Origin of the sequence: Stenotrophomonas maltophilia (assembly GCF_003970865.1) — a bacterium.
Lineage (GTDB): Bacteria > Pseudomonadota > Gammaproteobacteria > Xanthomonadales > Xanthomonadaceae > Stenotrophomonas > Stenotrophomonas maltophilia_AR.
This window is the reverse complement of record NZ_RXLZ01000012.1, coordinates 1-57,671: the sequence shown is the minus strand read 5'-3', so window position 1 is coordinate 57,671 and position 57,671 is coordinate 1. Positions and strand designations below refer to the sequence as shown.

Sequence of the window (57,671 nt, the reverse complement as noted above, 5' to 3'; positions counted from 1 at the left end):
AAGTTGCCAGGGCGGTAGCTGCCGAAACTCTGCGGCGCATCCACCAGCAGGCTTTCCGAATGGATCAGGCCGTCATCCAGTGCCATCGCATACAGGAACGGCTTGAGCGTGGAACCCGGCGAGCGCCAAGCCTGCACCATGTCCACGTGCCCCAACCGCTGGCGGTCACCGAACGCCAGCGTGCCAACGTAGGCACGCGCCTGCAGGGTCTGGTTGTCGACCACCAGCAGGGCCGCCGAGGTGCGCTCGGGCAGCGTCGAGAAATAGCTGGCCACGCGCTCTTCCAGCGTGCGCTGCAGGCCGATGTCGATGCTGCTCTGGATGCGTGCCTGGCCCGGGTGCGCCGAATGCAGGCGCTGCGCCAGCAGTGCGGCGTGCAGCGGCGGCCGCAGCGAGCGCGCCACCACGTTCTCGATGCGCGCGTCCTCCACTTCTTCCGGTGTCCACGCACCCAGTTCGGCCATGCGTGACAGCACCTTGTCGCGCGCCTTCTGCGCCGCTTCCGGATGGCGGTCCGGGCGCAGCCGGCTCGGCGCCTGCGGCAGCACCGCCAGCAGTGCGGCTTCGGCATGAGACAGTTGCGCCGCCGGCTTGCCCAGGTAGGCCCAGCTGGCCGCTTCCACGCCTTCGATGGTGCCGCCGTAAGGCGCGCGTTCCAGGTACAGGGCCAGGATCTGCTGCTTGCTCAGGTGCACTTCCAGCTGCACCGCGCGCAGCATCTGCTTGAGCTTGCCCCAGGGCGTGCGCGTATGTGGATCGAGGATGCGTGCGACCTGCATGGTCAGGGTCGAGCCACCGGACACGATGCGGCCGCCGCGCAGCAACTGGCCGCTGGCACGCAGGATCGCCAGCGGGTTGATGCCCGGATGGCGCCAGAACCAGCGGTCTTCGTAGGTGAGCAACGCCTGCAGGTACAGCGGCGAGACGCTGTCGATCGAGGCCGGATAGCGCCACACGCCCTCGGCATCGGCAAACGCACGCAGCGGGGTGCCATCGGCAGCCACCACCAGGGTGCTGGTATCGCGCTGCTTAGGCAGCGGCGGCGGGAAAGCGAAGTCCAGCACCAGCAGCAGCGCCAACGTGGCGGCCGTACCCCAGCGCAGCCATGGCCACAGCGGCCGCAGCCGGCGGCGCAGGGCCGCCAGCCGGGTTGTCATCGTGTTCTTCATTGCAGGTTGCCAGCGGGACGGGCCGCGCCGTCGCGGCCCGTCCGCGCGGTCACGGCTGTACCACCGTGATCGTGGTCGGGTTGCTGCGACCGACGCCGCGCAGCTGCGGCCGGTACATGTCCTCCACCAGCGGCGGCGGCACCGAGTAGGTACCCGGGGTCACCGCGCGCACCAGGTAGAACACGTTGGCCTTGCTGCCACGCGAGAGCTTCAGCGCGGCCACGTAACGGTCGTCGCGGAACTCCTCGTGCTTGGTATCGGCGGCTTCACCACGGTCGCTGATGGTGATGCCATCGACCACCACGTCGGCCCACTGCTTGGCATCGCCCAGGTTGAAGTTCTCGATCTCCAGGCCGGCCGGCAGCAGGTCGGTCAGCAGTGCATCGGGCATCGTGGTGTCAGCGGTGACGGTGACGCGCACGATCAGGGCTTCGCCTTCCTTCAGCGGGCGCGGCGACCACGGCTTGCCATCGGTGCCGTAGTAGCTGCGCTCCACGCCCAGCACACTGTTGTCCGGCGCCGGTGCGCTGCGCGGGATGCCGGCCACGTCGATGCTGGCGAACATCGGCGGCTGCCCCTGCGGGGTGAAGCGCACGCCGCTGGCCAGTTCGCTGGCGGTGAAGTTGCGGCCGAACAGCTTGCGCTCGCCGACGGACTCGCTGTTGCCACCGATCACCAGTTCACCGGCCACCAGTGCCTTCTGGTTGGCCGCCAGGGCCTTGCCCAGGCGGGCAATGGCTACCTGTTCCTGCGTACTCAACCACATCCAGCCGGCACTGCGGCGCGCATCCAGGCCACGGCCGAGATCGACCGCACGCGCATCCCAGGCCGGCTTGGCCAGCTTGTTTTCGTGGGTCAGCGCGATCATCAGCGCGTCATCGCGAATGGCACTGCCGTAGTCACCGAAGTACGACGGGCGTTCGCTGCTGGACTTGGCGAAGGCCGCAGTCAGCGCGGCCTGGCCACGCTTGGCATCGCCCTGCAGCGACAGCGCCACGCCCAGGTGGACCAGCGACAGGCCACCGACCGCCTTGCTGCGCTCGTTGTCGTACAGCGTACGCAGGGTACCCAGCGGCGCACGGTTGACCCGGGCCAGCACATAGCCCGAATATGCCTGGTTGGCGAACTTCAGCTTCTCGCGGTCATCCTGGCCGTAGAACTGGTTGCCGCCGGACAGCAGATCCTCGCTGAGACGGTTGAGCGCCTTCTGCAGCACGTTATCGGGCACGGCGAAACCGGCATCCTTGGCGTCGAGCAGGAACTCGGTGATGTACGGAGTCAGCCACGGGTTCACGTAGCCGTCGTCACCCCACATCGAGAAGTTGCCGTTGGCCACCTGCATCGACGCCAGGCGACCGAACGCGCCTTCCATGCGTTCGCGACGGGTCTTGGCATCCAGCCCGTCCGCTCCGAGCATCGACGACGTCGCCTGGTCCAGGATCAGCGCGGCGTAGCCCTTGCTGGTGGTCTGCTCGGCACAGCCATACGGGTAGTTCAGCGCGCCCTGCAGCGCACTGGCGAACGGAATCGGCGGCAGCGGGCTGACCAGCAGGCGGGCATTCACCGACTCGGACATCAGGCCATCGGTCAGGCTGTTGTCGAGGCTGACCGCCGCCAGCGGATCAAGCGTGCGCACCTGCGAACGCAGCACCTGCGGCCACGCCGCTCGCACCGGCAGGTCATAGCGGCGATCGGCCTTGAAGCCGTTGCCGTCCACCCGTACCCGCACCTTGGCCACGCTGTGGCCCTCACGCGCGGACAACGGGAAGCTCAGCGTGGTCTTGGCATCGGCATTCAACTGCACGCTGCGGCTGCCCTCGCCCAGGTTCAGCGGGCCTTCGCTTTCCACCTTCACGTTGAACTGGCCCGGCTTGCCGGTGAAGTTCTGCACGTCCAGGGTCACGGTGCTGCGGTCGCCCGGGGCCAGCACGCGCGGCATGCTGGCTTCGGCCAGGATCGGCGCACGCACCACGGTTTCCACATCGCGCTTGCCGTACTGGTCATCGCTGTAGACCAGTGCCGACACCCGCAGGGTGCCGTTGAAGTCCGGCACCTTCAGGCGGATGCGGGCGATGCCCTTGGCATCGAGCTGCACCGGGCCGGAGAACAGGTCCACGGTCTGCACGCGCGCGGTCGGACGCTTGGCCTGCGGCAACGCCTGCAGCGCCATGTCGCCACCGAACTTCAGCTTGCCGGCACCGCCGTCAAAGCTCTCGATCACCCGGCTGTAGATGTCGTAGGCATCGATGCCGAGGCGACGCTGGGCGAAGAAGTGCGCACCGGCGTCGGGCACCGGGAAACGAGTGATGTTGAGGATGCCCACGTCCACCGCGGTGACGGTGACGTGCGCCATCTTGCCGGCCAGCTGCGGTGCGCTGACCGTCACCGGCAGGTCCTGTTCCGGTCGCATCTGCTTGGGCGCGGCCAGGCCGACGGCCACGGTGCGGCCCTTGCGGTCCATCGGCACGTGCACCACGCCCACGGCACGGGCCGGGGTGATCTTGCTCGGCGCACTGCCGCCACGGAACACCAGTGCGGTGATGTAGACGTCGTGGCGCTCCCAGTCGGCGGTGACCGGGATCTTGAAGGTCGAACCCGGCTTGGCCTCGATGTCCTGCACGTACAGCATGCGGTCGGTCTCGACCATCAGGATGCCCTTGCCGGCATGCGGCGGGGTCACCGTCACCTCCAGCGTGTCACCGGCCTTGTAGCCGGTCTTGTCCAGGCCCAGCTTGACCTTGTCCGGGCGTGCGTCCAGGCCGCGGTTGTCATCGCCCCAGCTCCAGCCGGCGCGGAACGGATAGCGGCTGGTCAGGCCAGTGGACGGATCGAACACGTCCACCCGGTACTCGCCCCACTCCACCGGGAAATCGAAGGCGACCGCGCTGCTGCTGGCGTCGACGGTGCGGGTTTCCTTGTTCTCGAAACGGCGGGTGAAATCGTAGTCCCAACGGTTGTCGTTGAAGGTCCAGTGGTAGTCGCGCAGTTCGCGCACCAGGGTGATCTTCAGGCCCTTGGCCGGCTGCGGTGCGCCGGCGGCATCCACGCGCATCAGTTCGAAGCGCGCATTGCCGTTGGAATCGGCGCCGTCCTCGGGGTTGAACAGCGGGCGCACGCCCACCAGCGCATTGGCCGGCCACATCACCCGCTTCAGGGTACGGGTAACCGTGCGGCCACCGGTTTCATACAGGCTGCCGGACAGCACCACGGCAATCGGCGCCTTGGCCTTGGCCGCCTCTTCCGGCAGCGCCACATCCTCACGCAGCTGGCCGTTGCCCGGCAGCGTGGTGTCGATCACGTCCTTGGCTTCGCGCGGCAGCTGCAGGGTCGGGTCACCGAAGAAGTAGCCCGGCAGGCCTTCCACCGGCGTCTGTTCGGCGGCCACCGCCATGCGTGCGGTGAAGCGGTTGCCATCGGCCGGTGCCCCGTACAGATAGGCACCATTGGCCTGCAGGCGCAGGTCCTCACCCGGCTTCAGCGTCTTCTGCGCGCTGTCCAGGTCCAGCTTCATGCGCTCGGGCAGGAATTCCTCGATGCGCAGGGTCATGCCCTGGATCGCTTCCTTGCTGGCCGGGTCGGTGCGGAACTCGACCTGCCAGCGCCCGGTCGGCGCCTCGGCGGGGATCACCTGCTCGAAGTTGATGTAGCCCTGGTCACCCGGCTGCAGACGGGTCTCGCGGAAGGTCTTGCCGTCGGGCTGCTTCAGGCGCAGGAACACCGGTTGCGCCTTGACCGGCTTGCCGTCGTTGTCGCGCAGCAGCGCGGACAGGCGCACGGTCTCGCCCGGGCGGTACAGGTCGCGGCCGGACCAGGCGTAGACGTCGAACCACGCATTGTCACGGCCGGCCACGGCGAATTCGCTCAGATCCAGCGCCGGCTGGTTGAACGGCAGGAAGCTGGTGTCCTTGCCAGTGCTGGCGACCAGCACGTGGGTGGCATCCAGGGTGTAATTCAGCAGCGCATTGCCATTGCCGTCGGTGCTGCCCTTGAGCACTACCTCGCCCTTGGCATCCAGCACGCGCAGGTCGATGCCCTTCAGTGGCGCACCGTCCTTCAGGCCGGCGGTGTGGACGAACAGCTTGTCCTTGTAGGCACGGGTATGCAGGCCGATGTCGCTGACCGAGAAGAACGCGGTATCGAATTCGCCTTCGTAGTCGCCGGTGCGCTTGAGCAGGGCGAAGTACAGGCCCGGCTCCTGCAGTTCCTTGATGTCCTGGGTTGGCAGGTAGGTCAGCACCCGCTCGTTCTTCTTGCCGCCAAGAATGAAGCGGTTGACGTAGACCGGCTCGGCCAGCTTGTTGATCGGGCTGCGCTCGTAGTCGCTGCTCAGTTCCCAGCTACCACGGCGGCCGCCACGCTGGTACTGGCTGAAGAAGGTTGGCAGGTCCTTCTCGCGCACGCGCAGGAACTCGACATCGACCTCCGGCACGTTCACCGACACCACCGGCAGGCCACGGCTGTCCTTGGCCGGCAGCACGCTGCCCTGCGAAGCGAAGCCAACTACCGGCTTCAGCTCGCCGCTGAACACCTTCTGCTTCAGTTCCTTGCCCAGCCGGCTGCCATCGGCGGCCAGCAGGTCGGGCGAGACCACCAGGCTGAATTCCTTGCCGGCCTCGACGAACGGGTAGCGCAGGGTCAGGCCGTCATCGGACAGCGTCCAGCTGCTGTCGTCGGTGCCGACCTTCTCTTCGAAGCGCACCAGCTTGTCGAAATCCTGGGTGCCGACCAGCGGGCGCGAGAACTCCAGCGCCAGCGACAGGCCGTCATTCTTCTGGTCCGGGTAGGCACGCAGCAGGGTGAATTCCTTCACCTGCTCGGCCTGGGTGGTGATGGCTTCACCACTGGCCTTGGGCAGCTGCCCGCTGTCGTTGCGGCAGCCGGCCAGGCCCAGCAACAGGCCTCCTGCCAGTACAGCCGCCGCCCATCCCCACCGCTTCCGCCGTGCCGGACCGCTCATGTCGTCACTCCTTGATCGAGGTGGCCATTATAGGCAGGCCGCGTCAAGGTGTTGACGCGAAATCGGCAATTGCCCCGGGTGCGGGTAGCGCCGGCCGCTGGCCGGCAGTCCGGTAGCCGCCAACCTTGGTTGGCACCTACCAAAGCGGGTCGAGCCACGTGCCCGGCAAGCAGACGTGGCGTCAGATCCACCAGAGCGTTGCTACCCCGGCAGGTACAGGTCCACGTAGTCGGTCACCGGCATCGCCGCCAGCGCCACCGGGTCCAGCGAAGCGGCCCAGATGCGCTGCTGCTGGGCGGTCGGGAAGCGATGGGCCAGGTGCCGGCGGAACTTGTCCATCAGCAGCGGAATGCCTTCCTCGCGGCGCCGGGCGTGGCCGAGCGGGTATTCCACCAGTACCTCCGGCAGTTCGCTGCCATCGGTGAAGCGCACGCCCAGGCCGTTGGCGATGCTGCGCTTGTCCGGGTCCAGATAATCGGCGCTGAGCTGCGGATCCTCTTGACAGGTCATCTTCGCGCGCAGCGCGTCGATACGCGGATCGGCGGCAACGTCGTCCTCGTAGTCCTCTGCCACCAGCCGCCCATGCAGCAATGCGATGGCGACCATGTACTGCACGCAGTGGTCGCGGTCGGCCGGGTTATGCAGTGGGCCCTGCTTGTCGATGATGCGGATGCAGGCTTCCTGGGTCCGGATCGCGATATGCGCGATGTCCTCGACCCGTCGCCCGATCGCGCGCAGCTGCTGGTGCAGCGTGATCGCCGCCTCCACCGCGGTCTGGCCGTGGAACTCGGCCGGGTAGCTGATCTTGAACAGCACGTTCTCCATCACATAGCTTCCCAGCGGTCGCTCCAGCGCCAGTGCCTGACCGTGCATGGACACCGCTTCAAAACCCCAGGTCGGTGCGCTGAGCACGCTGGGGTAGCCCATCTCACCGCTGGCTGCCATTAGCGCCAGGCGCACGCCACGGCTGGTCGCGTCGCCGGCCGCCCAGCTCTTGCGCGACCCGGTGTTGGGCGCGTGCCGGTAGGTGCGCAGGGCCTGGCCGTCCACCCAGGCCAGCGACAGCGCATTGAGCATGCGTTCGCGATCCAGCCCGAGCAGCTGCGAAACCACGGCCGTGGTGGCCACCTTGACCAGCACCACATGGTCCAGCCCAACGCGATTGAAGGAATTCTGCAGCGCCAGCACGCCCTGGATCTCGTGCGCCTTGATCATCGCCAGCAGCACGTCGTGCACGGTCGGCGGCGGACGACGCAGGGCCTGCGCGTTGCGCCCCAACCAATCGCAGACGGCAAGAATCCCGCCGAGGTTATCGGAAGGATGGCCCCATTCGGCGGCCAGCCAGGTGTCGTTGAAATCCAGCCAGCGCACCATTGCGCCGAGGTTGAAGGCCGCCTGCACCGGGTCCAGCACGTAGTGCGTGCCCGGTACGTGCGCGCCGTTGACCACACTGATGCCCGGCACCAGTGGACCGAGCAGTTTGCTGCAGGCCGGGAAGGACAGCGCTTCCAGGCCGCAACCCAACGTATCAAGCAGGCAATGATGCGCGGTCTGGAACGCCAGCGGCGAGTCGATGCGGGCGTCGCGTACGTAGTCGACGATATCCACCAGCAGCGTATCCCACGCTGCACGCTCGTTGGATGGGGTGTGGTTGTCGGACATCGTCGATCTCCTCGTTGCGGTGCACCGTTGCCCGTGCACCATGCCAACCAAGGTTGGCATCTACCAAAGCAATCGGTCTCTGCGGCCCGGTAGTCGCCAACCTTTGGTTGGCGTTTACCAACGCATCACTCGGCCGGCACCCGCACCTTGCCTTCCATCAGCACGCGGGCGCTGCGGCTCATGATGGCCTTGGTCACTGTCCACTGGCCGTCAACGAAACCGGCCTGCGCGCCCACGCGCAACGTGCCGGAAGGATGACCGAAGGTCACTGCCTCGCGTTCGCCACCACCAGCCGCACGATTGACCAGGGTGCCCGGAATCGCCGCTGCAGTGCCGATCGCCACTGCAGCGGTACCCATCATCGCGTGGTGCAGCTTGCCCATCGACAGCGCACGCGCATGCAGGTCGATCGCCGAGGCCGGGATGGCCTTGCCACTGGACGACACGTAGTCCTGTGCCGGTGCCACGAAGGCCACCTTCGGCGTGTGCTGGCGGGTCGCTGCGTCTTCCAGGTTCTTGATCAGACCCATGCGCAAGGCGCCATAGGCGCGGATCTTCTCGAAGCGCTCCAGCGCTCCCCTGTCCTCGTTGATCGCCGGTTGCAGCTCGGTGCCGGTGTATCCCAGGTCGGCAGCGTTGAGGAAGATGGTCGGGATGCCAGCGGTAATCATCGTCACCTCGAAGCTGCCCACGCCGGGCACCTCCAGGGTGTCGACCAGATTACCGGTCGGGAACATTGCGCCCGCGTCGCCGTCATCGGACGGATCGATGAATTCCAGCTGGATCTCGGCCGCCGGGAAGGTCACGCCGTCCAGCTCGAAATCGCCGATTTCCTGTACTTCACCATCGCGCATCGGCACGTGGGCGATGATGGTCTTGCCGATGTTGGCCTGCCAGACGCGCACGGTGCACAGGCCATCGCGCGGCACACGGGCCGGATCGATCAGACCGTTGGCGATCGCGAACGGACCCACCGCGGTGCTGAGGTTGCCGCAGTTGCCGCTCCAGTCGACGAAGGCGGTATCGATCGAGACCTGACCGTACAGGTAGTCCACATCGTGGTCCGGCACAGAAGCGGTGGAGATGATCACGCACTTGCTGGTGCTGGACGTTGCACCGCCCATGCCATCGGTCTGCTTGCCATACGGATCGGGTGAGCCGATCACGCGCATCAGCAGTGCATCGCGTGCGGCGCCCGGCACCTGTGCGGCTTCGGGCAGGTCCTGCAGGCGGAAGAACACGCCCTTGCTGGTGCCACCGCGCATGTAGGTGGCGGGAATACGGAGTTGCGGGAGGAAGGTCATGGATCAGTATCCTGGATGCGACGAACCAATATCGGGGTTGAGCTCCTCGTCTTCGAACACTGCTTCCATGCCCCGCGAAGCGTTCCAGATGCGCACGATGGAAACGTGCGCAGGTAGCTCCACGTAGTAGACCAGGTAGCCGTCGAAGCGACGAACCGGATGAAAACGCAATGGCGCTGGCAGCGAGGGCAACAGATCCGCATGCAGTGCGGAATCAGCACCTGGGTGGGCCTCGATCAGCTTGACGACGGATTCCACCGCATCGATGAAGCCGATTTCCAGCACTTCTCCGCCCTGAACTGCATACCAAGCTGCTGCCTGGTCAAGATCTCGAACCGCTGCAGGGGACCAGTGCGAAGGTTTCACTTGCGGTTCCGTGCACGCTCACGGAGCTTGTCGAAGTGATCCGGCGCCAGAGGCGCCGAAGGACCAGAAGCCAGCCCCTCGGCAATCAGCTGCTTGAGCAGTTCTTCGGCCTTGCTGCGCTGGCGCTGGCGGATCAGGTCACGCACATAGTCCGACGTACTGGAGTAGCCGCCTTCGCGCACTTCTTCGTCCACGAACTGCTTGAGCGGATCGGTCAGCGAAATGTTCATGGTGGCCATGAAACTCTCCTTTGGCAGTTTTTGCCAAGTCAGTGTGCGCCCCGCTCTGGTGTCGGACAAGCCCGCCCCCGGCCTCCGGGGGCAGGCATTCAGCCGGCTATCACGCCACCTTGGCGCCTTCCAGGAAGTCTTGGGCGAAGCGCTGCAGCACGCCGCCGGCTTCGTAGATCGCTACTTCCTCGTCGCTGTCCAGGCGGCAGGTGACCGGCACGATCACGTCCTGGCCGTCGCGGCGGTGGATGACCAGGGTCAGTTCGGCACGCGGGGTACGCTCGCCGATCACGTCAAAGGTCTCCGTGCCGTCGATGCCCAGGGTCAGGCGGGTGGTGCCCGGCTTGAACTCCAGTGGCAGCACGCCCATGCCGATCAGGTTGGTGCGGTGGATGCGTTCGAAGCCCTCGGCCACGATCGCCTCCACGCCAGCCAGACGCACGCCCTTGGCGGCCCAGTCACGCGAGCTGCCCTGGCCGTAGTCGGCACCGGCGATGATGATCAGCGGCTGCTTGCGGTCCATGTAGGTCTCGATCGCTTCCCACATGCGCATGACCTTGCCTTCCGGCTCCACGCGCGCCAGCGAACCCTGCTTCACGCTGCCGTCGTCGTTGCGCACCATCTCGTTGAACAGCTTCGGATTGGCAAACGTGGCGCGCTGCGCGGTCAGGTGGTCACCGCGGTGGGTGGCGTAGGAGTTGAAGTCTTCTTCCGGCAGGCCCATCTTCGCCAGGTATTCGCCGGCGGCACTGGACGCCATGATCGCGTTGGACGGCGACAGGTGGTCGGTGGTGATGTTGTCCGGCAGCACCGCCAGCGCGCGCATCCCTGCCAGCGTGCGCTCACCGGCCAGTGCACCCTCCCAGTACGGCGGGCGGCGGATGTAGGTGCTCTGCGGGCGCCAGTCGTACAGCGGGCTGACCGCCGCGCCATGCTCCACGCGCACGTTGAACATCGGGTTGTAGACCTTGCGGAACTGCTCGGGCTTCACCGAGGCCTTCACCACCGCGTCGATCTCGGCGTCGCTCGGCCAGATGTCCTTCAGGCGCACCTCGTTGCCATCGGCATCCACGCCCAGCACGTCCTTCTCGATATCGAAGCGGACGGTGCCGGCGATGGCGTAGGCGATCACCAGCGGCGGCGAGGCCAGGAAGGCCTGCTTGGCGTACGGGTGGATGCGGCCATCGAAATTGCGGTTGCCAGACAGCACAGCCGTGGCGTACAGGTCACGGTCGATGATTTCCTGCTGGATCTTCGGGTCCAGCGCACCGCTCATGCCGTTGCAGGTGGTGCAGGCGAAGGCGACGATGCCGAAGCCAAGCTGCTCCAGGTCCGGCAGCAGGCCGGACTCTTCCAGGTACAGCTGCACGGCCTTCGAGCCCGGCGCCAGCGACGACTTCACCCACGGCTTGCGCTGCAGGCCACGCGCGTTGGCGTTGCGCGCCAGCAGTGCGGCGGCAATCACGTTGCGCGGGTTGGAGGTGTTGGTGCAGCTGGTGATGGCGGCGATGATCACCGCGCCATCGGGCATCAGGCCCTGCGCCTGCTCGGCCCTGCCGGCTTCCAGCTTCGCTTCGTCGGCGATGCCGCGCTCGGCCAGCTCGGCGGTTGCCACGCGCTTGTGCGGGTTGGACGGGCCGGCCATGTTGCGCACCACGCTGGACAGGTCGAAGCGCAGCACACGCTCGTACTGCGCGGTGGCCAGATCGTCGGCCCACAGGCCGGTGGTGCGTGCGTAGTTCTCCACCAGCGCCACCTGCGATTCCTCGCGACCGGTCAGGCGCAGGTACTCGGTGGTCTGCGCATCGATGTAGAACATCGCGGCGGTGGCACCGTATTCGGGGCACATGTTGGAGATGGTGGCGCGGTCACCGATGGTCAGCGCCGCGGCACCCTCGCCGAAGAATTCAAGCCAGGCACCGACCACGCGCTCCTTGCGCAGGAACTCGGTCAGGGCCAGCACCACGTCGGTGGCGGTGATGCCCGGCTGCGGGCGGCCACTCAGTTCGACACCGACGGTATCGGGCAGGCGCATCCACGACGCGCGGCCCAGCATCACGTTCTCCGCTTCCAGGCCGCCAACACCAATCGCGATCACGCCCAGTGCATCCACGTGCGGGGTATGGCTGTCGGTGCCCACGCAGGTATCCGGGAAGGCCACGCCGTCCTGCACGTAGACCACCGGCGACATCTTCTCCAGGTTGATCTGGTGCATGATGCCGTTGCCCGGCGGAATCACGTCCACGTTCTCGAAGGCCAGCTTGGTCCAGTCGATGAAGTGGAAACGGTCTTCATTGCGACGATCTTCGATCGCGCGGTTCTTCTCGAACGCCTGCGGATCGAAACCACCACATTCCACTGCCAGCGAGTGATCGACGATCAGCTGCACCGGCACCACCGGATTGACCTTGGCCGGGTCACCGCCCTTGTCGGCAATCGCATCACGCAGGCCGGCCAGGTCGACCAGCGCGGTCTGGCCGAGGATGTCGTGACACACAACGCGCGCCGGGAACCACGGGAAATCCAGGTCGCGACGGCGCTCGATCAGCTGCTTCAGCGAATCGCTGAGCGTGGCCGGATCGCAGCGGCGCACCAGGTTCTCGGCCAGCACGCGCGAGGTGTACGGCAGGGTGGCGTAGGCGCCGGGCTGGATCGCATCGACAGCGGCACGCGCGTCGAAATAATCCAGCGCGCTGCCGGGGAGGTTCTTGCGGTAATCGGTATTCATGGGCTGGCGGAGTGCTTGAGGCGGGCCGGGTGCCGGCGGTGCGGCGGCGAAAGCATCCGGCCGGCACATTGCCGGCCGGATGGGTACAGCAGGTGGATCAGGCGCGCTTGTCGATGGCGACGAAGTCGCGGTCTTCCGGACCGATGTAGTTGGCGCTCGGACGGATGATCTTGCCGTCGATGCGCTGCTCGACGATGTGCGCGCTCCAGCCGGCGGTGCGGGCGATCACGAACAGCGGAGTGAACATCGCGGTCGGCACGCCCATCATGTGGTAGCTGACGGCGCTGAACCAGTCCAGGTTCGGGAACATCTTCTTGATGTCCCACATCACCGATTCCAGACGCTCGGCGATGTCGTACATCTTCATGCTGGACTGCTCTTCGGACAGCTCGCGGGCCACGTCCTTGATCACCTTGTTGCGCGGATCGGAGACGGTGTAGACCGGGTGGCCGAAACCGATCACCACTTCCTTGCGCTCGACGCGGGCCTTGATGTCTTCCTCGGCCTCATCGGGGGTGTCGTAACGCTTCTGCACTTCGAATGCCACTTCGTTGGCACCGCCGTGCTTCGGACCGCGCAGGGCACCGATGCCACCGCAGATCGCGCTGTACATGTCGCTGCCGGTACCGGCGATGACGCGGCAGGTGAAGGTCGAGGCGTTGAACTCGTGTTCGGCGTACAGGATCAGCGAGGTGTGCATCGCCTTCACCCACGATTCCTGCGGCTTCTCGCCGTGCAGCAGGTGCAGGAAGTGGCCACCGATCGAGTCATCGTCGGTTTCCACGTCGATGGCGCGGCCGTTGTGGCTCCAGTGGTACCAGTACAGCAGCATCGAACCGAGGCAGGCCATCAGCTTGTCGGCGATGTCACGCGCGCCCGGATGGTTGTGGTCATCCTTCTCCGGCGCCACGCAGCCGAGCACGGACACGCCGGTGCGCATCACGTCCATCGGGTGTGCCGACGGCGGCAGCTCTTCCAGCGCCGCCTTCACCGCAGCCGGAATGCCGCGCAGCGACTTCAGCTTGGCCTTGTACGAAACCAGCTCGGCGCGGGTCGGCAGCTTGCCGTGCACCAGCAGGTAGGCGATTTCCTCGAACTCGCTGGTGTTGGCCAGATCCAGGATGTCGTAGCCACGGTAGTGCAGGTCGTTGCCACTACGGCCCACGCTGCACAGCGCGGTGTTGCCGGCAGCGGTGCCGGACAGGGCCACGGACTTCTTCGGCTTGAAGGTCGGGGTTGCAGTCGTATCGTTCATGTTTTCCCTCCGAAAACTGATGGTGCAGGGTACTGCTTATTTCTTGGCGGCGAACAGTGCATCGAGCTGCTGCTCGAAGGCGTGGTAGCCGATGCGGTCGTAGAGTTCTTCGCGAGTCTGCATGGTCTCCACCACATTGCGCTGATGACCATCGCGGCGCACCGACTGGTAGACGTTCTCGGCGGCCTTGTTGGCTGCGCGGAAGGCCGACAGCGGGAACAGCTGGATGGCAACGCCGGCCGACGCCAGTTCATCGCGGCTGAACAGCGGGGTGGCACCGAATTCGGTGATGTTGGCCAGCACCGGCACCTTCACCGCGTCGACGAAGCGGCGGTAGGTGTCCAGGTCGTAGGCGGCCTCGGCGAAGATGCCGTCGGCACCGGCCTCGACACAGGCAATGGCGCGCTCGATGGCCTTGTCCACGCCGTCCACCTGGATGGCGTCGGTACGCGCGATCAGGAAGAAGTCCGGATCGGTCTTGGCATCGGCGGCAGCCTTCACGCGGTCGACCATTTCACCCTGCGAGACGATTTCCTTGCCCGGACGGTGACCGCAGCGCTTGGCGCCAACCTGGTCTTCGATGTGGCAGGCGGCCGCGCCGGCCTTGATCAGCGACTTCACGGTGCGCGCGATGTTGAACGCGCTCGGGCCGAAGCCGGTATCGATGTCGACCATCAACGGCAGGTCGCAGACATCGGTGATGCGGCGCACGTCCACCAGCACGTCTTCCAGGGTGTTGATGCCCAGGTCCGGCAGGCCCAGCGAGCCCGCGGCAACACCGCCGCCGGACAGGTAGATGGCGCGGAAGCCGGCGCGCTTGGCCAGCAGGGCGTGGTTGGCGTTGATCGCGCCGATCACCTGCAGCGGCGATTCGGCAGCCAGCGCCTCACGGAAGCGGGCACCGGCGGAGAAAGGAGTGGAAGCGGTCATGCGGCAATCCAGGTTGAAGTACAGGATAGAGAGCGCAAACACCATGCCAAGCTGCAAGCCGTTGATTTCACGGGAATGACGCCCACGCAACAGTGAAACATATGAAACATTGAAACAGATGTATCATGAAACACCCCGCCCACCTCCTGCCGCCATGTACCTACCCCGCTCGCCCCTGCGCCACACCGATGCCGACCCCGGTCGCCCGGTGATCTGGACCGTCAGCGTCTCGCGGCTGACCGGACTGCTCGGCGACGTCATTCCCGAATTCGACCGCCGCGCACGCATCGAGCAGATCAACCTCGGATTCGAGGAAGCGGTGGACGTGATCGGCCAGCGCCTGCGCCGCGAGCATTGCGATGTGGTGATTGCCGGCGGCTCCAACGCGGCCTGGCTGCGCGGCCGGCTGGAGCTGCCGCTGGTGCCGATCCAGGCCAACGGCTTCGACCTGATGGAAGCGCTGGCGCGTGCGCGGCGCATCGCCAGCCGCATCGGCCTGGTCACCCACGCCAGTGACGTACCGGTGTTCAGCAACTTCCAGCAGAGTTTCGGCCTGGATATCGAGCATCGCCGTTTCGTCACCCGCGAGGACGCGCGCGACTGCATTGCCGACCTGCGCGCCAACGGCATCGAGGTGATCGTCGGCACCGGCATGGCCATCGACCACGCCGAACAGGCCGGCCTGCCCGGCGTGCTGCTGTATTCGGCCGACTCGGTGCGGCAGGCATTCGAACATGCGCTGGAATTGACCCAGACGCTGGCCCGCTCCAGTGGCAACCGATCCGCCCCACGCCGGCGCCCGGCAGCGCGTGCGGACACGCATGAACTACTCGGCGACAGCGATGCGATGGCACAGGTACGCGCACAGATCGCACTCTATGCACCGCACGACAGCACCGTGCTGGTCAGCGGCGAAACCGGCACCGGCAAGGAACTGGTGGCACGCCAGCTGCACGCCGCCAGCGGTCGTCGTGGGCGCTTCGTCGCGCTGAACTGTGGCGCCATCAGCGAATCGCTGCTGGAGGCGGAGCTGTTCGGCTACAGCGATGGCGCCTTCACCGGCGCACGTCGTGGCGGCCGTGTCGGCCTGGTCGAGGCCGCAGACGGCGGCACCCTGTTCCTGGATGAAATCGGCGAACTGCCGCTGCCGCTGCAGACCCGCCTGCTGCGCGTGCTGGAAGAGCGCGAAGTGCTGCGTGTGGGTGCTACCGAACCGACCCCGGTGGACCTGCGCGTGGTGGCCGCCACGCTGCAATCGCTGGAGCAGCGCGCTGCGGCCGGCAGCTTCCGCCGCGATCTGTACTACCGGCTGGCCGCACTGCGAATCGCCCTGCCCGCGCTGCGCGCACGCCGCAGTGACATCCCGCTGCTGGCGCAGCATTTCTTCCGCCAGCTGCGTGGTATCGACGGGCCTCTGGATGAGGATGCACTGGCGGTACTGGCCGCCGCAGGTTGGCCAGGCAACGTGCGCGAACTGCGCAATCTGGTGGATCGCCTGCGCATCCACTGGCAGCCGGCTGAAGGGCTGATTGATGCTCCGCGACTGCTGCAGCTGGCACCCGAGCTGGTGCATGAGGGCGCCGCTGCGCTACCGGTGGAAAGCAACGGCAAGCGCCCGCCGCGTGCACAGCTGGAAGCGCTGCTGCAGGAACATCGCAGCGATCGCGAGGGTATGGCACAGGCGCTGGGCGTATCACGCACCACACTGTGGCGCTGGCTGCGCGCGGAGGGATTGTAACCACTCGTTGCCTGGTGGGTGCGAACCTTGGTTCGCACCGCTTTTCCCAAGCACCCCATCCACGCATGGCGTGGATCTACTGGAGCGCCCAGGCGCTACAGCACGCTCGTCGGCCGGGCGCAGAAGAAGGTGCAATCAGCGTGCCCAGCGCGCTTCGATGGCGAACCGTCCACTCCCCACTGCGGCAATCCACAACAGCAGCACACCCAGCGGCACTTCGCTGAGATAGAAGAACCAGCTCAGCCAATCCGGCACGCTCAGCCCGGCAGGAATGCGCGCGATGCCATCAGTCAATGCAGCCACCGCGCAGATACCTGCCAGCAGCAACGCCGAGGGCCGGCTGAGCACGCCCAGCACCAGCAGGCCGCCCGCAATCCATTCAATGCCGCCGAGCACCGGCGCACTGAACACCGGGAACGGGATCCCCGCATCGACCAACGTATGCACCATGCGCTCGCGCCCCGCATCGGTGAACACCTTGTTCCAGCCGGACACGCAGAACATCACGCCGGCGACAATGCGGGCAAGCAGGAGCAGGAGTGCTTCCACGCCGTGACGCGGCGGCAACGCAAACAGGCAACGCCAGGAGGGCATGGCAACTCCGGAAGTAGAGGACATTCGTTGGAGTGTGCCGGTTGCTGGCCTGCCCGCAGATGAAGCGGATGGGTCTGAGTGCAACAATCCGCCCTTGGTAGACTCGAGCCATGCTCGGCTGCCTTGCGCGCCAGAGCAACAGCAGCCGAGCATGGCTCGACTCTACAACAGCCGCCCGTCGGCCAGCAGCAGCTCGATTTCCTCTACCTGCACCACCGGCACCTGCCACGGGTGATGCGGCGCGATGCCCTGTTCGAAGATGCGCTGCAGCCGCTGCGCGTCGCGTGGCAGGCAGAATTCCAGGCGCACGCTGGCGACCACTTCGGTGCGACCCGCCTCACCCTGTGCGGGCGACGCACACACGCGCGGGCGGAACTGCTCGAACCCCGGCGCCGACCACCACATACCGTGTTCGTAGTCGCCGGCCGCCAGCGCGTCCACCGCCAGGATGCCCTGCTTCACCGCATCCAGTGCTACCGATGGCACGAACACCACCACGCGGTACAGCGGCAGGCGTTGCATCGGGCAGCCTTACGGGTACAGCAGGCGCTTGCTCCAGCGCCCTTCGGCACCGGCCTCATAGCGCCAGCGTTCGTGCAGGCGGAACTGCGCGCCGTACCAGAACTCGATGCGGTCGGGCACCACGCGCAGGCCGCTCCAGCCCTCCGGGCGCGGCACGTCCTTGCCCTCGAAGCGGGCTTCGACCTCGGCCACGCGCGCGTCGAATTCCTCGCGCGTCGCCAGCGTCTTCGACTGCTGCGAGGCCCACGCGCCGATCTGGCTCATGCGCGGGCGGCTGGCGAAATAGGCATCGGCTTCGGCATCGGCGACCTGCTCCACACGGCCTTCAATGCGCACCTGGATGCCGGCCTCGCGCAGGCTGCGCCACAGGAACAACAGCGCGGCCTGCGGATTGGCCTGCAGCTCCTGGCCCTTGTGGCTGTCCAGGTGGGTGTAGAAGACGAAGCCGCGCTCATCGAACGCCTTCAGCAGCACGGTGCGTGCCGAGGGACGGCCCTGCGTATCAGCGGTGGCCACGGTCATCGCGTTCGGCTCGACCTCGCGGCTCTGTTTGGCCTCTTCGAACAGGCCGGCAAACGTGGACAGGGCTTCGGCGTACAGGTCGCTCATGATTGCGTTCTTCTCACACGGATTGGGCTATTGTGGCTGCATGGCCGCTGCTGCGTATATGCCCCAGGTGAAAGGATTCCCCGAAACATTGGCCGAACAGGTGCTGGACGATGCACTGGGCAGCGGTGCAGCGGTTCCAGTATTGGCGATCAGCGGCCTGCAGGGGAGCGGCAAATCGACGCTGGCCACACAGGTGGTGGCGCGCGCCCAGTCACGCGGCCTGAATGCGGCCACGCTGTCGATTGATGATGTCTACCTGACCCGCGCACAGCGCCAGCGGCTGGCCCGCCAGGTGCACCCTCTGCTGATCACCCGCGGCCCGCCGGGCACCCATGATCTGCCGCTGGCCCACGCAGTGCTGGACGCCGTGGCCGCACGCCAGCCTTTCGCGATGCCGCGCTTCGACAAGCTGGCCGATGAACGCCTGCCCGAAGCGCAATGGCCGCAGCTGCAGCAACCGCTGGACCTGCTGGTCTTCGAAGGCTGGTTCCTGGGCACACCCGCGCAGGATGACGACGCGCTGGACAGCCCGTTGAACGCACTGGAACGCGAGGCCGACGCCGATGGCCGTTGGCGGCGCTGGTGCAACCAGGCGCTGGCTCGCGACTACCCGGCACTGTGGCAACGCTGCGACCGCCTGTGGTTCCTGCAGCCGCCGGATTTCTCGGTGGTACCGCGCTGGCGCTGGCAGCAGGAGCAGAACCTGCAGGCCGCGCAGCCGGGCCGGCACGGCATGAGCCGGCCACAGCTGGAGCGCTTCGTGCAGTACTACGAGCGGGTCAGCCGCCAGGCGCTGCGTGCCCTGCCCGCCCTGGCCGACCACGTGGTGGTGCTGGACGGCCAGCGCCAGGTGCAGGACGTGCGCTGAGCGCGCTTATTCCACCAGGAAGGTCACGCGCAGATTGACCCGCCACTCGGTGATCTCGCCACTGCCATTGGTGACCACCTTGGTCTCGTTCACCCAGGCGCCCTGGATGCCCTTGACCGTCTCGGAGACCTTCTTCAGCCCGCTGCGCACGGCGTCCTCCACGCTTTTCGGCGAGGAGGCGGTGATTTCGATGACCTTGGCGACCGTCATGGCCTGTACTCCGGCTGGCGCGGGAGACCCCGCAGGAAGGCCTACCCTGACGTGAAGAACGTAAAGGCCAGGGCACGGAGGTGTTAGCATCAGGGGGCATGAATCCTGCTCCGAACCTGATCCTGATCGGCCCGATGGGCGCCGGCAAAACCTGCATCGGCCGCCGCCTGGCCGAGCGCTTCACGCTGGACTTCGTCGATGTCGACCAGGCCATCGTCGATGCCGCCGGCGCCAGCATCCCGACCATCTTCGAGCACTCCGGCGAAGCGGGCTTCCGCAGCCATGAACGCGAGGCGCTTGCGCGCGTGCTGGAAGGCCGCGGCCAGCTGGTCTCCACCGGCGGCGGCGCGGTGCTGGATCCGGACAACCGTGCACTGATCGCCCGGCGCGGCTTCGTGGTCTACCTGCGGGTCAGCGTGGCCGCGCAGCTGGAACGCCTGGCCCGCGACAAGGGTCGGCCGTTGCTGCAGCGCCCGGACCGCGAGCAGGTGCTGCACGATCTGGCCGCACACCGCGACCCGCTGTACCGCGAACTGGCCGACCTCACCCTCGATACCGACCCATACACCGCTGCCGACGCGACCGCCCACCTGGTGGTCAAGCTGGCCACGCAATGGCAGCGCCAGGACCTGACCGCATGACCTCCCCCGCCCTGCTGCAGGTCGCCGTTGGCGGCGACCGCCCCTACTCCATCACCATCGGCGCCGGCGCCCAGGCCGATGGCGCCGCGCTGGCGTCGCACGTGCGCGGCCGCCACGTGCTGCTGCTCAGCGACAGCGAAGTGGCCCCGCGCTATCTGGCGTCGGTCAAGCAGACGCTGCTGGCTGCGCGGCCCGACCTGATCGTCGGCGAGCACGTTCTGGCCGCCGGCGAAGCCTCCAAGACCCTGGCCGAATTCGGCCGCGCGATCGAAGCACTGGCCGCGCTCGGCGCCACCCGCGATGCCTGTGTATTCGCCCTCGGCGGCGGCGTGGTCGGTGATCTCGCCGGCTTTGCCGCGGCCTGCTGGATGCGCGGCGTGGACTGCGTGCAACTGCCGACCACCCTGTTGGCGATGGTCGATTCGTCAGTGGGCGGCAAGACTGCGGTCGACATTCCGGCCGGCAAGAACCTGGTCGGCGCGTTCCATCCGCCGCGTGCGGTCATCGCCGATACCCGCGTGCTGGCCACCCTGCCGCCGCGCGAGCTGCGTGCTGGCCTGGCCGAAGTGGTGAAGTACGGCGCGCTGGGCGATGCCGTGTTCTTCGAATGGCTGCAGCAGCATGCCGATGCGCTGCTGGCCGGCGAAGACAACGTGCTTTCCGAAGCCATCGCGCGCAGCTGCCGGCACAAGGCCGCCATCGTCGAGCGCGATCCGTTCGAGAAGGGCGAGCGCGCCCTGCTCAACCTGGGCCACACCTTCGGCCATGCCATCGAGACCGAACAGGGCTATTCGGCCCCGGGCCGCGATGCGCTGAACCACGGCGAGGCCGTGGCGGTGGGCATGGTACTGGCCGCGCAGCTGTCCACCGACCTCGGCCTGGCCGACGATGCCGACCGCGCGCGCCTGCAGGCGCTGCTGGAACGGCTCGGCCTGCCGGTGGCGATCCCGGCCGGCTTGGACCCGCAGGCCCTGCTCGGCCGCATGCGGCTGGACAAGAAGAATGTGGCCGGCCGCCTGCGCCTGGTGCTGTGGCGTGGCATGGGCCGCGCTGAAGTGGTGCCGGACGTGGATGAAGCAGCGGTGCTGAAGGTGCTGTCGGTCCGGTAATGCCGGCCGCTGGCCGGCAATCCTGCCACGCAGCCTGGTAGTGCCGGCCGCTGGCCGGCAACTCCGGTAACGGCGAAGCCGGCCAGCGGCCGGCACTACCACGTTGCGGCCGGGGTCACCCTGGCCCCGCTACAATCGGCACCATGCACGTCTACCTGCAACATCCCGACGCCGGTGCGCAGGCACCGCGCTTCCTGCGCCTGAGCCTGCAGCCGGACCTCTTCGGCGGCTGGGAACTGCTGCGCGAGAGCGGCCGCGTCGGCAGCCGCTCGCAGCTGCGGCGCGAGTTGTTCCTGCAGGCCGACGAAGCCCGCCACGCCTTCGAGAAGGCCCGCGATGCCGAACTGCATCGTGGCTTCCAGATCCTTTCGCACGGCGACTGACGCCGCTGCCAACTTTCGTCCAAGGAATGCCCATCGTGACCAGCCCTCTCCGCAACGATCGCCTGCTGCGCGCCCTGCGCCGCGAACCGGTGGACTGCACCCCTGTCTGGCTGATGCGCCAGGCCGGCCGCTACCTGCCGGAATACCGCGCGACCCGGGCCAAGGCCGGCAGCTTCCTGGCCATGGCCAAGAATCCGGAGATCGCCTGCGAAGTCACCCTGCAGCCACTGCGCCGGTTCCCCTTGGACGCGGCCATTCTGTTCTCGGACATCCTCACCATTCCCGATGCGATGGGCCTGGAGCTGTACTTCGTCGAAGGCGAAGGCCCCAAGTTCCGCCACCCGGTACGAGATGAAGCGGCCATCGCCAAGCTGGCGGTGCCGGACATGGAACAGGACCTGGGCTACGTGATGGACGCGGTGCGCCTGATCCGCCGCGAGCTGGACGGCCAGGTACCGCTGATCGGCTTCTCCGGCAGCCCGTGGACGCTGGCCTGTTACATGGTGGAAGGCGGCGGCAGCAAGGACTTCGCGCGCATCAAGGCGATGGCACTGAACCATCCGCAGGCCCTGCACCGCCTGCTGGAGGTCACCACCGACGCGGTGATCGCCTACCTCGGCGCGCAGCGCGCGGCCGGTGCGCAGGCGCTGCAGGTGTTCGACACCTGGGGTGGCGTGCTGTCGCCGTCGATGTACCGCGAGTTCTCGCTGCGTTACCTGCAGCGGATTGCGCAGGGCCTGGAGCGCGGCGAAGGCAGCGAGCGCACGCCGCTGATCCTGTTCGGCAAGGGCACCGGCCTGCACCTGGAAGCGCTGTCGCAGACCGGCGCCGATGCGCTCGGCCTGGACTGGACGCTGGACCTGGACGAGGCGATGCGCCGCACCGGCGGCCGCGTCGCCCTGCAGGGCAACCTCGACCCGACCACCCTGTACGCCTCGCCGGATGCGATCGCCGCCGCTGCGGCACGCGTGCTCGACACCTATGCCGCCGGCAACGGTGGTTCGCGCGAGGGCCATGTGTTCAATCTCGGCCACGGCATGTCGCCGGACATGGACCCCGCGCATGTGCAGGTGCTGGTAGACGCGGTGCACGCGCACAGCCAGCGCTGAACACTGCGCATGCGGTTGCGGCGCGATGTTGATCGCGCCGTGACCCGCAGTGCGCGATCATGGCCTCCCCCACGTTGCACCGGCCGCACCCCATGTCCACATCGCCATCGACCTACAACCGCCAGCGCCCCCTGCTGTGGCTGGTTTCGTTGGCGATCTTCATGCAGATGCTGGACTCGACCATCGTCAACACGGCGTTGCCGGCGATGGCCGCCAGCCTGGGCGAAAGCCCGCTGCAGATGCAGTCGGTGGTGTTCAGCTACGCGCTGGCGGTGGCCACCTTCATCCCCGCCTCCGGCTGGATCGCCGACCGCTACGGCACCCGCCGTACCTTCCTGGTGGCGATCATCCTGTTCACCCTCGGCTCGCTGGCCTGCGCGCTGGCCCAGCACCTGCACCAGCTGGTCGGTGCGCGCGTGCTGCAGGGCATCGGCGGTGCCATGCTGCTGCCGGTCGGCCGGCTGGCGGTGATGCGTTCGGTGCCACGCGAGGATTTCCTGCGCGCGATGAGCTTCATCGCCATCCCGGCCCTGGTTGGTCCGCTGATCGGTCCCACGCTGGGCGGCTGGCTGGTGGAGATCGCCTCATGGCACTGGGTGTTCCTGATCAACCTGCCGATCGGCGTGATCGGTTTCATCGCCGCGATGAAGATCATGCCCGACCACTACGCCAGCCATCGCACCCGTTTCGACCTGCGTGGCTACATCATGCTGGCCTTCGCAATGGTGGTGCTGTCACTGGCGCTGGACGGCATCTCCGGGCTCGGTACGCCACATGCGCTGGTGATGCTGATGACCGTGGCCGGCCTGGCGGCGCTGGTGGGCTACTGGCTGCACGCCGCCAACTCCACCGCGCCCTTGTTCTCGCTGGCCCTGTTCCGTGTGCCCAGCTACCGCATCGGCATCCTCGGCAACCTGTTCTCGCGCATCGGCAGCAGCGCCATGCCGATGCTGATCCCGCTGCTGCTGCAGGTCGGCCTGGGCCTGGGCCCAATGAACGCCGGCCTGATGATGGTGCCGGTGGCGGCGGCCGGCATGGTGTCGAAGAAACTGGCGGTGAAGCTGGTCGAACGCTACGGCTACCGCCGCGTGCTGATGGTCAACACCGTGCTGGTGGGCCTGGCGATGGCCAGCTTCATCCTGATGACACCGGGCCAGCACCTGGCCTGGCGCCTGTTGCAGCTGGCGTTCTTCGGCGCGGTCAATTCACTGCAGTTCACCGTGATGAACACCGTGACCCTGCGCGATCTGGACCGTGAATTCGCCAGTTCCGGCAACAGCCTGCTGTCGATGGTGATGATGCTCGCCGCCGGTTTCGGTGCCGCGGCGGCCGGCAGTCTGCTGGCCGCGTTCGGCAGTCACCTGGACAGCAACAGCGCCACTGCGGCGCTGCATGCGACGTTCCTGTGCGTGGGCGCGATCACGCTGACCTCGACGATGATCTTCTGGCAGCTGCCCGATACCAAGCCCGAACCGCGGCAGGTCGAGCACGTCGCGGAGTGAAGGGGTTCGGCAGGGCCTGCGACCCTGCACCCGCTACACGCAACGGCAACAGCTGAAGCAACAGCCAAAGCAGAATTCCGTGGGATGGCGGGGTACTGTGGGTTTGCGGGGACGCCGTAAACCCGTCCATGAAGTGACCCCCGGGGCTTTGTCGCCGCTTGCTCGTGTGCGCTTTCCTGCGCACACGGCAAGACCGGGGTTGGGCGTCCTGCCCAACCCGCCCGAGGCATGCCTCGGGCCCATGCGGCTCACACCCCGCAAACCCACAGTGCCCCGCCTTCGACAGATTCCGGCGGCTGTTGGTAGGTGTCGACCTTGGTCGACACATCTGTCAGATATCGAATGAGTCATCCACGCATGGCGTGGATCTACTGTGTCGACCAAGGTCGACACCCACCAGGGCAATACGTCGTTCCAACAGATCGCGGCCAACTGTCGAAGGCGGGGTGGGTCCGGTTGCGGGAGTGTCCGCGGCATGGATGCCGCGGCCAAGCCCCCATGGACGGGTTTACGGCGTCTCCCGCAACCGGACCCACCCCGCCTACCCTCAGGAAACCAGCTTCTGCTGTTGCTGTTGCTGTTGCTCTGGATCGTAGCGGGTGCAGGGCGCAGCCCTGCCGAGCAACCCTATACTTGCCGCCGTGACTGCCTTCCCTGCCCTCGTTCCGCTGGATGCGCCGCTGCTGGTGGGCTACAGCGGTGGTGTCGACTCCACCGTGCTGCTGCACTGGCTGTGGCGCTGCGCGCAGGCCTCCGGCACTGCGCTGCGCGCGGTGCACGTGCATCACGGCCTGCAGCCCGATGCGGATGACTGGGTGCTGCACTGCCAGCAGCAATGCGACGCCTGGGGCATTGAACTGGCCGTGCACCGCGTGCAGGTCGAGAACGGCACAGGCCTGGGCACCGAGGGTGCCGCGCGACTGGCGCGGCGCGCCGCGTTCGCGGCCGAACTGCGCGACGGCGAAACGCTGGCGCTGGCACAGCACCAGGACGACCAGGCCGAGACTTTCCTGTTGCGCGCCCTGCGCGCTTCCGGCGTCGATGGCCTGGCGGCGATGTCCACGCACAGCCGCCTTGGCGAACACCCCTTGTGGCGGCCGCTGCTGGCGGTCCCGCGCAGTGCACTGCTCGATTACGCGCGCCACCATGCGCTGCACTGGATCGAAGACCCCAGCAATGGCGACGACCACGCCGATCGCAACTTCCTGCGTCTGCAGGTGCTGCCGTTGTTGCGCCAGCGCTGGCCGCATGCCGCTGCGGCGCTGGCGGGCAGCGCGATGCACTGCGGGCAGACCCGCGAACTGCTCGACGAGGAGGACGCCGAGCTGATCGCGCATCTGGAGGTGGCACCGCGCGTGCTGTCGCTGCAGCTGCTGCGCCAGGTCTCACCGGGGCGCGCCGCACGCGTGCTGCGTGCCTGGGTGGCCGGCCACGGTGCGGCGCCGCTGCCGGCCACGGTGCTGCAACAGGCACTGGACGAGCTGCTGCCCGCCGGCAACGATCGTCAGGCCCGTGTGAACTGGCACGATCACGCGATCCAGCAGTGGCGCGACCACGCCTACCTGCTGCCGGCCCAGCTACCTGCGCTTCCCCTCGAGTGGCAGGTCGAATGGGATGGATGCGCACCGCTGCCGCTGCCCGATGGCGGACAGCTGCGCCTGCAGGGCACCCCGGCCTTCGAACGCCCGCTGCAGGTCCGTGCACGCGTGGGCGGTGAGCGCATTCTGCTGCCCGGTCGCCAGCATTCGCACGCGTTGAAGGACTGCCTGCAACGCGAACACCTCGCCCCGTGGCGACGCGCGCAGCTGCCGCTGATCTTTGATGGCCCGCAGTTGCTGGCCGCCGCCGATGTGGTCATCGCCGCACCGCTGCGGGCCTGGCTGCAGGCGCATGGCGCACAGTTGCAGTGGCGCCCGGGCGGCTGGTGAATTGACCCCCGCGCGCGGCCCGTCCACACTTGCCACATGGCCAAGAAGTCCCCCGAAAACGCCTCCCCGGTTGCCCAGTTCGAGCAGTCGCTCGAATCGCTGGAACAGCTGGTGGAGCAGATGGAAACCGGCGAGCTGAGCCTGGAAGCCTCGCTCAGTGCTTACGAACGTGGCGTCGGTCTGTATCGCCAGTGCCAGCAGGCGCTGGAGCAGGCCGAACTGCGCGTGCGCCTGCTCAGCGATCCGGCACAGCCGGAAGCCTCCGAGCCCTTCGATCCGCCCAGCCATGACGGCTGAGGTTCTGTTCGCGCGCTGGCGCGACCGTATCGAAAGCCAGCTCGACGCCGCTCTGCCCTCGCCTGCCGAAGCACCGCAGCGCCTGCACCAGGCCATGCGCTATTCGGTGCTGGGCGGTGGCAAGCGCATGCGCCCGCTGCTGGTCTACGCCAGTGGCCACCTGTTCGGTGCGCAGCCGGAAAGCCTGGATGCGGCGGCCATGTCGGTCGAACTCATCCACGCCTACTCGCTGGTGCATGACGACCTGCCGGCGATGGATGACGACGCGCTGCGCCGTGGCAAGCCGACCACCCACATCGCCTTCGACGAAGCTACCGCGATCCTCGCCGGCGACGCGCTGCAGACCCGTGCCTTTGGCCTGCTCGCCGATGCGCCGCTGCCGGCCACGCTGCGCGTGGCCTGCCTGCAGACCCTGGCCCACGCCTCCGGCGCGTCCGGCATGTGCGGCGGCCAGGCGCTGGATATCGACGCCACCGGCCAGCAGCAGACGCTGGCAGCATTGACCCGCATGCATGCGCTGAAGACCGGTGCACTGATCCGCGCGGCGGTACGCATGGGTGCGCTTTGCGGGCAGGCCCACGAACCGCAGCTGGCCCAGCTGGACAGCTTCGCCGATGCACTCGGCCTGGCCTTCCAGGTCCGCGACGACATCCTCGATGTCGAGGCCAGTTCCGAGCAGCTGGGCAAGACCGCCGGCAAGGACCAGGCGCAGGACAAGAGCACCTTCCCGGCCCTGCTTGGCATGGACGGCGCAAAGGCCCAGCTGCACGAGCTCGCAGCGCGCATGCAGTCGATCCTGGCCGGATACGGCGAAGAGGCCGATGCACTGCGTGCGCTGGCGACGCTGGCGGTCGAACGCGATCATTGATCGCTGCTCGCTCGCCGGGCACCGCCCGCCGCTCCCCGCACATGAAAACGCCCGGCAATGCCGGGCGTTTTCAGTTCCACATGCGGCCGGTCTTACTTGATCAGGCGCAGGGTGAACGGGTAGCGGTAGGCTTCGCCGTTGTTGGCCTTCACAGCAGCAATGATGCAGAACACCAGGTTGATGACGCCGACGATCGGGGCCAGGATGCCGCCGATGATCACGATCATCAGGATGATGCTGATGACCATCGCGATGGTCACGGTGATCTGGAAGTTCAGGGCTTCCTTGGCCTGGTCGGTCACGAAGGCCTTGCCAGCATCGTCCTTGTTGATCAGCCAGATGATCAGCGCGCCGATGAAGCCGGTGAAGATGCCCAGCAGGTGGGCAGCCAGGGCCATGGTGCGCTGGTCGGCCGGCACGTCGGTGGTGGCCGGCGGCGGCGGGACGTTATCGAATTCGCTCACGACAAAACTCCTTTTCATTGGGTGGTCTTGACCCACCAGCACCAAGCTGGTTGCGTCAGGCGGGCATAGCTTACGCCATCGACGCCATCAATCATTACCGGCGATGGTCATCCGCCCCAGCAGGATCGAACCGGTCCGGATGTGCGAGCGCGGGTCGACGTCGCTGCCGACCGCCTCGATGCTGCTGAACATCTCGCGCAGGTTGCCGGCGATGGTGATGCCATCCACCGGGTACTGGATCTCACCATTCTCGACGCGGAAGCCGCCGGCACCGCGCGAGTAGTCGCCGGTCACCCCGTTCACGCCCTGCCCCATCAGTTCGGTCACCAGCAGGCCATCGCCCATCTGCCGGGCGATTTCCTGCAGGGAGCCCGCGTTGGCGGCCAACTGCAGGTTGTGCACGCCACCGGCATTGGCGGTGGTCTGCAGGCCCAGCTTGCGTGCCGAGTAGCTGCCCAGCACATAGCGCTGCAGCACACCGTCGCGGACCAGGGCCGAAGCACGGGTGGCCACGCCGTCACCGTCGAAGGCGGCCGAGCGCAGGCCACGGCGCAGGTGGGGCAGTTCCTCGATCTGCATCCAGTCCGGGAACAGCTGCTGGCCAACGCTGTCCAGCAGGAAGCTGGCCTGGCGGTACAGGGCACCGCCGGACACCGCCGACAGCAGGTGGCCGACCAGGCTGCGCGCCACTTCCGGGGCGAACAGCACCGGCATGCTGCCGGTGGCCATCGAACGAGGCTGCAGGCGGGCGACGGTGCGCTCGGCAGCACGACGACCGACCAGGCCCACCTCTTCCAGATCCTCGCGGGCCAGCGCGCTGGTGTACCAGCCATCGCGCTGCATGCCATCGCCCTGGCCGGCGATCAGCGCACAGCCCACCGAATGATGGGTGCCGCGCTCACGGCCGAAAAAGCCATGCGAGTTGGCGTACACCGACAGGCTCTGCATGCTCGACACCGAGGCGCCGTCGGAATTGCGGATCTGCGCATCGGCCTCACGACCTGCGTTCTCGCAGGCCAGGGCCAGGTCCACCGCCTCGTCGGCCTGCAGCGCCCAGGGATGCCAGGCATCCAGGTCCGGGAAATCGGTGGCCATCAGCGTGGCCTCAGCCAGGCCGGCGGCCGGGTCGTCCTCGGTATGCCGGGCGATCGCACAGGCCTGCTCGACCGTGGCGGCAAGGCTGGCCTCGTTCAGGTCGCCGGTGCTGGCGCTGCCCTTGCGTTGGCCGAAATAGACGGTGACGGCGATACCGCGGTCACGGGTGGACTGCACGGTCTCAACTTCGCCAAGGCGGACATTGACCTCCAGGCCACGGTCCTCGCTGCAGCTGACCTCGGCCTGGCTGGCGCCCAGCGCACGGGCACGGTCGAGCAGCTGCTGGGAGAGGTCGGCCAGCCGTTCCAGCCGGGCCGGGCTGTCGTCGCCGACAGCGACTTCAGGGGCGATCACGTTCAATGCTTTATCCTGTACGGGTTGGGCCCGGCATCACGCCGGGCGACTTTTTTTGAGATCAGGTAGGAACGATGCGCGGACGCGACGAAGAAACCGGTGAATTCCACGACAAGAGCCGCAGCCAGAACCGGCGCGACGCGCTCGACGTGCTGGCCCTGGGCGAGAAGCTGGTGTCGTTGACCCCGGCCCAGCTGGCACGCCTGCCGATCCCGGAAGACCTGCTGCCGCATATCGCCGAGTGCAAGCGCATCACCGCCCACATCGCCCACAAGCGCCAGCTGGCGTTTCTGGCCAAGCACATGCGCCGCGAAGATGACGCCACGCTGGATGCGATCCGCGATGCGCTGGACGCCAACAGCGAAACCGGCCGCCGTGAAGTGGCGATGATGCACCGCGCCGAAGACTGGCGCGACCGCCTGCTGGCCGAGGGTGACAAGGCGCTGGCTGCACTGCTGGACGACTACCCGCAGGCCGACCGCCAGCAGCTGCGCACGCTGGTGCGCAATGCGCAGGCCGAAAAGGCCAAGAACAAGCCGCCGCGCGCCTACCGCGAAATCTTCCAGGTGCTGCGTGCCCTGATGCTGCCGGCCGCGCTGGGCCTGAAGGCCAGCGCCGAAGACGCCGACCCCGTCGAGAGCGACGAAGCCGACGAGGACTGAGTCCGCGCCGGCCGGGGCGGTGGCGCTGGCCATCGCCCGGCTCAGGCCTGGGTACCGCCGACGGTGATGCCCTCGATCAGCAGCGAGGGCTGGCCAACACCCACGGGCACGCTCTGCCCGTCCTTGCCACAGATGCCCACGCCCTCGTCCAGGGCCAGATCGTTGCCGACCATGCGTACCTTCTGCATGGTTTCCGGACCGTTGCCGATCAGCGTCGCACCCTTCACCGGCGTGGTGATGCGGCCATCCTCGATGAGGTAGGCCTCGGTGGCCGAGAACACGTACTTGCCGCTGGTGATGTCGACCTGGCCGCCGCCGAAGTTGACCGCGTACAGGCCCTTCTTCACCGAACGGATCATTTCCTGCGGGTCATGCTGGCCGGCGCGCATGTAGGTGTTGGTCATGCGCGGCATGGTCAGGTGCGCGAACGATTCGCGGCGGCCGTTGCCGGTCGGCGCCATGCCCATCAGCCGTGCGTTGAGGCTGTCCTGCATGTAGCCGACCAGGATGCCGTCCTCGATCAGGGTGGTGCACTGGCTCGGGTGGCCCTCATCGTCGATGTTCAACGAACCACGACGGCCGTCGAGCGTACCGTCGTCGACGATGGTCACGCCCGGCGCCGCGACGCGCTCACCGATGCGGCCGGCATAGACACTGGTGCCCTTGCGGTTGAAGTCGCCTTCCAGACCATGGCCGACCGCTTCGTGCAGCAGCACGCCGGGCCAGCCCGGACCGAGCACCACCGGCATCACCCCGGCCGGTGCCGGAACGGCATCCAGGTTCACCAGCGCCTGGCGCAGCGCCTCGCGGGCAAAGGCCTCGGGGCGGCCGTCGGCGAACAGTTCCTCATACCCATAGCGGCCACCACCGCCGGCATAGCCGGACTCGCGGCGACCGTTGTGCTCGACGATCACCTGCACGTTCAGGCGCACCAGCGGGCGCACGTCAGCGCCCAGCACACCGTCGCTGCGGGCGATCAGCACCGTATCGACGCCGCCGGACAGGCTCACCATCACCTGCTTCACGCGCGGGTCGGCGGCGCGCAGGTAGCCATCCAGGCGCTTGAGCACCTCGACCTTGGCCTCGTTGCCGATGCCATCGATCGGGTCCAGCGCCGGGTACAACGCGCGCGCGTTGCCGCGCAGCAGCGATCGCCCGGACTGGGCGCCACCTTCACGCGAGATCGCGCGCGCCGACTGCGCCGCCACCCGCAGCGCATCGGCATGGATGTCATCGGAGTAGGCGAAACCGGTCTTCTCGCCGGAAATCGCCCGCACGCCCACGCCCTGCTCGATGGAATGGGCACCGTCCTTGACGATGCCGTCTTCCACGCTCCAGCTCTCGCGGCGGGCGTGCTGGAAATAGAGGTCGCCGAAGTCCACACCGGGGCCGAGCAGCTGGCCGAAGGTGCGCTCCAGGCCAGCGGTATCCAGGCCGCCGGGGCGCAGCAGGCGGTCTTGGGCAAGCGTCAGGGCGATATCAGTCATGGTTCTCGATCTGGGGATGCGGGGGCGCTCAGGCAAGCCCCGTGAACAGGAAAGCCGCGCTCAACGCGAGCGCGGCAGGCCGGTGACGGTCGGCGGGATGGCCGGCGCCGGTGCCGGCGCGGGTGGCGGAGCCTTGTCGCGGCTGCGCTCGATCACTTCCACCTTCGGTTCCTTCCATGGACCGGTCACCTTGTAGGTACGGGCGCCAATCTCGCCCAATGGTTTGGACAATACCGCATTGGTGGCCGCGCCCAGCGCCGCCCCCACCGGGCCACCGGCCACCGCCCCCACTACGGTCAGCAGATTGCCGGCGCGCGGGTTGACGTCGATGGTCTGGTCGAACTGCTGGTTGCGCAGGTCGGCCTGGCCGCGGATGGTGATGTTGGCTGCCGGGCCTTCGATCAGCACCTTGTCGGTGCGCGCCATGCCCTGGCCGAACTGCATGCTGCCGTCGATCTGGTTGAACGCGAAGCCCTTGGAGAAGAAGTCGCGGAAGTCGAACATCAGGCGCCGCGGCAGCTGGGTCACGCTGAGCAGGCCCAGCACGCGGCCAGCGCCCGGCTCCAGCTCCAGCAGCTGGCCATTGCGTGCATGCAGGTCCAGGCGGCCCTGCAGGTTGCCCAGCTGGAAGTCCGACGGCCCCCCGCTCCACGTGGCCTGCAGCTGCGCCTGGCCGGAACCGCCACGCAGCTGGCCGCCGTAGTCGAGGTTCTGCATCAGTCCGCCCAGGTCCTCGCTGCGCACCTGTGCGGTCAGCTCGGTGCGGGCACCACCGGTGCGGCCCAGCCAGCGACCGCTGATGTCGATTTCCTGGTCGGGCGCACGGAAGCGCAGCTCGTCCACGTTCAGGCCATTGGCCAGTGGCCGCGTACGCAGCACCGCCTGGCCCAGCACCACCTTGCCGAACTTCAGGTCGGCGATGTCCAGCGCGAACGGCGGCAGCTTGGCCGGGTCCATGTCGTTGGCGCCGGCCTGTACCCGTGCCGGTGCGGCCGGTGCACCCGGAGCCGCCGGCAGTGACTGCCAGTGCACGCGGTCGAGCTGGCCACTGATGGTGCCGCCGTCTGCATTGGGGACGGTCAGGCGCCCGGCCAGCGACGGGCCGTCCAAGCGTACATTCAGTGCCTGCGGGCCCGGCTGCAACTGCAACCGGGTCTGTTCGAAGACGCCGCCAATCAGCATCAGCTTACCGACCTGCACATCCACCGCACGCAGCGGCATCGTGTCATCGTCACCGCCCCCACGCGCCAGGCTGATCCACTCCAGCGCATCCAGGGTCGGACTGCGACCGTTGACGGTCAGCCCGCTCGGCGGCGGCTCGCGATCGACATGGTCGCTGCCCAGCGTCACCTGCACACCCGTCTGGTTGTTGTGGCTGCGTGCTGCCAGGGCCAGACGCTGGCCGAAGGCCACATCGATACGGCCGGCGCCCATTGGCAGCTGTGCGGCCACCGTGGTCGCCAACGGCTCCCCGGCAGGTTTATCCAGCGGTGCCGGCAGGTCCAGACGGGTGCCGACCAGATCCGAGCTCAGCCGTAGTTCGCTGGGAGGCGCCGGTGCACCGGGCGCGACCTTCGGCAGGTTCACCGCGATGGTCCACGGCGAGGTGCCGGCGATGTAGGGCTTCAGCCAGGCCATCTCCGGTGCACGGTCGATCAGCACGCCCGCATCAAGCGTGGCCGACAGCTGCGATTCAAAAGCCAGTTTGCTGTCATGCACGTAGCCACCGGCACGCAGGCTCAGGCGGCCGTCCTGGCCGAGGTGGCGCACCGTCAGTTCCTCGGCGCCGAAACCGCCATTGCTGTAGCGCGCCTGCCCGTGCATGTTGTCAAAGGTGAGCTGGAAGCGCTTGTCGACCAGCTTCACGCCGGCCAGATCGACCGTCCCCTGCAGATGGCCGCCACCTTCATCGTGGTGCAGCGGCTGCAGCAGATCGAAGGTCACATGCGCCGGGCCCGCAGCGGTGAGGTTGTCCAGGGTGTCGCCATAATCCTTGTGCAGCGGGCTCTGCCGCAGCATGGCCAGCAGCCTGCCGGCCTCGCTCTGCGCATCGGCACGCACGTACAGCGGCTGCTGCCCGAAGTCCTGGATGCCCGCCTCGAATTTCTGCACCGCCACGCCGGCCAGATCGCCGCGACCGTGCATGTCGAAGCCGGGGCCGATGAAGGCGATATCGGCGTCGACCTGGCGCATCAACGGCCAGTCGTGCTGGAAGCGGATGTCACCATTGGTGATATGGCCGGTGGCCTCGAAGCGGCCATCGTTGTTGTCGAACGGCCAATCGTCCAGGTCGCCACTGACCAGGCCGATGCCATTGCGCACCTGGCCGCCGGCCAGCGCCATGTCCAGCCAGTCGGTGGCCCCCTTGCTCATCTTGGAGTGGATCCAGAAGCGCTTGGCCGCGGTCATCGGCACGTCGTCCAGCTTGGCCGCCAGCTGCAGCCACGGCCGCGTACCGTCGCCCTGGAACCAGACGCCACCGCGCACGTCTGCCGCATAGTCGGTGCCTTCCACGCGCATCGCCGCCGTGCCGATGCGCCAGCCACCGCCTTCATCGCGCCAGCCCACCACCTGGCCCGCCAGGTGCAGATCGTGGCGCACGCCGAAGCCGGTCGGCCAATCGAACTGCAGCTGGCGTTGCGGCTGCAGCTGCAGGCTGAAGCCATCCGCGTCGCCTTCGAAGCGTCCGCCCAGGCCACGCAGGCCGGGCGAATTGCCCACGCTGGCGAAGCCCAGCGACTGCAGTTCGCCCTGTGCCCACAACGGGCCATCGCGTTCGCCCGCCAGCTGCAACTCGCGCACGTCCAACTGCGGCCTGGACAGGAACAGCCAGCGACGCAGGCCCGGTTCAAGACGATCGCTCAGGGCCAGCGCACGCAGCGCGATGCCGGCCTGCACTTCACCGGAACGGACCCGCAGCTGCTTGCCGAGCTGCAACTGCAGGCCATCGAGCTGCTGCTCGCCGTCTTCGGTTTTCAGGCGCAGGCGCGGCACCTGCAATGCCCAGCCATCGGCCTGGCGCTGCCAGCGCAGGCGTGCCTGCAACCGCTGCAGCTGCAGCTGCGGAGCCGCCATCGCGGGCATCGGTGCGCCATCGATGCGGACATCACGCAGGTCCGAATCGGTGGTCACCGCCACCGGTGCGAAATCGCGCAGGGTCAGCCACAGGTTGAGTTCGCCCTTGCCTTCGCGCAGGCGCACACCGCCGGCCGCCAGCAGCGGCGACCAGGCATGAAAATCGACCGGATCGGCGCCCAGCCAGGCCTGGCCATTGCCGCGCACGCGGTCCACGTCCAGCACCGCCGTCAACGGCAGCGCTTCGCTCTGGGCCCAGGCGCGCACACCGACACGCAGGCGGTCGCCGTTGACCCGCAGGCGCACGTCGATGCGTGGCAGCGTGGTATCGATCCCCAACCCCGGCGCATGCACGCCCAGGCGGCCTCCGATCACCTGCAGTTCGCCCAGCCGGCGCAGCGCATCCAGCGGGTCCCCGCCATTGGCGGCCTGCGGCAGGCCGCGCACCGACCAGCGACCGTCCTCGCCCTGCTGCAGGTCGAGCGCCAGGCCACGCAGGCGCAGCTCGGTCAGCGACCGGCCAGGCAACAGGCCGCTGTACATCGATACCAGCACCTCGGCCTCGCCGATCGCCAGGCCTTGGCCGGCGCCGATGCGCAGGCCCTTGAGCTGCAGCAGCGGACCACGCCGGGTCCAGGCGGTCTGCAGCTGGTCGAAACGCACCGGCTGGCCAGCGCGTTCGCTCAGCCAGGCAGCAATCTTCTCGGGATGGCGCTCAGCCAGCGGCAGCAGCTGGCTGAGGGTGCCCACCAGCAGTGCAAGCCCGACCAGGCCCACCGCGCAGGCGGCAATGAAATGACGGCGGATCCTTCGCAGTCGCAGGCGCGGCGGCGCGCTCATCGGCCACCGCCGGCCTGCGGCCGGCGAGGATCAGAGCAGAACGACATCGAATTGCTCCTGCAGGTACTGCTCGTCCGCCTGGAAGCGGATGCTCTTGCCGAGGAATTCCTCCAGCTCGGCCACCGCCGCGGATTCCTCGTCGGTGATGCGCGCGACCACCTTGGTCGAAGCGATCACCAGCAGGCGCGCGGCATCGAACTGGCGCACGGCGCGGGTGATCTCGCGGAAGATCTCGTAGGTCACCGTCTCGGTGGTCTTGATGCTGCCGCGGCCGCTGCACTGCGGGCACGTTTCCGACAGCTGGCGCTCCAGGCTTTCCACCGTGCGCTTGCGGGTCATCTCCACCAGGCCCAGCGGCGAGAAGTCGTACACCGTGGTCTTGGCATGGTCGCGGGCCAGCGCCTTTTCCAGCGTACGCAATACCTGGCGGCGGTGCTCGGCATCATCCATGTCGATGAAATCGATGATGATGATGCCGCCCAGGTTGCGCAGCCGCAGCTGCCGTGCCACCGCCTGCGCCGCTTCCAGGTTGGTGCGGAACACTGTCTCTTCCAGGTTGCGCTGGCCAAGGAACGAACCGGTGTTGACGTCGATGGTGGTCATCGCCTCGGTCTGGTCGATCACCAGGTAGCCACCGGATTTCAGCGGCACCTGCTTGTCCAGCGCGCGGCCGATCTCGTCCTCCACCCCGAACATGTCGAAGATCGGGCGATCACCGCTGTACAGCTCGATCTTCTCGGCCAGCACCGGCATGTACTTGGCAACAAAGGCCTGCAACTGCGCGAAGGTCTCCTTGGAGTCCACCTTCACCTTGTCAACGTCCTTGCGGATCAGGTCGCGTACCGATCTCAGCGGCAGGCTCAGGTCTTCATAGATGTTGCTGCACGAGGCCGCTTCGCGGCCACGACGCTCGACCACGTTCCATACGCGCGACAGGTAGGCGATGTCCTCGGCGATGGCCTCGGCCGGCTGGCCCTCGGCATTGGTACGCACGATGTAGCCGTAGCCCCCATGCTGCGCCGACAGTTCGGTCACCAGGGCCTTCAGGCGGGCGCGCTCGGTTTCATCCTCGATGCGCGCGGACACCCCCACCACCTTGGACTGCGGCAGCAGCACCATGTAGCGCGAGGGAATGCTGATCTGGGTGGTCAGGCGTGCGCCCTTGGTCCCGATCGGGTCCTTCACCACCTGCACCACGATGTCCTGGCCGTCGCGCAGCAGCTCCACGATCGGCACGCTGGAGGGCGGCGGCAGCGTGGTGTTCTCGGTATCGGCACTGGCCACCGGCGCCGGCCGCACCACGTCGTTGGCGTGCAGGAACGCGGCGCGCTCCAGCCCGACTTCGACGAAGGCCGCCTGCATTCCGGGCATCACCCGCTGCACCTTGCCCTTGTAGATGTTGCCGACCACACCCCGGCGCCAACCGCGCTCGATGTGCAGTTCCTGCAGCATGCCGTTCTCGATCACCGCGACCCGGGTTTCGCGCGGGGTCACATTGACCAGGATTTCCTCAGACATCGGCAGCCTCCCTGGCGGCATCGGCAGTTGTGGCCGGCACGCCGCAGCGCGCCAGCAGACGATCGGTATGCAGCAATGGCAGCCCCATGACGCCAGAGTAGCTGCCGGAAAGATGTTCGATCCAGCGCTCGGCACCGCCCTGGATGGCGTAGGCCCCGGCCTTGTCCAACGGCTCGCCGGTGGCCACGTAGGCGGCGATGTCGGCAGCGTCGATCGGGGCGAAGGTCACTTCGGAAATGACCAGTTCGCTGTCCAGCCCGTCCGCGCCGACCACCACCACGGCAGTCATCACCTGATGGGTACGCCCGGCAAGACGCGCCAGCATCGCCCGCGCATCGGCAGCGTCGGTGGGCTTTCCGAACACGTCGCCGTCCAGCACCACCTCGGTGTCCGAACCGAGCACCCGCGCCTGCGGGTCATCGGCCAGCACCCGGGCCAGGCCGGCACGCGCCTTGTCGGCAGCGACGCGGCAGACATACTGTTCGGCGCTTTCGGCGGGCGCGCGCTGCTCGACGACCTCCAGGTCCAAGGCCTGGAAGGGGCGTCCGAGTCGGGCCAGCAGCTGGTTGCGTCGGGGGGAGCGGGAAGCAAGGTAGAGCATCGGCACAGCATAACCTGAGGCCGCCACCTGAATCGTCGGCAACCCGTCCCGGAACGTGCCCAACCCCGAATGGGCTCACAGCGCGTTCATCGCTACGACACCACCCTCAATGGCACAACAAGGAGTTCTCCATGCGCCTGACCGCCACCCCGCTGCTGCTCGCCCTGTCCCTCGCCCTTGGAACCTCGATGACCGCCCATGCTGCCCCGTCGTCGCCGTCGATCGCCGCTCCGGCCGAAGGCACCCTGCTGAACATCTCGGCCAATGCCGAGGCGACCCGCGTGCCGGACGTGGCCACCCTGTCGGCCGGTGTGGTCACCCAGGCCGCCGATGGCAACAGCGCCATGCGCCAGAACGCCCAGCAGATGGACAAGGTACTGGCCGCGATCAAGGCCGCCGGCATTGCCGAGCGCGACGTGCAGACCAGTGGCGTCAGCCTCAACCCGCAGTACCGCTATGCCGACAACGAAGCACCGAAGATCACCGGCTACCAGGCCAGCAACACGGTCAGCCTGAAGGTGCGCGACATCGCCAAGCTGGGCAAGGTGCTGGACGCACTGGCTGCGCAGGGCGCCAACCAGATCAACGGCCCCAGCTTCGAGATCGACCAGCCGGAACCGGTTTATGACGAAGCCCGCCTGGCTGCACTGAAGAAGGCCCAGGCCCGCGCCCAGACCTATGCGAAGTCGCTGGGCCTGCAGGTGCGCCGCATCGTCAGCATTTCCGAGAACGCCGGCGGCGGCTACCGCCCGATGCCGATGATGCGGGCCATGTCGGCCGGCGCGGCGATGGACAAGGCCACCCCGGTCGCACCGGGTGAATCGACCGTCTCGGTCAACCTGGACGTGGTGTTCGAACTGGGTCGCTGATCCCGTTCGCCATTGCCGACAAAGGCGGATCCCGCAGGGGGTCCGCCTTTTTTCATGCCCGCAGCCGGCATTGGCTGAAGGCCAGCCCAACGATCGCCCCCCTGCCTCTAGGCAGTGGCCGCCATGTCGCGCTACTGATGGACTGCCAGCCGCGTGCGGCAACCCCGCCACGGGCCCTGGTGCGTTGAGGACTTCGTCACTGGCATGGAGGTGGACCATGGTTCGTACGTATCCCGTTGCATCCCCGCACTTCGACCCCGCCCGCGTTGCCGCCTGGAGCGCGGCCATCGCCCTGCATCTGTTGGCCTTCCTGTTGCTGCTGATCCCGGCGACCTACCAGGCCGTGCAGGTCCCGCGTGACAAGACCGCGGTCAGGCTGATCGAGAAGATCCCGCCACCGCCCACGCCGCCGGTTCCGATCACGCCGAAAGAGATCGCCCAGGTGATGCCCAAACCCCGGACGCAGCCGGTAGCACCGCCCCTGCCCGCACCTACCGCGACCGTGGAGGAAACTCAGGGCATCGCACTGCCGGCCGCCGAACCGGCCCCGCCGCAGCTCGCACCAAGCATCGACAGCTCAACACCGCTGTCCGGAGCACAGCTGCAGTACCGCAGTGCTCCGCCGCCGACCTATCCGGTGCCGGCCCTGCGCAATCATGAGCAGGGCACGGTGCTGCTGCGGGTGGAAGTCGACAGTAGCGGGCAGCCGGTCGCGGTCAGCATCGAGCGCAGCAGTGGCTCGCGCAGCCTGGACCAGGCCGCGCGTCAGCAAGTGCTCAAGCACTGGCGCTTCGAACCGGCCCAGCGTGATGGCGTTGCCGTGCCGGCCATCGGCATGGTGCCGGTGCAGTTCTCGCTGCCGGACTGAAGTGATCGCCGGCCCGGCGACCTGCCGGGCCGGCCCTTCCGTCCGGGCGGGTACGGACGGAACAGGATCAACTGTTATCAATTAAGCAAAAATTCACGACTTCGTCACCTGCCGGAAACCTAGATTGGTCCGTCCCGGAATACTCCGGAGACAGCCCTCAACGCTACGGTTTTCCAGTTAGGAGAGAAGCTGTGAAACACCTGATCCAACGGCCCGCCAGCCGCCGCCGCACCACCCTGGCATCGTCCATCACCCATATCCTTACCGGCGGCACCCTGCTGCTGGTTGGCGCCGTGGCTTCCACCTCCGCTTTCGCGCAGGAGAAGGCCACCAACCTTGACCGCATCACGGTCACCGGCTCGAACATCCCGCGCACCAACACTGAAACACCGTCCCCGGTGCAGGTGGTGACCCGCCAGGAAATCGACCGTACGGGCAAGACCACGGTTGCCGAATACCTGCAGACCATCACCGCCAATGGCGCCGGCTCGATTCCCAAATCGTTCGGCAACGGCTTCGCCGGCGGTGGTGCCGGCATCTCGCTGCGCGGCCTGGGCGCGGGTTCGACCCTTGTCCTGTTGAATGGCCGCCGCATGGCCACCTACGGCCTGGCCGATGACGGCCAGAAGGTCTTCACCGACCTGAGCACCATCCCGCTCGACGCCGTTGAACGCGTGGAAGTACTGAAGGACGGCGCCTCGGCGATCTATGGCTCCGACGCCATCGCCGGCGTGGTCAACATCATCCTGCGCAGCGATTTCCAGGGCGCGATCCTTCGCGGCTCCTACGGTATGTCCGGCGACAGCGATGGCGATACCAGGAAGGCGACCCTGACCGCCGGTACCGGCGACATGGCCACCGACGGATGGAACGCCTTCTTCAGCCTGGATGTCGGCAAGAGCGACGCGATCAAGATCAGCGACCGCAAGAACCGCAAGTGGATCGGCACCGGCGACACCCGCCAGTGGGGCTATGGCAACAATGCCCAGTTCCTGGGTGGCGCCTTCCTCAGCGGCAAGACCCGCGGCGGCGTTGGTCCGAATGGCTCGGTGTACGACGACCGCGATGTCACCGACACGAATCCGGCCACCCTCGTGCCACTGCCTGGCTGCCAGGGCCTGACCACCATCGGTGGCCAGACCGACGCCTCGGTCGCCGCGCAGGGCTGCCTGTGGGATCCGGCACAGCTGTATCGCGACATCTCGCCGGAAGAGAAGTACGTCAATGTGTTCGGCCGCGCCAGCTTCGCGTTCGGCGAAGGTGGCGAAATCTACACCGAGATCGGCTACTCGAAGAAGGAAACCACCTTCAGCAACACGCCGTCCGCCGCGTCCGGCGGCTGGGGTTATCCCGGCGGTCCGGTCAACGGCAACAGCGGCCCGGGCGCCGTGGTACTTGGCCCCAATCATCCTGACCGGCCTGCCGGCCTCGGTACTGGCCCGTTGCGCCTGCGCTATAGCGCCTGGGACGTCGGCCCCCGCGTGACCGACAACACCAACGAGTTCAACCGTTTCCTGGTCGGCGTCAAGGGCAACTGGGGTGATTGGAGCTACGACACCGCCTACCTGCACTCGGGCACCGACCTGGTCAACGAGCGCACCGGCTTCCTGCGCTACAGCGCGGTGAAGTGTGCACTGGGTGATGCGAACTGTGCCGGTGGCGTATGGCGCATTGGCGACAACGCCAACCTGAATTCCCAGGCGTTGTACGACTACATCTCGCCGAAGATCAGCGCACGTGCCAAGTCCAGCCTGGACATGTTCGACTTCACCGTGTCGCGCAGCCTGATGGACCTGAAGGGTGGCCCGCTGGGCCTGGCGATCGGTACCGAGTGGCGCAAGACCAGCAACAGCCTGACCCCGCAGACCTACACCGACACGGGTGACATCATCGGCCTGGGCTACTCGGCCTATGACGGCACGCAGAACGTGTACGCCGGTTACGTCGAACTGTCGGCACCGGTGCTGGAGCAGTTGGAACTGTCCGCTGCACTGCGCTACGACAAGTATGAGAGCGGTGAAGGCAAGGCCACGCCGAAGCTGGGTGTGAAGTGGACGCCGGCCGACTGGATCGCCCTGCGCGCCAGCTACGCCGAAGGCTTCCGTGCGCCGAACCCGGCCGAGAACGGCGACGGTGGCCTGGCCGCCTTCTCCACGGCCTCGGATCCGATCCGTTGCCCGGACGGTGAAAACCCGGCCCCGGGTGCTTCGCCGGACGACTGCGGCTCGCAGTCGGTTGCGATCATCACCCGCCCGAACAAGGACCTGAAGCCGGAAGAGTCGAAGAGCTACTCGGTGGGTATCGTGCTGCAGCCCACCCGCTCCACCTCGCTGACCGTCGATGCCTGGGAAATCAAGCGCACCAACGAGATCGCCCAGGGCGATACCGATGACGCGATCCGGGCTGGCAACGTCCTGCGCGACAACAACCTGCTCAACGGCGTCGCCGGTACCGGCAGCATCCTGGCCGTCAACACCGCCTACATCAACGCCAGTTCCTCGCGCGTTCGCGGTATCGACACCGACATCCGCCAGACCTTCGACATCGGTCCGGGCCAGCTGGAGATGGATCTGCAGTGGAGCCACCTGCTGAAGTTCGAGCGCACCAGCGGTACCAGCACCGATGACTTCCTGGGCACGCACGGCAACTGCGACGTGACCAACTGCATCGGCACGCCGAAGGACCGCATCAATTTCGGTACCACCTGGAAGCAGGGCCCGTGGAGTGTCAGCGGCGTGGCCAACTACATCTCCAGCATGGAAAACACCGACAAGCGCGGCGGCAAGTACCAGTTCTTCTATGCCGACGGCTCGCCGGTGAAGAAGATCTCTTCGTTCACCACCTTCGACCTTTCCGGCCGCTGGGCAATCACCGAAGCGTTCGAGCTGAATGCTTCGGTCGAGAACGTCTTCGATCGCATTGCTCCGCTGGATCCGCTGACCTATGGCGGTGTGAACTACAACCCGATGCACTTCAGTGGTGCCATCGGTCGCTACTTCACTGTCGGTGCCAAGTACACCTTCAAGTAATACAGGCAACACGCTTCAACGCATCAGCTTCGAAGGCCCGGGCAGCTGCCCGGGCCTTCGTCGTTGCGCCCCTTGCAGGCATGTTCACGAGCACAGGGCTACCGTGTGAACGCGGCATCACCGCCGCAGGGGATTTCCATGGCCGCGACATCACAGCGCCTGGGCCTGCCCGCGTTGACTGCACTGGTGGTCGGCTCGATGGTCGGCGCCGGCATCTTTTCATTGCCGCAGAACGTGGCGCGCAGCGCCGGCCCGGCCGCCGCGCTGATCGGCTGGGCCCTGAGCGGCGCGGGCATGCTGATGCTGGCCTTCGTGTTCCAGGCCCTGGCCAACCGCCGGCCTGATCTCGATACCGGCATCTACGCATACGCGCGCGAAGGCTTCGGCAACTACATCGGCTTCTCCGCTGCGTGGGGCTACTGGGTTGCCTCGGTGCTCGGCAACGCCAGCTTCTTCGTGCTGATCTTCAGTGGCCTCGGCCACTTCATGCCCGTGTTCGGCGAAGGCAATACCCCGGCCGCCGTGGCCGCATCCTCATTGCTGTTGTGGACCGTGCACCTGTTGGTGCTGCGTGGCCTGCGCACCGCAGCCATCGTCAACGGCCTGGTGACCGTGGCCAAGCTGCTGCCCATCGCGCTGTTCCTGATCCTGGCCGCCGGCGCGTTCCGCATGGACGTGTTCCACGCCGATTTCCTCGGCACGCCTGCACTCGGCGACCTCGGCCAGCAGCTGCGCGGCATGATGCTGGTGACCGTGTGGGTGTTCATCGGCATCGAAGGCGCCAGCATCTATTCGCGGCGCGCCGCGCGCCGTGCCGACGTCGGCCGTGCCACGGTGATCGGTTTCTTGGGCGTCTGGCTGCTGCTGGTGCTGGTCAGCCTGTTGTCGATGGGCGTGCTGTCGCAGGCGAAACTGGCCGGACTGCCCAATCCGTCGATGGCCTACGTGCTGCGCGCCATTGTCGGCGAATGGGGCGCGACGGTGATCATCATCGGTTCGATCATCTCCGTTCTCGGTGCATTGTTGGCCTGGGTGCTGCTGTGCGCCGAAGTGCTCTATGCCGCCGCAGGTGACGGCACCATGCCCGCCTTCCTGGGCCGTGAGAACGCGCGCGGCGTGCCGGCCAATGCACTGTGGTTGAGCAACGGCCTGATCCAGTTGTTCCTGCTGCTGGTGCTGGTCAATTCCGGCAGCTACACCGGGCTGGTGCTGCTGGCCGCGTCGATGAGCCTGGTGCCCTACTTCCTGTCCACAGCATTCGGCGTGCAGCTGGCCTGGCGCGGGCAGGCCTACGCCGGTGAGCCGGGTGTGCGCTGGCGCGACTTCGGGGTGGCACTGCTGGCCAGTGCGTATGCGCTGTGGCTGGTGTATGCCGGTGGCCTGGACAATCTTCTGTTGTCGGTGTTGCTGTACGTGCCCGGTGTGGTGTTGTTCGCGGTGACCCGGCGCCAACGCGGCGAACAGGTATTCACGCGTTGGGAGTGGGTGCTGTTCGGCGCGATCCTGATCGTGGCGATCGCCACGCTGGTGGCGTTCTGGCGAGGCAATCTCACACTGTAGAGCCGAGCCCACGCTCGGCTGGTTCATCCGCAGCAACCGAGCATGGCTCGGCTCTACAACAGCGGTCGAGCAAGCTCGACTCTACAAAGACGCAAAAAAAAACCTGCATCTTGCGATGCAGGTTTCTCAAGGTGGCGCCCGAAGTTGGACTCGAACCAACGACCCCCTGATTAACAGTCAAGTGCTCTAACCGGCTGAGCTATTCGGGCAGACGACTAGTATAACCACTCTTCACGCGCGATGGTAGGGGTGATTGGCAATCATTGCGGCAGCCCGATACAGCTGCTCGGCCACCACCAGGCGCACCAGCATGTGCGGCAGCGTCAGCGGTCCGATCGACCACTTCTCGTCGGCCAGCGCGGATACTTCCGGCGAATGCCCTTCCGGGCCACCGATCAGGAATGCCAGGTCCCTGCCCTGCCCGCGCCAATGTTCCAGGCGCTGTGCCAGCTGTTCGGAACTGAGCTGGCGGCCTGGCACATCCAGCGCCACCACATAGGCATTCTTCGGCAGCGCAGCGATCACCCGCTTGCCTTCCTCTTCAGTGGCGCGGCGTGGATCACGCCCCTTGCCACGCAGGCCGGGCTCGATTTCCACCAGCTCGAACGGCAGCCAGTGCGACAGCCGCTTCTGGTACTCGGCGAAGCCCTGCGCCACCCAGCTGGGGGCGCGTTCACCGGTGGCGATCAGGCGGGCTTTCATCAACGGTCCTCCAAAACGTCGACGGCGCCATCGGCGCCGTCGAAGGGATGCATCAACGTGTGGCTCAGGCCACTTCGTCGTCGCTGGACGGCGGCTGGTCGCCGACGGTCCACAGGCGCTCGAGGGCGTAGAACTCACGCACGCGCGGCAGCATCACATGGACGATCACGTCGCCCAGATCGACCAGCACCCACTCGGCTTCGCGCTCGCCTTCCACGCCCAGCGGCATCACGTCGATGTTCTTGGCGAAGCGCACGACTTCATCGGCAATCGACTTGACGTGGCGGGTCGAGGTGCCCGAAACCACGATCATGTAGTCGGCAACGCTGGACCGGCCGCGCACGTCGATCTCGACCAGGTCCTTGGCCTTCAGGTCTTCGGTGGCTTGGCGGACGCTGGCCAGCAGTTCCGGCACGGACGGCGGCGGGCTGGGCAGATCGACCTTGATGGTCTGGGGCTGGGTCTGGTTGCTCAAAGTGGATCGACTCGATAAACGTGGGGGCGATTATACGGGGATGGCGCCGCTGCGCCATTCACGGCCTGGCCGGGCGGTACAGCCCGTGTGCAGCCACATAGTCCGCCACGCCAGGTGGCAGCAGGGCGCGCCAGGGGCCACCGGCGGCGATCTGCGAGCGCACGGCGCTGGCCGATTCCTCGCGCAACGGGTGGTGCAGGCGCAGGATGCGCCCGGCCGGGCTGGCGAACAGGGCCTGCTCGCTGTCGGCCCAGCGCCCTTCCAGCGCCCGGCCCAGCTCGCCATCCACCGCAGCCTGCAATGGGCTGCCCGGGCGCTCCGCCACCACGAAATGAGCCAGCCCGAACAGCGCCTCCCATTCGTGCCAGCGGGACAGGCCAAGCAGGCTGTCGGCGCCGACCAGCCAGGCCAGCGGCCGGCTCGGACCCAGCTCGCCGCGCAGCTCGCGCAGGGTGTCCACGGTGTAGGACGGCCGACCGGGGAAGCGCACCGCGCGATCCAGCTCGCGGCGGTCCAGCAGCAGGCCCGGTTCGTCGCCGATGGCCAGCGACAGCATGGTGCAGCGCTGCTCGGCCGTGGCGCCCGGCACCGCACGGTGCGGCGGATCGGCGGCCGGCAACATGCGCACGGCAACCTGCAGTTCGTCACGGGCAGCCCGCGCGATCGCCAGGTGCCCGAGGTGCACCGGATCGAAGGTGCCCCCGTAGTAGATCCGCAGGCTCATTGCTCAGGCCCGCGCCAGCAGGCGCACGGCACGCGGTTCGGCCACAGCCACCAGCAGGCGCTCCAGCGCCAGCCAGGCATCACCGTCGGCGCGCCCCTTGGCGATGCGGTCGACCAGCCCGGCTTCGGCCACGAAGCGTTCCCAGCGCTTGCTTTCCGGATGCCGCTGCAGCGCGCGCTTGTACGGCGCCTGCCGCGATTCCCAGATGCCACGGGATTTCATTTCGGCGGCCAGGTTGCCGCCACGGGCCTGTACCCGGGCCAGGCCAGCACCGGCCAGCAGCTCGCGGATCACCATCGGCATCAGCGCAGCCACCGCCTCACCCTCGCCGCGCAGGCCGGCCAGCATGCGCAGCACCGCAGGCGATTGCCCGGAGAACGTCGCCTCCACCAGCCGGAACACGTCATAGCGGGCGGCATCGGCCACCAGCGACTCCATGCGCTCTGCATCCAGCGGCTGGCCATCGGCCAACAGCGCCAGCTTGTCGATTTCCTGGGCGGCAGCCAGCAGGTTGCCCTCCACCCGCTCGGCCAGGCGCTGCACGGCGGCCGGGTCCGCGCGCAGGCCCTTGCCACGCAGGCGGCGCTCGATCCAGTCCGGCAATTCGTGCGGCTTGATCGCCCACGCCACCGACAGCACGCCGATGCGGTTGACTGCATCGGCCCACTTGCCCTGGTGGGCCTTGCTCCATTCGTTGGCGGTGATCATCAGCACCACGTCCGGCGCCGGACTGGCGCAGAACTGGCTGATCACCTCGGCACCATCCTTGCCCGGCTTGCCGCTGGGCAGGCGCACCTCGACCAGGCGACGGGCGCTGAACAGGCTGGGCGCATTGAAACTGGCGTCGAGCTGGTTCCAGTCGAAATCACGCCCATCGGCGTCGAACACCTCACGTTCGCCGATGCCGGCGGCGCGTGCCCGCGCGCGGATGGCGTCGGCCGCCTCCAGTACGCGCAGGGTTTCCGGGCCGGCAATCAGGTAGACCGGCGCCAGCGCGGTATCAGCGCCCTGGCTGGCCAGCTGCTCCGGACGCAGTTCCATGCGTCGCGGCTCAGTGCTTGGCTGCGGGGACCGGCTCGGCCGGTACCGCGTCTTCGATCGGCTTGTTCTTCGGCGCCGACAGGCTGCCGCCCTTCTCGATCTCGGCACGCACCACGCTGTCGATGCGGCGGATGATCGAGGCGGACATTTCCCGGCGCAGTTCATTGGCCAGGATTTCACGTTCGGTGGTGGTACCGGTGGCGTCGGTCGGCGGCGACACGTAGTCGCGCGACAGCTCGATCACCTGCTGCGGCACCAGCTCGCTGCCGTCTTCGCGACGGAAGATGAAGATCACCGCGTAGCGCAGGCTGTATTCCTGCGCACGGCCCTGCGAGTCGATGGCGATCGGCAGGTCGCCCCAGCGCTCGGACAGTACCTGCAGCTGGGCACTGGGCTCCTTGCTGTCCTCATCGGCCAGCTTGGCGCCGGAGGCCAGCAGGCTGCGGTTGAGCAGCTTGACCAGTTCGCTGTACGGCGCAGTGGAAACCACCTTCACCGGTGCCGTGTCGGTCGGCAGCATCAGCTTGTTGCGCAGATGGAAACCGCAGCCGGCAAGGCCGAGGACAAGAACGAGGGCAAGCAGGATTCGGGTCATGGAGACAGTCTGGCGGAGCCGGGCGATCACGGCAACACACAGCGTGCCCGAAGCCGCGTGAATGCAGGGCCATCAAACGCCTGGCCCTGCACCGGAATGGCACCGGCCACCACATGGGTGGCCGGTGCGGGGGTACATCAGGCGACGACGATGTTCACGATCTTGCCCGGCACGATGATGATCTTGCGCACCGTCAGGCCTTCCATGAACTTGGCCGCGTTGGGCTCGGCCAGGGCCAGTGCCTCGACCTGCTCGCGCGCGGCGTCGGCCGCCACGTCGATGGTGCCACGCAGCTTGCCGTTGACCTGCACGGCCAGGGTCAGCGCGTCGCGCACCAGCGCACCGGCATCGGCCTGCGGGAACGGCTGGTCTTCCAGCAGGGTCTCGCCGTGGCCCAGCACCTGCCACAGGGCATGACTGGCGTGCGGGGTGATCGGGTTGAGCAGCAGCACGATGGCCTGCAGCGCTTCCTGGCGCACCGCGCGCGCCTGCGCGCTGCCGTCCTCGAACTTGGCCAGCGCGTTCATCAGTTCCATCACCGCGGCAATGGCGGTGTTGAAGCTGTGGCGGCGGCCATAGTCGTCACCGACCTTGCCGATGGTCTCGTGGGTCTTGCGGCGCAGTGCCTTCTGGTTGGCATCCAGTGCTGCAACATCCAGCGCCGGAGCGGCACCGTCGGCAGCATGCTTCTGCACCTGGGCCCACAGGCGGCGCAGGAAGCGGGCCATGCCGTCCACGCCGGCCTCGTTCCACTCCAGCGACTGCTCCGGCGGCGCGGCGAACATCGAGAACAGGCGCACGGTGTCGGCGCCGTACTTGCCGACCATCGCCTGCGGATCCACGCCGTTGTTCTTCGACTTGGACATCTTCTCAGTGCCACCGACCACCACCGGCTGGCCGTCGGCAATCAGGGTGGCGCCGGTGATGCGACCGCGCTCGTCGCGCTGCACTTCCACGTCGGCCGGGTTGATCCAGTCCTTCGAGCCGTCCGGGTTCGGGCGGTAATAGGTTTCGGCGATCACCATGCCCTGGCACAGCAGGTTGCGCGCCGGCTCGTTGCTGTCCACCATCCGCGCGTCGCGCAGCAGCTTGTGGTAGAAGCGGAAATACATCAGGTGCAGGATCGCGTGCTCGATGCCACCGATGTACTGGTCGACCGGCAGCCAGTAGTTGCCGCGCTTGTCGACGGCATCACGGGCACCCGGCGAGGTGTAGCGGGCGTAGTACCAGCTCGACTCCATGAAGGTGTCGAAGGTGTCGGTCTCGCGCTCGGCGGCACCGCCACATTCCGGGCAGGTGGTCTTGCGCCATTCCGGATCGGTCTTGATCGGCGAACCGGTACCCGAGAACGCCACGTCCTCCGGCAGCACCACCGGCAGCTGTTCTTCCGGCACCGGCACCGCACCGCACTTGGCGCAGTAGATCACCGGAATCGGGCAGCCCCAGTAGCGCTGGCGGCTCACGCCCCAGTCGCGCAGGCGGTAGTTGACGCGGCGCTGGCCCTGGGCCTTGCGCTCGAATCGTTCGGCCAGGGCTTCGAAGGCACCCTGGAAATCCAGGCCATCGAACTCGGCCGAGTTGACCAGCTCGAAGGCACGGTTCTTGTCGCTGTACCAGTCCTGCCAGCGGCTGCCATCCCAGGTGCGCTCTTCTTCGGTACGCGCATCCTTCAACGCGATCACCTGCTTGATCGGCAGGCCGTACTTGTTGGCCACTTCGTTGTCGCGCTGGTCATGACCCGGCACGGCCATCACCGCACCGGTGCCGTAGCCCATCAGCACGAAGTTGGCGACCCACACCGGTACCGGCTCGCCGGTGACCGGATGCAGCGCACGCAGGCCGGTGTCCATGCCGCGCTTTTCCTGGGTTTCCAGTTCCGCCTCGGACACGCCACCCTGCTTCAGGTCGGCCAGCATCGCGGCCAGTTCCGGGTTGTTCTTCGCCGCATGCAGGGCCAGCGGATGTTCGGCGGCGATCGACACGAAGGTCACACCCATCACGGTATCCGGACGGGTGGTGAACACGCGCAGCGGATCCAGCACGCCGCCGTCCACGTCACGTACGTCGAACTGGATTTCCAGGCCCTCGGAGCGGCCGATCCAGTTGCGCTGCATGGTCTTGACCGAATCCGGCCAGCCGTCCAGCTCGTCCAGGCCGTCCAGCAGCTCCTGGGCGTAATCGGTGATGCGCAGGAACCACTGCGGGATCTCGCGCTTCTCGACCAGGGCGCCGGAGCGCCAGCCGCGGCCGTCGATCACCTGCTCGTTGGCCAGCACGGTCTGGTCGACCGGGTCCCAGTTCACCACCGCGTTGCGGCGGTAGGCCAGGCCCTTGCGCATCAGGCGGGTGAACATGCGCTGCTCGTGGACGTAGTAGTCCGGGCGGCAGGTAGCGAATTCGCGCGACCAGTCAACGGCATAGCCCATGGCCTTGAACTGGCCACGCATGTGCTCGATGTTCTTGTAGGTCCAGGCCGCCGGTGCGGTCTTGTTCTTGATCGCGGCGTTTTCCGCCGGCAGGCCGAACGCGTCCCAGCCCATCGGCTGCAGCACGTTGTGGCCGGTCATGCGCTTGTAGCGGCTGATCACGTCGCCGATCGTGTAGTTGCGCACGTGGCCCATGTGCAGCGCACCGGACGGGTACGGAAGCATCGACAGGCAGTAGTACTTCGGCTTGTCCGAAGTCTCGTCGACTTCGAAGGCACGGGTGGCGTCCCAGTACTGCTGGGCGGCGGATTCAACCTGCTGCGGGTCGTAGGCGTTGGTTTCAGCGCTGGTCATGGAACACGCGGATGCGGCGGCAAAGCGGTACAGCGTACCGCAGTGCGGCAAACGTCTCCAATCCCGCCTGCTGAAGGCAGGCTCCGCCAGCGCCCGCGGCCCGTCTCAGCGCGGCCGCGACAACGGCAGGGCCAGGGCCAGCCAGGCCGCCCAGCAGGCGAATGCAAGCCGTTGTGCCAGCGGCGCCGGCAGCACGCCCTGCAGGGCAAACGCCGCCAGCGCGGCCAGCACGCCACAGGCGAGCGCCACGGCGCCCAGCGCGCGGCCATGCGCCTGGCGCAACTGCGACGTGCCCAGCAACAGGGTCCCGGCGACAAAACCCAGCACCCAGATCATCCAGGCGCTGGCATGCAACTGGCTGGCCGGCCCGTGCAGGTCATCCACATCCAGCGGCAGCAGCCCCATCGCGGCGAACGCCAACCCGGCCAGCAGCAGCATCTGGCTGCCCACCCGCGGCGCCCAGCCGGCGGTTGCCGGCAGCGCACGGCGCAGGCACTCGGCCACAACCACCGCCAACAGGCCCGGCAGCACGAAGCCCAGCAGATTGAAGGCCAGCGCATGCGGCACCCCCTGTGCGCCCAGCAGCGCTACCGGGTGGCGGGCCTGCGCGTAGCCGTCCAGGCCGGCGCCGAAACCGAGCGCCGCCAGCACGAACAGCAGCGCGGCGACCAGGCCGGACAGGCGCAGCAACGGGGACAGGGACGACATGCAGGCTCCGGAAAGAACGGCGACAGGAAGCCTGCATTGTCAGGCATTTACTACAACCCGGGTTGAGACCGGCATCGATCGTCACCATAGAATCGGTCTCCAGACGCCAAACGATGCTTCCCCCCATGACCGAGACGACCTACGTATTCGACGCCACCACTGCGACCTTCGAGGCCGAAGTTCTGCAGAAGTCGCTGCAGACGCCGGTGCTGGTCGACTTCTGGGCCACCTGGTGCGGGCCGTGCAAGACCCTGGGGCCGATGCTGGAAAAGCTGGCTGCCGAGTACAACGGCGCCTTCGAACTGGCCAAGGTCGACGTCGACAAGGAACAGCAGATCGCCGCCGCCTTCCAGATCCGCTCGGTGCCGACCGTGTTCCTGGTCAAGGGCGGCCAGCTGGTGGACGGCTTCCCGGGGGCCATCCCGGAAGGCCAGCTGCGTGAATTCCTGGCCCAGCACGGCATCGTGCCGGCCGACATCGGCGACGCCGTCGCCGAAGACGAAGCGCCGCTGGACCCGCAGGCGCAGGTGGATGTGCTGCGCGCGCAGATCGCCGCCGAGCCGGACAAGGACGAGCTGAAGCTCGACCTGGCGCTGGCCCTGCTGCAGATCGGTGGCGTGGATGAAGCCGGCCTCCTGATCGATGGCCTGCCCGCCAACCTGGCCACCGACGACCGTGCCGTGCGTGCACGCGCCCGGCTGGCCTTCGCCTCGGCCCTGAAGGACGCCCCGGCCGCTGAAGTGCTGGACGCCCGCATCGCCGCCGATGGCAAGGATCTCAAGGCACGCCACCTTCGCGGCGTGCAGCTGCTGCTCGGTGGCCACGACGAAGCCGCGCTGGCCCAGTTCCTGGAAATGCTGCGGATCGACCGCACGTTCGAGGACGGACTGCCGCGCAAGGCCCTGATCGACGCCTTCAATGTGATCTCCGACGAGGACCTGGTCGGCCAGTACCGCCGCCGGATGGCCTCCCTGCTGTTCTGAACGGAAACCCACTTCGTTCAGAATCCCTGCACTGAACGCGGGCAATAATGCGCGGGATGGCGGCCGTACGGCCGCCACGATCCGTTCGGGGGGATGAGGTCGGGGCCATGGGGTCTTGCAGCTGCGCCCCCGCATTGCCGGGATTGCAAACTGTGACCTTCGTCCGCTCGCTGTCGTTCGCCATGCGCTTCCAGGGCGCGCTGCTCTGCGCTCTTCTCTTCCTGCCGGCCATCGCCGCCGCCCAGGACTGGAACTACCGGGTCCGTCCCGGCGATACCCTGTGGGATCTGGGAGGCCTGTACCTCAAGCCCACGGTGCGCTGGCAGCAGCTGCAACAGCACAACCGCATCGACAACCCCTACCAGCTGCCGCCGGGCCAGCTGCTGCGCTTCCCGATCAGTTGGCTGCGCATCGAACCGGCACCTGCCCGCGTGCTGTCGGTGCGCGGCAAGGTGGAACTGTCCGGCGCCGATGGCAGCGCCACGCGCGCGATACTCGCCGGGGAACAACTTCGCATCGGTGACACCGTGCAGACCGAAGGCGACTCCAGCGTCACGCTTGAATTCGCCGACGCCTCGCGCCTGCAGCTGCGCGAGTATTCCCGGCTGCGTCTGGACCAGCTCAGCCGCTACGGCCACACCGGCATGGTCGATACCCGCCTGCGCCTGCAGCAGGGCCGCGCCAGCAACCGGGTGACACCTGCCCGTGGCCCGGCCTCGCGCTACATCATCGATGCACCTACGGCGACCAGCAGCGTGCGCGGTACCGTATTCCGGGTCAGCGCCGGTGACACCAGCCATGTGGCTGCCACCGAAGTGCTGCAGGGCAAGGTGCAGGTCGGCAACACCCACGGCAAGCGCCTGGTCCAGCCTGGGCAGGCCAGCCGCAGCAGCAGCGCCGATGCCGCACCGGACGCCGTCTCCGCCCTTCTTCCAGCGCCGCAACTGCGCAGCGACGACCTGCGCTTGGCGCCCCTGCCGACCCTGCTCGCCTGGGACCCGGTCGACGGCGCCGCGCGCTACCGTGTGGAAGTGGTGCAGGCAGCGACGCCGGAAATCCTGCTGTTTGCCGCCACTACCGCCGACACCCGGCTGGCGATCGGCGACCTGCCCCCCGGCCAGTTGCGCATCCTGTTGCGCGCCGTGGATGCGCAGGGCGTGGAAGGCCTCGACGCCAACGCCGATTTCGAACTCAGCGACCAGCCCCCGCCGCCGCTCACCGTGGCCCCCCTGCATGGGCAGACCGTCAACAGCGACCGCCCGCGCTTCCGTTGGAGCCAGGCGCCGGGCGCGCGCAGCAGCGTGCTGCAGATCGCCGCCGAGCCGAGCTTCGTGCAGCCGCTGCAGGAACAGAGCACCCAAGGCACCGACCTGCGCCTGGCGCAGCCGCTGCCGCCCGGCGAATACTTCTGGCGCGTGGCGTCGCGCGATGGCAACGGCCACCAGGGCCGCTACGGCCAGGCCCTGCCCCTGCAACTGAGCAATGAACCGGTCGACCCTGCCCTGCAGCCGCCTGAAGCCGCGCATGGCGAGCTGACCCTGCGCTGGCAGGCCGGCAGCGAAGGCCAGCAGTACCGGGTGCAGGTGGACCGTCGTGGCGACTTCAGGTCCCCCCTGGTCGACCAGACCGTGAGCGAGCCGCAGGTCAGCTTCAAGCGGCCGTGGAGCGGCACCCTGCATGTGCGTGTGCAGTACATCGACGACGACGGTCATGCGGGTGAGTACTCGCCGGCCCAGCAGATCAAACTGCCCTGCCGCCTGTGCTACGGCGCCGGTGGCGGCGCCCTGTTGTTGTTGCTGTTGTTATGAGGCGCTCGCCGCTGCCGTGGTCGAAGCGGATCCTGCTGGCACTGCTGGCCGGCGTGCTGACGGTGATCGCCAGCCAGGGCCAGTGGCTGTGGCGGCAGGACGAAGCTGCCTATGACGCGATGGTCGGCAACTGGGACTACCGCCCCGACCCCAGCGTGCTGATCGTGGCCATCGACGAGGGCAGCCTGCAGCGCATCGGCCAATGGCCCTGGCCCCGCTCGATCCATGCCCGCCTGCTGGACCGGCTGACCGACGCCGGTGCCGAGCGCGTCGCACTGGACCTGATGCTGTCCGAACCTGATCGACGCGACAGCCGCCAGGACGATGAGCTGGCCGCAGCGATCCGCCGCAATGGCCGGGTGGTGCTGCCGGTGCTCGCGGCGCCGGCCGCCGGCGACCGCATGGCCGAGGAAATGCTGCCGATTCCGCAGATCGCAGCCAGTGCCGCGGCCATCGGCCATACCGATGTGGAAGTGGATGGCGATGGCGTCGCACGCGGTGTGTATCTGCATGCAGGCATCGGCCAGGCTCATTGGCCGGCACTCGGCCTGGCGCTGGCCGACCTGCCGCCGGGCGCGGTACACGGCCTGCCCGACCCCGATCCGGAGATCGGTTCGCCCTACCAATGGCGGCGCAACGACTACGTGCGCGTGCGCTATGCCGGACCGCCCGAGCGCCTGCCGCAGGTGTCCTACGCCGACGTGCTGGATGGCCACGTGGACATGGCGATGCTGCATGGCCGCCGCATCGTGGTGGGCATGACCGCCAGTGGCATCGCACCGCGGCTGCTGACCCCGACCACCCGCGAGTTCTGGATGAGCGGCAGTGAGTACCAGGCCAACATCGCTTCGATGCTGCTGCAGCACAAGCAGATCGATCTGCTGCCACGCCTCTGGCAGCACGCCATCAGCGGCGTGCTGGTGGCGCTGTGCGTGATCCTGCTCGGCCTGCGCCTGCCATGGCTCGCGGCGCTGTGCTCGCTGCCGCTTCCGGCGCTGCTGAGCTGGTTGCTGTTGCGCGCCGGCGACCTGTGGTGGGCACCGGCCAGCGCAATGCTGGGCATCCTGCTGGTGCTGCTGGCCTGGGCGACCTGGCGAGTCTCGGCCTGGCACCGCCTGGCCAACCGCGATGCGCTGACCGGTCTCGGCAATCGCCTGCGTTTCGAGCAGTCGCTGCAGCAGGAATGCGATGCCGCTCGACGCAGTGGCAAATCCCTGAGCCTCGCGCTGATCGACGTTGACCATTTCAAGCGCCACAACGACCGTCACGGGCATCAGGTCGGCGACCGCGTGCTGCGCGATGTCGCCCGCCTGATCGGTGCACATGCGCGACGTCCACGCGACATGGCAGCGCGCTACGGTGGCGATGAGTTCGCACTCGTGCTGCCGGATACCCCGGCCGAGGGCGCGCGCCAGGTCATCGAGGACCTGATCGCCTGCGTGCGTGCACTGCCGGCGCCCGGTGACGGCAGCGAAGCAGGCGTCACCCTCACCATCGGCGTGTTCACCCGCGTACCCGACGGCACGCTGCAACCGCACCATTTCGTCGAAGGCGCCGACACCGCGTTGTACCAGGCCAAGGCCAACGGCCGGGACGGGTATGTGATCGACGGCGAGGCGTGACCCTCGCCGCCCGGGGTGCAACATACGCATGCGAATGGTTAGACTGGGCGCCTCGCCCTGTGCCCCCGGACCCGCATGAACGCCCGCCTGTTCCGCTTCGGTATCAATCTCTGGCCGCCGTTCCTGTTCACCGGCATCCACGTCACCCGCATCACGCCGGACTACCGGCAGATCGATGTCGAACTGCGCCTGCGGCCATGGAACCGCAACTACGTCGGCACCCACTTCGGCGGCAGCCTGTTCGCGATGACCGATCCGTTCTGGATGCTCGGCCTGCTGCACATCCTCGGCCGCGACTACTACGTGTGGGACCGCGCCGGCGCCATCGACTTCCTCAAGCCGGGCCGTGGCATCGTGCGGACGTCGTTCCGCATCGACGACGCGCTGCTGGACGAACTGCGCGCCGAAGCGGCCAGTGGCGAGAAGGTGCTGCGCTGGTTCAGCAACGACGTGATCGATGAAAGCGGCGAAGTGGTCGCCCAGGTCCGCAAGCAGGTCTATCTGCGGTTGAAGCCGCACGCACGCTGATCAACGGTGGGGCGCTATCCTCTGGCCTCTGCCATGGAGGCCCCGATGCGCCCGTACACCCTTGCTGCGCTGCTGAGCACCCTGCCGTGCGCGGCCCATGCGCTGGACCTGCCACCGGTGCAGTACCCGACGCTGCCGGCACAGGCTGCCACTGCCGCCGGCTTCGTGCCCAACGGCTGGACGCTTGAATCCAGCATCGAAGGCGATCTCGACCAGGATGGCCGCGCCGATCTGGTCCTGGTACTGCGCCAGCAGGACCCGCGCAACGTCATCGAACACGATGGCTTCGGCCCCTCGCCGCATGACAGCAACCCGCGCATTCTCGCCGTGGCCTGGTCGCGCCCAACCGGCTATGTGCTGGCGGTGCAGGACCATCAGCTGATTCCGCGCCCGGAGAACCCGGTGATGAGCGATCCGCTTGAAGAAGGAGGTGTCAGCATCCAGCGTGGCACGTTGAAGGTCGCGCTGTTTTCATTTGCCAGCGCCGGAAGCTGGTCGATGGGTACCACCGCCTTCACTTTCCGCTGGCAGGACCGCGCGTTCGCGCTGATCGGCTACGACCAGGATTCGGTGATGCGCAATTCCGGGAAGACCGAATCGCTGAGCGTGAACTTCTCCACGCGCAAGGTAAGGCGTGCCGAAGGCAGTATCGAGAACGACAAGGACAGCGTGCGCTGGCAGCCACTCCGCGGCAGCCGCCGCTGGACGCTGCAGACCGTCGGCGATGGCTGGGCATTCGATCCGCAGGCCGGTACCGACTGAGCCATGGCTCAGTCGCGGGCAGCGGCAGTTGCGCCGGCGCCGGCCATCAGCGGTACGGACAACCAGGGGCTCTCAGCGTCGCCACGCGGCGGCGAACGACGCGGCACCTGCAGATGGCGGCCATCGGCGGACAGCTGCGGTGACCGCACCGGCGAGCGGAACTGCGCCGGCAACCGCTGCAGCGCCTCAGCCGGGTCTTCCGCCTGCTGCCGCAACCAGCGCTGTGCGCCCAGCAGGCGCAGCATCGCCGCCGCATCCTGGGACCGTGACGAATACGCGGGATAGACCGGCGCGGCGATCTCGGTCAGCACGCAGCCCATCACATTGGACAGGCAACCGAAATCCCGCTGCGGCGGCGCCTGTACCGGCAGCGGCCGATCGGCCTCCAGCGCGGCCATGGCGGCTGCGCCACAGGCCCAGCCAAGATTGCCGGCCACGCGCGCCAACGTGCTGCTCCGATCCAGCACCAGAACGCCACCAAATTCCTGGGCCGAGGACTCGATCGCCGCCCGGCTCATCGCGTACTCGCCCTGCATGGCACGGCACAGGCTCTGTTCCTCGGCCCGCAGCGGCTGCATGGCCTGTTCGCACTCCGCCGGCAAGGGGTGGTCGGCAGGCAGTTCGACCAGCATGTCGGCCAGCAGCTGGGCATTGGCCTGCACCAGGCTGGCACCGATGATGCTCTCGACCAGATAGCTGCCGCCGGGCACCAGCCGCCGGCCCAGCTGCAGGCCACGGCAGGCACCACGCAGGGCACCGTCGATGTCACCCTGCACATAGGCCAGCGCGCGTGCACTGGTGGCGTCCATCACCACGCCATAGGTCGGCAACGGGACCAGAATGCCCTCGCCCTTCGGCTGGAACGGCGACACGAAGTAGTCCGCTTCGGCGAGCTGATCCAGCCGCGCATGCAGCTGCTGGTGCCCGGCGTGGGCCTCCACGAAGCGTTGCGGGTCCGCGCGGACCTGGGCAAGGCAGCCACTGGCGGCCGGCCCGCAACTGGCCCCGGGCCGCGAGTGCAGCTCGGCATGGTTGGCCACCAGGTGTGTCTGGCCGCTGCTTCCGCCATGTGCATCGGCTTCCCAGCGCCGTACATCCTCGGCCAGCGCCTGCTCGCGCTGCCGGGCATCCAGATCGTCGAACGGCAGCGTCCACAAGAGGGCATAACCGTTGTGGCCGGTCGCCGGCAGGCGTGCTTCCAGTCGCTGCTGCGCCTGCAGCCGCGATTCCGGCACGGGCCACATGCGCGAGGCGCACCACACCACGATGGCCAACACCAGCAGGCCTGCAAGGGTCCAGCCCAGTCCGCGCAGAATCTTCAACACAGCTTCCCTTCCATGTGCCGTTGCCGCAGTCGATTCCCCAGCGTAATCGACCGGCCGTGACCGCTACAATGCGCGCATGTCGCTTAAACACCTCTCCGGGCCCACAACCCGGCCTCCCACCCCGTTAGCCGTTTCCGGCTCGCTAAAAAATCACATGCAGGGCCACGCCACGACACCAGTTGGGTGTGGCCGGGGGCCCCACGAAGGGCCCCCGGCC

Annotated in this window: 47 protein-coding genes and 1 tRNA gene (1 of these 48 running past the window's edge); 20 read left to right on the top strand and 28 right to left on the bottom strand. The window is 67.5% G+C overall.

The genetic code is table 11. The annotated features are described in order from the left end of the window. The 9 genes from pbpC to prpB all read right to left on the bottom strand — a co-directional run. Positions 1–1,169 carry the 5' end (the start) of a penicillin-binding protein 1C gene (gene pbpC / locus EKL94_RS06010; protein WP_126928386.1) on the bottom strand. Its footprint begins 1,213 nt before the window's first position, so 1,169 of the gene's 2,382 nt are visible here — the first part of the coding sequence; it begins with the start codon at positions 1,167–1,169; the stop codon falls past the left edge of the window. A 49-nt stretch (positions 1,170–1,218) separates the two neighbouring features. Then, positions 1,219–6,126 carry an alpha-2-macroglobulin family protein gene (locus tag EKL94_RS06005; protein ID WP_126928385.1) on the bottom strand — a complete coding sequence of 1,636 codons (4,908 nt, stop codon included), beginning with the start codon at positions 6,124–6,126 and terminating at the stop codon, positions 1,219–1,221. Between the two features lie 201 nt (positions 6,127–6,327). Next, complete coding sequence (locus EKL94_RS06000; protein ID WP_126928384.1) at positions 6,328–7,788, bottom strand: bifunctional 2-methylcitrate dehydratase/aconitate hydratase; 1,461 nt, start codon at positions 7,786–7,788, stop codon at positions 6,328–6,330. 125 nt (positions 7,789–7,913) lie between these two features. Continuing rightward, on the bottom strand, positions 7,914–9,092 hold the full coding sequence (prpF, locus tag EKL94_RS05995) for a 2-methylaconitate cis-trans isomerase PrpF (RefSeq protein WP_126928383.1): 1,179 nt from the start codon (positions 9,090–9,092) through the stop codon (positions 7,914–7,916). Between the two features lie 3 nt (positions 9,093–9,095). Further along, positions 9,096–9,458, bottom strand: a complete 363-nt coding sequence (locus tag EKL94_RS05990) for a type II toxin-antitoxin system RelE/ParE family toxin (RefSeq protein WP_126928382.1) — start codon at positions 9,456–9,458, stop codon at positions 9,096–9,098. Continuing rightward, positions 9,455–9,697 carry a type II toxin-antitoxin system ParD family antitoxin gene (locus EKL94_RS05985; RefSeq protein WP_005410653.1) on the bottom strand — a complete coding sequence of 81 codons (243 nt, stop codon included), beginning with the start codon at positions 9,695–9,697 and terminating at the stop codon, positions 9,455–9,457. Before EKL94_RS05985 ends, EKL94_RS05990 begins: the two co-directional genes overlap by 4 nt. Positions 9,698–9,797: 100 nt before the next feature. Beyond that, a complete protein-coding gene (gene acnD / locus EKL94_RS05980; RefSeq protein ID WP_126928381.1) occupies positions 9,798–12,416 on the bottom strand; it encodes a Fe/S-dependent 2-methylisocitrate dehydratase AcnD in 2,619 nt (872 codons plus the stop codon). Between the two features lie 97 nt (positions 12,417–12,513). Next, positions 12,514–13,671, bottom strand: a complete 1,158-nt coding sequence (gene prpC, locus EKL94_RS05975; protein ID WP_126928380.1) for a bifunctional 2-methylcitrate synthase/citrate synthase — start codon at positions 13,669–13,671, stop codon at positions 12,514–12,516. Between the two features lie 36 nt (positions 13,672–13,707). Further along, positions 13,708–14,601, bottom strand: a complete 894-nt coding sequence (prpB, locus tag EKL94_RS05970) for a methylisocitrate lyase (protein ID WP_126928379.1) — start codon at positions 14,599–14,601, stop codon at positions 13,708–13,710. Between the two features lie 154 nt (positions 14,602–14,755). Between prpB and prpR the strand changes: the two genes are divergently transcribed. Continuing rightward, positions 14,756–16,339, top strand: a complete 1,584-nt coding sequence (prpR, locus tag EKL94_RS05965; protein WP_126928378.1) for a propionate catabolism operon regulatory protein PrpR — start codon at positions 14,756–14,758, stop codon at positions 16,337–16,339. Between the two features lie 135 nt (positions 16,340–16,474). Here prpR and EKL94_RS05960 read toward each other — a convergent pair whose 3' ends face one another. From EKL94_RS05960 to pdxH, 3 genes are all read right to left on the bottom strand, one after another. Then, positions 16,475–16,933 (bottom strand): DoxX family protein, encoded by a 459-nt coding sequence (locus EKL94_RS05960; protein WP_126928377.1) that lies wholly within the window; start codon positions 16,931–16,933, stop codon positions 16,475–16,477. A 162-nt stretch (positions 16,934–17,095) separates the two neighbouring features. Then, positions 17,096–17,455 carry a YqfO family protein gene (locus EKL94_RS05955; RefSeq protein ID WP_126928376.1) on the bottom strand — a complete coding sequence of 120 codons (360 nt, stop codon included), beginning with the start codon at positions 17,453–17,455 and terminating at the stop codon, positions 17,096–17,098. 9 nt (positions 17,456–17,464) lie between these two features. Next, complete coding sequence (gene pdxH / locus EKL94_RS05950) at positions 17,465–18,064, bottom strand: pyridoxamine 5'-phosphate oxidase (RefSeq protein ID WP_126928375.1); 600 nt, start codon at positions 18,062–18,064, stop codon at positions 17,465–17,467. 40 nt (positions 18,065–18,104) lie between these two features. On the opposite strand from pdxH, the gene EKL94_RS05945 reads away from it, so the two are divergent. Then, the gene (locus EKL94_RS05945; protein WP_126928374.1) at positions 18,105–18,932 is read left to right on the top strand and encodes a kinase; all 828 of its coding nucleotides are present in this window, start codon (positions 18,105–18,107) and stop codon (positions 18,930–18,932) included. 6 nt (positions 18,933–18,938) lie between these two features. Here the strand turns inward: EKL94_RS05945 and EKL94_RS05940 are convergent, their stop codons facing one another. Next, positions 18,939–19,142: a dodecin family protein gene (locus EKL94_RS05940; protein ID WP_005410663.1), complete on the bottom strand. Its 204-nt coding sequence runs from the start codon at positions 19,140–19,142 to the stop codon at positions 18,939–18,941. Between the two features lie 98 nt (positions 19,143–19,240). On the opposite strand from EKL94_RS05940, the gene EKL94_RS05935 reads away from it, so the two are divergent. The 8 genes from EKL94_RS05935 (at position 19,241) to EKL94_RS05890 (ending at position 26,979) form a co-directional block, all read left to right on the top strand. Beyond that, entirely contained in the window at positions 19,241–19,783 is a 543-nt protein-coding gene (locus EKL94_RS05935; protein WP_126928373.1) for a shikimate kinase, read from the top strand. Further along, the gene (gene aroB, locus EKL94_RS05930) at positions 19,780–20,892 is read left to right on the top strand and encodes a 3-dehydroquinate synthase (protein ID WP_126928372.1); all 1,113 of its coding nucleotides are present in this window, start codon (positions 19,780–19,782) and stop codon (positions 20,890–20,892) included. The genes EKL94_RS05935 and aroB overlap by 4 nt, the downstream gene beginning before the upstream one ends. A 143-nt stretch (positions 20,893–21,035) precedes the next feature. After that, positions 21,036–21,275, top strand: a complete 240-nt coding sequence (locus EKL94_RS05925) for a WGR domain-containing protein (protein WP_032127800.1) — start codon at positions 21,036–21,038, stop codon at positions 21,273–21,275. A 26-nt stretch (positions 21,276–21,301) separates the two neighbouring features. Beyond that, on the top strand, positions 21,302–22,384 hold the full coding sequence (hemE, locus tag EKL94_RS05920) for a uroporphyrinogen decarboxylase (RefSeq protein WP_099555303.1): 1,083 nt from the start codon (positions 21,302–21,304) through the stop codon (positions 22,382–22,384). A gap of 92 nt (positions 22,385–22,476) precedes the next feature. Beyond that, positions 22,477–23,886: a multidrug transporter subunit MdtD gene (gene mdtD / locus EKL94_RS05915; RefSeq protein WP_126928371.1), complete on the top strand. Its 1,410-nt coding sequence runs from the start codon at positions 22,477–22,479 to the stop codon at positions 23,884–23,886. A gap of 641 nt (positions 23,887–24,527) precedes the next feature. Beyond that, on the top strand, positions 24,528–25,814 hold the full coding sequence (gene tilS / locus EKL94_RS05900) for a tRNA lysidine(34) synthetase TilS (protein ID WP_185829997.1): 1,287 nt from the start codon (positions 24,528–24,530) through the stop codon (positions 25,812–25,814). 36 nt (positions 25,815–25,850) lie between these two features. Then, positions 25,851–26,111 (top strand): exodeoxyribonuclease VII small subunit, encoded by a 261-nt coding sequence (locus EKL94_RS05895; RefSeq protein ID WP_005410522.1) that lies wholly within the window; start codon positions 25,851–25,853, stop codon positions 26,109–26,111. Beyond that, positions 26,101–26,979: a polyprenyl synthetase family protein gene (locus EKL94_RS05890; RefSeq protein ID WP_005410523.1), complete on the top strand. Its 879-nt coding sequence runs from the start codon at positions 26,101–26,103 to the stop codon at positions 26,977–26,979. The genes EKL94_RS05895 and EKL94_RS05890 overlap by 11 nt, the downstream gene beginning before the upstream one ends. A gap of 92 nt (positions 26,980–27,071) precedes the next feature. Here EKL94_RS05890 and EKL94_RS05885 read toward each other — a convergent pair whose 3' ends face one another. Together EKL94_RS05885 and pmbA are read right to left on the bottom strand one after the other, a co-directional pair. After that, entirely contained in the window at positions 27,072–27,443 is a 372-nt protein-coding gene (locus EKL94_RS05885) for a DUF4870 domain-containing protein (RefSeq protein ID WP_097049815.1), read from the bottom strand. Positions 27,444–27,530: 87 nt separating this feature from the next. Further along, on the bottom strand, positions 27,531–28,898 hold the full coding sequence (gene pmbA / locus EKL94_RS05880) for a metalloprotease PmbA (protein WP_126928367.1): 1,368 nt from the start codon (positions 28,896–28,898) through the stop codon (positions 27,531–27,533). Positions 28,899–28,966: 68 nt separating this feature from the next. Here pmbA and yjgA point away from each other — a divergent pair, with 68 nt between their 5' ends. After that, a complete protein-coding gene (gene yjgA / locus EKL94_RS05875) occupies positions 28,967–29,554 on the top strand; it encodes a ribosome biogenesis factor YjgA (protein ID WP_126928366.1) in 588 nt (195 codons plus the stop codon). A 41-nt stretch (positions 29,555–29,595) separates the two neighbouring features. On the opposite strand, the gene tldD is transcribed toward yjgA, so the two are convergent. Genes tldD through EKL94_RS05855 form a run of 4 tightly spaced genes read right to left on the bottom strand, consistent with a single transcriptional unit; the run spans position 29,596 to position 37,075 of the window. Continuing rightward, the gene (gene tldD / locus EKL94_RS05870; RefSeq protein ID WP_126928365.1) at positions 29,596–31,041 is read right to left on the bottom strand and encodes a metalloprotease TldD; all 1,446 of its coding nucleotides are present in this window, start codon (positions 31,039–31,041) and stop codon (positions 29,596–29,598) included. A gap of 60 nt (positions 31,042–31,101) precedes the next feature. Beyond that, positions 31,102–34,956, bottom strand: coding sequence for a YhdP family protein (locus EKL94_RS05865; RefSeq protein WP_126928364.1), 3,855 nt, complete (start codon positions 34,954–34,956; stop codon positions 31,102–31,104). Positions 34,957–34,986: 30 nt separating this feature from the next. Further along, complete coding sequence (gene rng, locus EKL94_RS05860) at positions 34,987–36,474, bottom strand: ribonuclease G (protein ID WP_010482960.1); 1,488 nt, start codon at positions 36,472–36,474, stop codon at positions 34,987–34,989. Then, complete coding sequence (locus EKL94_RS05855; RefSeq protein WP_032128990.1) at positions 36,467–37,075, bottom strand: Maf family nucleotide pyrophosphatase; 609 nt, start codon at positions 37,073–37,075, stop codon at positions 36,467–36,469. Before EKL94_RS05855 ends, rng begins: the two co-directional genes overlap by 8 nt. Positions 37,076–37,206: 131 nt before the next feature. Between EKL94_RS05855 and EKL94_RS05850 the strand changes: the two genes are divergently transcribed. The 4 genes from EKL94_RS05850 (at position 37,207) to EKL94_RS05835 (ending at position 43,401) form a co-directional block, all read left to right on the top strand. Further along, entirely contained in the window at positions 37,207–37,944 is a 738-nt protein-coding gene (locus tag EKL94_RS05850; protein WP_006382138.1) for an SIMPL domain-containing protein, read from the top strand. A gap of 217 nt (positions 37,945–38,161) precedes the next feature. Further along, positions 38,162–38,812, top strand: a complete 651-nt coding sequence (locus EKL94_RS05845; protein WP_126928363.1) for an energy transducer TonB — start codon at positions 38,162–38,164, stop codon at positions 38,810–38,812. Positions 38,813–39,003: 191 nt separating this feature from the next. Next, on the top strand, positions 39,004–41,841 hold the full coding sequence (locus EKL94_RS05840; RefSeq protein ID WP_126928362.1) for a TonB-dependent receptor: 2,838 nt from the start codon (positions 39,004–39,006) through the stop codon (positions 41,839–41,841). Between the two features lie 138 nt (positions 41,842–41,979). Beyond that, positions 41,980–43,401, top strand: coding sequence for a basic amino acid/polyamine antiporter (locus EKL94_RS05835; RefSeq protein WP_126928361.1), 1,422 nt, complete (start codon positions 41,980–41,982; stop codon positions 43,399–43,401). Between the two features lie 132 nt (positions 43,402–43,533). Here EKL94_RS05835 and EKL94_RS05830 read toward each other — a convergent pair. The 8 genes from EKL94_RS05830 to EKL94_RS05795 all read right to left on the bottom strand — a co-directional run bounded on the left by EKL94_RS05830 (position 43,534) and on the right by EKL94_RS05795 (position 50,426). Beyond that, positions 43,534–43,610 (bottom strand) — tRNA-Asn (locus EKL94_RS05830). Positions 43,611–43,632: 22 nt separating this feature from the next. Next, positions 43,633–44,103 carry a 23S rRNA (pseudouridine(1915)-N(3))-methyltransferase RlmH gene (rlmH, locus tag EKL94_RS05825; RefSeq protein WP_014647944.1) on the bottom strand — a complete coding sequence of 157 codons (471 nt, stop codon included), beginning with the start codon at positions 44,101–44,103 and terminating at the stop codon, positions 43,633–43,635. A gap of 64 nt (positions 44,104–44,167) precedes the next feature. Continuing rightward, the gene (rsfS, locus tag EKL94_RS05820) at positions 44,168–44,578 is read right to left on the bottom strand and encodes a ribosome silencing factor (RefSeq protein ID WP_005418109.1); all 411 of its coding nucleotides are present in this window, start codon (positions 44,576–44,578) and stop codon (positions 44,168–44,170) included. Between the two features lie 58 nt (positions 44,579–44,636). Continuing rightward, positions 44,637–45,302 carry a nicotinate-nucleotide adenylyltransferase gene (nadD, locus tag EKL94_RS05815; RefSeq protein ID WP_126928360.1) on the bottom strand — a complete coding sequence of 222 codons (666 nt, stop codon included), beginning with the start codon at positions 45,300–45,302 and terminating at the stop codon, positions 44,637–44,639. 3 nt (positions 45,303–45,305) lie between these two features. After that, complete coding sequence (holA, locus tag EKL94_RS05810; protein ID WP_126928359.1) at positions 45,306–46,343, bottom strand: DNA polymerase III subunit delta; 1,038 nt, start codon at positions 46,341–46,343, stop codon at positions 45,306–45,308. Positions 46,344–46,353: 10 nt separating this feature from the next. Next, complete coding sequence (locus EKL94_RS05805; protein WP_126928358.1) at positions 46,354–46,938, bottom strand: LPS-assembly lipoprotein LptE; 585 nt, start codon at positions 46,936–46,938, stop codon at positions 46,354–46,356. 137 nt (positions 46,939–47,075) lie between these two features. Further along, on the bottom strand, positions 47,076–49,718 hold the full coding sequence (leuS, locus tag EKL94_RS05800; RefSeq protein ID WP_126928357.1) for a leucine--tRNA ligase: 2,643 nt from the start codon (positions 49,716–49,718) through the stop codon (positions 47,076–47,078). Positions 49,719–49,823: 105 nt separating this feature from the next. Then, positions 49,824–50,426 (bottom strand): DUF998 domain-containing protein, encoded by a 603-nt coding sequence (locus EKL94_RS05795; RefSeq protein ID WP_126928356.1) that lies wholly within the window; start codon positions 50,424–50,426, stop codon positions 49,824–49,826. Positions 50,427–50,551: 125 nt separating this feature from the next. Here EKL94_RS05795 and trxA point away from each other — a divergent pair, with 125 nt between their 5' ends. From trxA to EKL94_RS05770, 5 genes are all read left to right on the top strand, one after another. Then, a complete protein-coding gene (trxA, locus tag EKL94_RS05790) occupies positions 50,552–51,409 on the top strand; it encodes a thioredoxin (RefSeq protein ID WP_049463215.1) in 858 nt (285 codons plus the stop codon). A gap of 107 nt (positions 51,410–51,516) precedes the next feature. Then, entirely contained in the window at positions 51,517–53,217 is a 1,701-nt protein-coding gene (locus EKL94_RS05785) for a FecR family protein (RefSeq protein WP_126928355.1), read from the top strand. Next, complete coding sequence (locus tag EKL94_RS05780) at positions 53,214–54,839, top strand: CHASE2 domain-containing protein (protein ID WP_126928354.1); 1,626 nt, start codon at positions 53,214–53,216, stop codon at positions 54,837–54,839. The genes EKL94_RS05785 and EKL94_RS05780 overlap by 4 nt, the downstream gene beginning before the upstream one ends. Before the next feature lie 75 nt (positions 54,840–54,914). After that, positions 54,915–55,367, top strand: a complete 453-nt coding sequence (locus EKL94_RS05775) for a DUF4442 domain-containing protein (RefSeq protein WP_010482929.1) — start codon at positions 54,915–54,917, stop codon at positions 55,365–55,367. 45 nt (positions 55,368–55,412) lie between these two features. Next, positions 55,413–56,129, top strand: a complete 717-nt coding sequence (locus EKL94_RS05770; protein ID WP_126928353.1) for a hypothetical protein — start codon at positions 55,413–55,415, stop codon at positions 56,127–56,129. An 8-nt stretch (positions 56,130–56,137) separates the two neighbouring features. Here EKL94_RS05770 and EKL94_RS05765 read toward each other — a convergent pair whose 3' ends face one another. Beyond that, positions 56,138–57,454 (bottom strand): hypothetical protein, encoded by a 1,317-nt coding sequence (locus EKL94_RS05765; RefSeq protein WP_126928352.1) that lies wholly within the window; start codon positions 57,452–57,454, stop codon positions 56,138–56,140. Positions 57,455–57,671: the final 217 nt, after the last annotated feature.

Bases quoted from the DNA above. Each gene is read 5' to 3' on its own strand.
- EKL94_RS06005 (WP_126928385.1), bottom strand. From the start codon at position 6,126: ATGAGCGGTCCGGCACGGCGGAAGCGGTGGGGATGGGCGGCGGCTGTA.
- EKL94_RS06000 (WP_126928384.1), bottom strand. From the start codon at position 7,788: ATGTCCGACAACCACACCCCATCCAACGAGCGTGCAGCGTGGGATACG.
- prpF (WP_126928383.1), bottom strand. From the start codon at position 9,092: ATGACCTTCCTCCCGCAACTCCGTATTCCCGCCACCTACATGCGCGGT.
- EKL94_RS05985 (WP_005410653.1), bottom strand. From the start codon at position 9,697: ATGGCCACCATGAACATTTCGCTGACCGATCCGCTCAAGCAGTTCGTG.
- acnD (WP_126928381.1), bottom strand. From the start codon at position 12,416: ATGAATACCGATTACCGCAAGAACCTCCCCGGCAGCGCGCTGGATTAT.
- prpC (WP_126928380.1), bottom strand. From the start codon at position 13,671: ATGAACGATACGACTGCAACCCCGACCTTCAAGCCGAAGAAGTCCGTG.
- prpB (WP_126928379.1), bottom strand. From the start codon at position 14,601: ATGACCGCTTCCACTCCTTTCTCCGCCGGTGCCCGCTTCCGTGAGGCG.
- prpR (WP_126928378.1), top strand. From the start codon at position 14,756: ATGTACCTACCCCGCTCGCCCCTGCGCCACACCGATGCCGACCCCGGT.
- EKL94_RS05960 (WP_126928377.1), bottom strand. From the start codon at position 16,933: ATGCCCTCCTGGCGTTGCCTGTTTGCGTTGCCGCCGCGTCACGGCGTG.
- EKL94_RS05955 (WP_126928376.1), bottom strand. From the start codon at position 17,455: ATGCAACGCCTGCCGCTGTACCGCGTGGTGGTGTTCGTGCCATCGGTA.
- pdxH (WP_126928375.1), bottom strand. From the start codon at position 18,064: ATGAGCGACCTGTACGCCGAAGCCCTGTCCACGTTTGCCGGCCTGTTC.
- EKL94_RS05945 (WP_126928374.1), top strand. From the start codon at position 18,105: ATGGCCGCTGCTGCGTATATGCCCCAGGTGAAAGGATTCCCCGAAACA.
- EKL94_RS05940 (WP_005410663.1), bottom strand. From the start codon at position 19,142: ATGACGGTCGCCAAGGTCATCGAAATCACCGCCTCCTCGCCGAAAAGC.
- EKL94_RS05935 (WP_126928373.1), top strand. From the start codon at position 19,241: ATGAATCCTGCTCCGAACCTGATCCTGATCGGCCCGATGGGCGCCGGC.
- aroB (WP_126928372.1), top strand. From the start codon at position 19,780: ATGACCTCCCCCGCCCTGCTGCAGGTCGCCGTTGGCGGCGACCGCCCC.
- EKL94_RS05925 (WP_032127800.1), top strand. From the start codon at position 21,036: ATGCACGTCTACCTGCAACATCCCGACGCCGGTGCGCAGGCACCGCGC.
- hemE (WP_099555303.1), top strand. From the start codon at position 21,302: ATGCCCATCGTGACCAGCCCTCTCCGCAACGATCGCCTGCTGCGCGCC.
- mdtD (WP_126928371.1), top strand. From the start codon at position 22,477: ATGTCCACATCGCCATCGACCTACAACCGCCAGCGCCCCCTGCTGTGG.
- EKL94_RS05895 (WP_005410522.1), top strand. From the start codon at position 25,851: ATGGCCAAGAAGTCCCCCGAAAACGCCTCCCCGGTTGCCCAGTTCGAG.
- EKL94_RS05890 (WP_005410523.1), top strand. From the start codon at position 26,101: ATGACGGCTGAGGTTCTGTTCGCGCGCTGGCGCGACCGTATCGAAAGC.
- yjgA (WP_126928366.1), top strand. From the start codon at position 28,967: ATGCGCGGACGCGACGAAGAAACCGGTGAATTCCACGACAAGAGCCGC.
- tldD (WP_126928365.1), bottom strand. From the start codon at position 31,041: ATGACTGATATCGCCCTGACGCTTGCCCAAGACCGCCTGCTGCGCCCC.
- EKL94_RS05865 (WP_126928364.1), bottom strand. From the start codon at position 34,956: ATGAGCGCGCCGCCGCGCCTGCGACTGCGAAGGATCCGCCGTCATTTC.
- rng (WP_010482960.1), bottom strand. From the start codon at position 36,474: ATGTCTGAGGAAATCCTGGTCAATGTGACCCCGCGCGAAACCCGGGTC.
- EKL94_RS05855 (WP_032128990.1), bottom strand. From the start codon at position 37,075: ATGCTCTACCTTGCTTCCCGCTCCCCCCGACGCAACCAGCTGCTGGCC.
- EKL94_RS05850 (WP_006382138.1), top strand. From the start codon at position 37,207: ATGCGCCTGACCGCCACCCCGCTGCTGCTCGCCCTGTCCCTCGCCCTT.
- EKL94_RS05845 (WP_126928363.1), top strand. From the start codon at position 38,162: ATGGTTCGTACGTATCCCGTTGCATCCCCGCACTTCGACCCCGCCCGC.
- EKL94_RS05835 (WP_126928361.1), top strand. From the start codon at position 41,980: ATGGCCGCGACATCACAGCGCCTGGGCCTGCCCGCGTTGACTGCACTG.
- rlmH (WP_014647944.1), bottom strand. From the start codon at position 44,103: ATGAAAGCCCGCCTGATCGCCACCGGTGAACGCGCCCCCAGCTGGGTG.
- nadD (WP_126928360.1), bottom strand. From the start codon at position 45,302: ATGAGCCTGCGGATCTACTACGGGGGCACCTTCGATCCGGTGCACCTC.
- holA (WP_126928359.1), bottom strand. From the start codon at position 46,343: ATGGAACTGCGTCCGGAGCAGCTGGCCAGCCAGGGCGCTGATACCGCG.
- EKL94_RS05805 (WP_126928358.1), bottom strand. From the start codon at position 46,938: ATGACCCGAATCCTGCTTGCCCTCGTTCTTGTCCTCGGCCTTGCCGGC.
- leuS (WP_126928357.1), bottom strand. From the start codon at position 49,718: ATGACCAGCGCTGAAACCAACGCCTACGACCCGCAGCAGGTTGAATCC.
- EKL94_RS05795 (WP_126928356.1), bottom strand. From the start codon at position 50,426: ATGTCGTCCCTGTCCCCGTTGCTGCGCCTGTCCGGCCTGGTCGCCGCG.
- trxA (WP_049463215.1), top strand. From the start codon at position 50,552: ATGACCGAGACGACCTACGTATTCGACGCCACCACTGCGACCTTCGAG.
- EKL94_RS05785 (WP_126928355.1), top strand. From the start codon at position 51,517: ATGGGGTCTTGCAGCTGCGCCCCCGCATTGCCGGGATTGCAAACTGTG.
- EKL94_RS05780 (WP_126928354.1), top strand. From the start codon at position 53,214: ATGAGGCGCTCGCCGCTGCCGTGGTCGAAGCGGATCCTGCTGGCACTG.
- EKL94_RS05775 (WP_010482929.1), top strand. From the start codon at position 54,915: ATGAACGCCCGCCTGTTCCGCTTCGGTATCAATCTCTGGCCGCCGTTC.
- EKL94_RS05770 (WP_126928353.1), top strand. From the start codon at position 55,413: ATGCGCCCGTACACCCTTGCTGCGCTGCTGAGCACCCTGCCGTGCGCG.